Source organism: Luteimonas sp. FCS-9, from assembly GCF_001014645.1.
In the GTDB taxonomy this organism is placed as follows: Bacteria; Pseudomonadota; Gammaproteobacteria; order Xanthomonadales; family Xanthomonadaceae; genus Luteimonas.
In genome coordinates this window covers 1-56,408 of sequence record NZ_LASZ01000001.1, presented here as the reverse complement: position 1 = coordinate 56,408, position 56,408 = coordinate 1, and the positions used below count along the sequence as shown (strand labels likewise).

50 protein-coding genes (1 of these 50 running past the window's edge) are annotated in these 56,408 nt (G+C 71.2%); 9 read left to right on the top strand and 41 right to left on the bottom strand.

Going from position 1 to position 56,408, the window contains the following annotated elements:
• The 4 genes from WQ56_RS00250 to flhB all read right to left on the bottom strand — a co-directional run.
• Positions 1-548: the 5' portion of a MinD/ParA family protein gene (locus tag WQ56_RS00250; protein WP_047135067.1), read on the bottom strand. The gene continues 304 nt to the left of window position 1, outside the view; 548 of the gene's 852 nt are visible here — the first part of the coding sequence; the start codon lies at positions 546-548; its stop codon lies beyond the left edge, outside the window.
• Positions 535-2,070 (bottom strand): flagellar biosynthesis protein FlhF, encoded by a 1,536-nt coding sequence (gene flhF, locus WQ56_RS00245; RefSeq protein WP_047135066.1) that lies wholly within the window; start codon positions 2,068-2,070, stop codon positions 535-537. The genes WQ56_RS00250 and flhF overlap by 14 nt, the downstream gene beginning before the upstream one ends.
• A 166-nt stretch (positions 2,071-2,236) precedes the next feature.
• Complete coding sequence (flhA, locus tag WQ56_RS00240; RefSeq protein ID WP_047135304.1) at positions 2,237-4,306, bottom strand: flagellar biosynthesis protein FlhA; 2,070 nt, start codon at positions 4,304-4,306, stop codon at positions 2,237-2,239.
• 8 nt (positions 4,307-4,314) lie between these two features.
• A complete protein-coding gene (gene flhB, locus WQ56_RS00235; protein WP_047135065.1) occupies positions 4,315-5,448 on the bottom strand; it encodes a flagellar biosynthesis protein FlhB in 1,134 nt (377 codons plus the stop codon).
• Between the two features lie 130 nt (positions 5,449-5,578).
• Between flhB and WQ56_RS00230 the strand changes: the two genes are divergently transcribed.
• From WQ56_RS00230 to WQ56_RS18355, 4 genes are all read left to right on the top strand, one after another.
• Complete coding sequence (locus tag WQ56_RS00230; protein WP_082132103.1) at positions 5,579-8,806, top strand: type VI secretion system Vgr family protein; 3,228 nt, start codon at positions 5,579-5,581, stop codon at positions 8,804-8,806.
• Positions 8,806-12,147 (top strand): phospholipase D-like domain-containing protein, encoded by a 3,342-nt coding sequence (locus tag WQ56_RS00225; protein ID WP_052772730.1) that lies wholly within the window; start codon positions 8,806-8,808, stop codon positions 12,145-12,147. Before WQ56_RS00230 ends, WQ56_RS00225 begins: the two co-directional genes overlap by 1 nt.
• Positions 12,144-13,835: a hypothetical protein gene (locus tag WQ56_RS18360; RefSeq protein WP_156170138.1), complete on the top strand. Its 1,692-nt coding sequence runs from the start codon at positions 12,144-12,146 to the stop codon at positions 13,833-13,835. Before WQ56_RS00225 ends, WQ56_RS18360 begins: the two co-directional genes overlap by 4 nt.
• A 339-nt stretch (positions 13,836-14,174) precedes the next feature.
• Entirely contained in the window at positions 14,175-14,324 is a 150-nt protein-coding gene (locus WQ56_RS18355; protein WP_156170136.1) for a hypothetical protein, read from the top strand.
• Positions 14,325-14,621: 297 nt separating this feature from the next.
• Here WQ56_RS18355 and fliR read toward each other — a convergent pair whose 3' ends face one another.
• The 35 genes from fliR to WQ56_RS00045 form a co-directional block, all read right to left on the bottom strand.
• Entirely contained in the window at positions 14,622-15,419 is a 798-nt protein-coding gene (fliR, locus tag WQ56_RS00215; RefSeq protein ID WP_047135063.1) for a flagellar biosynthetic protein FliR, read from the bottom strand.
• A gap of 28 nt (positions 15,420-15,447) precedes the next feature.
• Positions 15,448-15,717 (bottom strand): flagellar biosynthetic protein FliQ, encoded by a 270-nt coding sequence (locus WQ56_RS00210; RefSeq protein WP_047135062.1) that lies wholly within the window; start codon positions 15,715-15,717, stop codon positions 15,448-15,450.
• A complete protein-coding gene (fliP, locus tag WQ56_RS00205) occupies positions 15,714-16,478 on the bottom strand; it encodes a flagellar type III secretion system pore protein FliP (protein ID WP_047135061.1) in 765 nt (254 codons plus the stop codon). The genes WQ56_RS00210 and fliP overlap by 4 nt, the downstream gene beginning before the upstream one ends.
• A 1-nt stretch (position 16,479) precedes the next feature.
• A complete protein-coding gene (fliO, locus tag WQ56_RS00200) occupies positions 16,480-16,842 on the bottom strand; it encodes a flagellar biosynthetic protein FliO (protein WP_047135301.1) in 363 nt (120 codons plus the stop codon).
• 236 nt (positions 16,843-17,078) lie between these two features.
• Complete coding sequence (fliN, locus tag WQ56_RS00195; RefSeq protein ID WP_047135060.1) at positions 17,079-17,423, bottom strand: flagellar motor switch protein FliN; 345 nt, start codon at positions 17,421-17,423, stop codon at positions 17,079-17,081.
• Entirely contained in the window at positions 17,420-18,433 is a 1,014-nt protein-coding gene (gene fliM / locus WQ56_RS00190) for a flagellar motor switch protein FliM (protein ID WP_047135059.1), read from the bottom strand. Before fliM ends, fliN begins: the two co-directional genes overlap by 4 nt.
• A 10-nt stretch (positions 18,434-18,443) precedes the next feature.
• On the bottom strand, positions 18,444-18,932 hold the full coding sequence (locus WQ56_RS18955) for a flagellar basal body-associated FliL family protein (protein WP_047135058.1): 489 nt from the start codon (positions 18,930-18,932) through the stop codon (positions 18,444-18,446).
• Between the two features lie 220 nt (positions 18,933-19,152).
• Entirely contained in the window at positions 19,153-20,211 is a 1,059-nt protein-coding gene (locus tag WQ56_RS00180; protein WP_052772729.1) for a flagellar hook-length control protein FliK, read from the bottom strand.
• Positions 20,208-20,654: a flagellar export protein FliJ gene (gene fliJ, locus WQ56_RS00175; RefSeq protein WP_047135057.1), complete on the bottom strand. Its 447-nt coding sequence runs from the start codon at positions 20,652-20,654 to the stop codon at positions 20,208-20,210. Before fliJ ends, WQ56_RS00180 begins: the two co-directional genes overlap by 4 nt.
• Positions 20,651-22,042: a flagellar protein export ATPase FliI gene (gene fliI / locus WQ56_RS00170; protein ID WP_047135056.1), complete on the bottom strand. Its 1,392-nt coding sequence runs from the start codon at positions 22,040-22,042 to the stop codon at positions 20,651-20,653. The genes fliJ and fliI overlap by 4 nt, the downstream gene beginning before the upstream one ends.
• On the bottom strand, positions 22,039-22,659 hold the full coding sequence (locus WQ56_RS00165) for a FliH/SctL family protein (RefSeq protein WP_047135055.1): 621 nt from the start codon (positions 22,657-22,659) through the stop codon (positions 22,039-22,041). The genes fliI and WQ56_RS00165 overlap by 4 nt, the downstream gene beginning before the upstream one ends.
• Positions 22,656-23,648 carry a flagellar motor switch protein FliG gene (gene fliG, locus WQ56_RS00160; protein ID WP_047135054.1) on the bottom strand — a complete coding sequence of 331 codons (993 nt, stop codon included), beginning with the start codon at positions 23,646-23,648 and terminating at the stop codon, positions 22,656-22,658. Before fliG ends, WQ56_RS00165 begins: the two co-directional genes overlap by 4 nt.
• A 10-nt stretch (positions 23,649-23,658) precedes the next feature.
• Complete coding sequence (gene fliF / locus WQ56_RS00155; RefSeq protein WP_047135053.1) at positions 23,659-25,356, bottom strand: flagellar basal-body MS-ring/collar protein FliF; 1,698 nt, start codon at positions 25,354-25,356, stop codon at positions 23,659-23,661.
• A gap of 23 nt (positions 25,357-25,379) precedes the next feature.
• Entirely contained in the window at positions 25,380-25,775 is a 396-nt protein-coding gene (gene fliE / locus WQ56_RS00150) for a flagellar hook-basal body complex protein FliE (RefSeq protein ID WP_047135052.1), read from the bottom strand.
• 329 nt (positions 25,776-26,104) lie between these two features.
• Positions 26,105-27,538, bottom strand: coding sequence for a sigma-54 dependent transcriptional regulator (locus tag WQ56_RS00145; RefSeq protein WP_047135051.1), 1,434 nt, complete (start codon positions 27,536-27,538; stop codon positions 26,105-26,107).
• On the bottom strand, positions 27,535-27,930 hold the full coding sequence (locus tag WQ56_RS00140; protein ID WP_047135050.1) for a response regulator transcription factor: 396 nt from the start codon (positions 27,928-27,930) through the stop codon (positions 27,535-27,537). Before WQ56_RS00140 ends, WQ56_RS00145 begins: the two co-directional genes overlap by 4 nt.
• Positions 27,931-27,937: 7 nt before the next feature.
• Positions 27,938-29,344 (bottom strand): RNA polymerase factor sigma-54, encoded by a 1,407-nt coding sequence (gene rpoN / locus WQ56_RS00135; protein WP_047135049.1) that lies wholly within the window; start codon positions 29,342-29,344, stop codon positions 27,938-27,940.
• 354 nt (positions 29,345-29,698) lie between these two features.
• On the bottom strand, positions 29,699-30,337 hold the full coding sequence (locus tag WQ56_RS00130) for a response regulator transcription factor (protein WP_047135048.1): 639 nt from the start codon (positions 30,335-30,337) through the stop codon (positions 29,699-29,701).
• A gap of 132 nt (positions 30,338-30,469) precedes the next feature.
• The gene (locus WQ56_RS00125) at positions 30,470-31,033 is read right to left on the bottom strand and encodes a PilZ domain-containing protein (protein ID WP_047135047.1); all 564 of its coding nucleotides are present in this window, start codon (positions 31,031-31,033) and stop codon (positions 30,470-30,472) included.
• Entirely contained in the window at positions 31,030-31,326 is a 297-nt protein-coding gene (locus WQ56_RS00120; protein WP_052772728.1) for a flagellar protein FliT, read from the bottom strand. Before WQ56_RS00120 ends, WQ56_RS00125 begins: the two co-directional genes overlap by 4 nt.
• Entirely contained in the window at positions 31,323-31,739 is a 417-nt protein-coding gene (fliS, locus tag WQ56_RS00115) for a flagellar export chaperone FliS (RefSeq protein ID WP_047135046.1), read from the bottom strand. The genes WQ56_RS00120 and fliS overlap by 4 nt, the downstream gene beginning before the upstream one ends.
• 17 nt (positions 31,740-31,756) lie before the next feature.
• Positions 31,757-33,154, bottom strand: coding sequence for a flagellar filament capping protein FliD (gene fliD, locus WQ56_RS00110; protein ID WP_047135045.1), 1,398 nt, complete (start codon positions 33,152-33,154; stop codon positions 31,757-31,759).
• 312 nt (positions 33,155-33,466) lie between these two features.
• The gene (locus WQ56_RS00105; RefSeq protein WP_047135044.1) at positions 33,467-34,636 is read right to left on the bottom strand and encodes a flagellin; all 1,170 of its coding nucleotides are present in this window, start codon (positions 34,634-34,636) and stop codon (positions 33,467-33,469) included.
• A gap of 582 nt (positions 34,637-35,218) precedes the next feature.
• Entirely contained in the window at positions 35,219-36,421 is a 1,203-nt protein-coding gene (flgL, locus tag WQ56_RS00100) for a flagellar hook-associated protein FlgL (RefSeq protein WP_047135043.1), read from the bottom strand.
• Complete coding sequence (gene flgK / locus WQ56_RS00095) at positions 36,418-38,295, bottom strand: flagellar hook-associated protein FlgK (protein ID WP_047135042.1); 1,878 nt, start codon at positions 38,293-38,295, stop codon at positions 36,418-36,420. Before flgK ends, flgL begins: the two co-directional genes overlap by 4 nt.
• A 15-nt stretch (positions 38,296-38,310) precedes the next feature.
• Positions 38,311-39,447: a glucosaminidase domain-containing protein gene (locus WQ56_RS00090; protein WP_047135041.1), complete on the bottom strand. Its 1,137-nt coding sequence runs from the start codon at positions 39,445-39,447 to the stop codon at positions 38,311-38,313.
• A 1-nt stretch (position 39,448) separates the two neighbouring features.
• Positions 39,449-40,567 (bottom strand): flagellar basal body P-ring protein FlgI, encoded by a 1,119-nt coding sequence (locus WQ56_RS00085; protein ID WP_047135040.1) that lies wholly within the window; start codon positions 40,565-40,567, stop codon positions 39,449-39,451.
• A gap of 8 nt (positions 40,568-40,575) precedes the next feature.
• Positions 40,576-41,274 carry a flagellar basal body L-ring protein FlgH gene (gene flgH, locus WQ56_RS00080; RefSeq protein ID WP_047135039.1) on the bottom strand — a complete coding sequence of 233 codons (699 nt, stop codon included), beginning with the start codon at positions 41,272-41,274 and terminating at the stop codon, positions 40,576-40,578.
• 7 nt (positions 41,275-41,281) lie between these two features.
• On the bottom strand, positions 41,282-42,067 hold the full coding sequence (gene flgG, locus WQ56_RS00075) for a flagellar basal-body rod protein FlgG (protein ID WP_047135038.1): 786 nt from the start codon (positions 42,065-42,067) through the stop codon (positions 41,282-41,284).
• 328 nt (positions 42,068-42,395) lie between these two features.
• Positions 42,396-43,145: a flagellar basal body rod protein FlgF gene (locus WQ56_RS00070; RefSeq protein WP_047135037.1), complete on the bottom strand. Its 750-nt coding sequence runs from the start codon at positions 43,143-43,145 to the stop codon at positions 42,396-42,398.
• Positions 43,146-43,249: 104 nt separating this feature from the next.
• Complete coding sequence (gene flgE / locus WQ56_RS00065) at positions 43,250-44,473, bottom strand: flagellar hook protein FlgE (protein ID WP_047135036.1); 1,224 nt, start codon at positions 44,471-44,473, stop codon at positions 43,250-43,252.
• Between the two features lie 40 nt (positions 44,474-44,513).
• A complete protein-coding gene (locus WQ56_RS00060) occupies positions 44,514-45,185 on the bottom strand; it encodes a flagellar hook capping FlgD N-terminal domain-containing protein (protein ID WP_047135035.1) in 672 nt (223 codons plus the stop codon).
• Positions 45,186-45,204: 19 nt separating this feature from the next.
• The gene (gene flgC / locus WQ56_RS00055; RefSeq protein WP_047135034.1) at positions 45,205-45,612 is read right to left on the bottom strand and encodes a flagellar basal body rod protein FlgC; all 408 of its coding nucleotides are present in this window, start codon (positions 45,610-45,612) and stop codon (positions 45,205-45,207) included.
• Between the two features lie 2 nt (positions 45,613-45,614).
• Positions 45,615-46,022 (bottom strand): flagellar basal body rod protein FlgB, encoded by a 408-nt coding sequence (gene flgB, locus WQ56_RS00050; protein ID WP_047135033.1) that lies wholly within the window; start codon positions 46,020-46,022, stop codon positions 45,615-45,617.
• Between the two features lie 151 nt (positions 46,023-46,173).
• On the bottom strand, positions 46,174-47,130 hold the full coding sequence (locus WQ56_RS00045) for a chemotaxis protein (protein ID WP_047135032.1): 957 nt from the start codon (positions 47,128-47,130) through the stop codon (positions 46,174-46,176).
• A gap of 103 nt (positions 47,131-47,233) precedes the next feature.
• Between WQ56_RS00045 and flgA the strand changes: the two genes are divergently transcribed.
• The 4 genes from flgA (at position 47,234) to WQ56_RS00025 (ending at position 49,953) form a co-directional block, all read left to right on the top strand.
• On the top strand, positions 47,234-47,914 hold the full coding sequence (gene flgA / locus WQ56_RS00040; RefSeq protein WP_047135031.1) for a flagellar basal body P-ring formation chaperone FlgA: 681 nt from the start codon (positions 47,234-47,236) through the stop codon (positions 47,912-47,914).
• 106 nt (positions 47,915-48,020) lie between these two features.
• On the top strand, positions 48,021-48,332 hold the full coding sequence (gene flgM / locus WQ56_RS00035; RefSeq protein ID WP_047135030.1) for a flagellar biosynthesis anti-sigma factor FlgM: 312 nt from the start codon (positions 48,021-48,023) through the stop codon (positions 48,330-48,332).
• Between the two features lie 4 nt (positions 48,333-48,336).
• Positions 48,337-48,672, top strand: coding sequence for a flagella protein (locus WQ56_RS00030; RefSeq protein ID WP_047135029.1), 336 nt, complete (start codon positions 48,337-48,339; stop codon positions 48,670-48,672).
• A gap of 111 nt (positions 48,673-48,783) precedes the next feature.
• Positions 48,784-49,953, top strand: coding sequence for an ATP-binding protein (locus tag WQ56_RS00025; protein ID WP_047135028.1), 1,170 nt, complete (start codon positions 48,784-48,786; stop codon positions 49,951-49,953).
• Positions 49,954-50,161: 208 nt separating this feature from the next.
• On the opposite strand, the gene WQ56_RS00020 is transcribed toward WQ56_RS00025, so the two are convergent.
• Together WQ56_RS00020 and WQ56_RS00015 are read right to left on the bottom strand one after the other, a co-directional pair.
• Entirely contained in the window at positions 50,162-51,871 is a 1,710-nt protein-coding gene (locus WQ56_RS00020) for an EAL domain-containing protein (RefSeq protein WP_047135027.1), read from the bottom strand.
• 35 nt (positions 51,872-51,906) lie between these two features.
• Positions 51,907-53,229 carry a sensor histidine kinase gene (locus WQ56_RS00015; protein ID WP_052772727.1) on the bottom strand — a complete coding sequence of 441 codons (1,323 nt, stop codon included), beginning with the start codon at positions 53,227-53,229 and terminating at the stop codon, positions 51,907-51,909.
• Between the two features lie 153 nt (positions 53,230-53,382).
• Between WQ56_RS00015 and WQ56_RS00010 the strand changes: the two genes are divergently transcribed.
• Positions 53,383-56,130: a GGDEF domain-containing phosphodiesterase gene (locus WQ56_RS00010; protein ID WP_047135026.1), complete on the top strand. Its 2,748-nt coding sequence runs from the start codon at positions 53,383-53,385 to the stop codon at positions 56,128-56,130.
• The last annotated feature ends 278 nt before the right edge of the window (positions 56,131-56,408 follow it).

Below are 56,408 nucleotides of genomic sequence, written 5' to 3'. Positions count from 1 at the left end.
ACCTGCACCCGGTCGACGCCGCGCTCGCGCGCGAGCACCTTGATCAGCGCGTAGGCGTCGGTGATTGAGGCCGGCTCGTCGCAGACCACCACCACCGCGTCCTGCGCGGCCTGGCAGAAGGTCAGCACCGAATCGGTGATCCCCGCGGCGGTGTCGACGACCAGCAGGTCGAGCTCGTGCTGCAGATCGTTGAACACGTTGACCAGGCCGGCGTGCTCGATCGGACGCAGCTCGGCCATGTGCCGGCGGCCGGAGGCGGCGGGCACGATCAGCACGCCCGCCGGCCCCTCGATGATCGCCTCCTCGAGCGTGCAGCGTCCGGCGACGAGGTCGGCCAGCGTGAACCGCGGCGACAGGCCGAGCAGCACGTCGAGGTTGGCCAGGCCCAGGTCGGCGTCGAGCAGCATCGTGCGCTGGCCCATGCCGGCGAGCGCGATGGCGAGGTTCGCCGACACGTTGGTCTTGCCCACGCCGCCCTTGCCGCCGGTGACGGCGAGGGTGCGGACGGGCTTGAACGGGGCGGCGGCGGGACGGTCAGGCGACGGCATGGTCGTGCTTCTGGGAGTCGGGGTTGTGGAGATCGTGCGTGGGGACGATCGGCTTATCGGCATCCCGGCGGAGATCTTCAAGGCGGAGTGCGAGATGGGCGGCATTGGCGCGGTGCAGGTCGTCGGGGATGCGCTGGCCGTCGGCGATCCAGGTCAGCGGCAGGCCGTGGTCGACCGCGACCGAGAGCACGCTGCCCAGCCGTCCGGTCTCGTCGAGCTTGGTCAGCACCGCACCCTGCGGACGGGCGCCCTCGAAGCGGCGGACGACTTCGTCGAGATCGGCGAAATGGGTGTTGGCCGGCAGCACCAGCAACGTGCGCACCTGGCGCGCGGCGCGCAGCCAGTGCAGCTGGCCGGCGAGCGCGCGGTCGCGCTGGCTGAGCCCGGCGGTGTCGACCAGCACCAGCCGATAGTCCTGCAGCCGCTGCAGCAGCTGGATCAGGCCGGCCTCGCTGTCGGCCTCGTGGACCGCGATGCCCAGCTGGCGGCCGTAGCTGTGCAGTTGCTCGCGGCCGCCCACGCGCACGGTGTCGGTGGTCACCAGCGCGACGTCGCGGGCCTGGTGGCGGGCGGCATAGCGCGCGGCGAGCTTGGCGATCGTCGTGGTCTTGCCGGCGCCGGTCGGGCCGACCAGCGCGATCACGCCGGCCTCGTCCAGCGGGTCGATGGGACAGATCGGCAGGCGCCGCGACAGCAGCGCCAGCATCAGGCCGCGGACGCGGTGCGCCGGGGTGTCGGCCGGGATCTGCAGCGCGACGTCGCGGGTGATACCGGCATCGAAGCCGTAGTCCTCCATCAGCTCCATGACCTGGCCGCGGGCCGGCGAGCCGCGCAGGCGCTCGTCGGTCAGGCGCGCCATCTCGCGTTCGATCATCTGCCGCATCTGCGCCAGTTCGTCGCGCATCTGCGCCAGCTCGCCGTCGCTGGCCGGCGCCGGCGGCGCGGGCACGGCGACGAGCGCGGGCGTCGCGGCGACCGGCGCGGCAGGGGCGGGCGGCGACGCGGTGCGCAGGGGCGCCGGCGACGGAATCCCGTCGTCCTCGGCGGTCGGCTGGGCGTGCTGGGGCCGTCCGCGACCCAGCAGCTCGGCGAACGACGGGAATCCGGCGCCCGTCCCGGTCGTCCGGGCGGCCTCGGCGTGCGCGGGCCCGGGCGTGGGCGCGGTGGCCGACGCCGCGACCTGCGGCTCCGGACGTGCGACGCGCGCGAGGGCCTGCGGGGCCGTCTCGGCCCCGGCCGGCGCCAGCTCGCGCAGCCAGCGTTCGGACGGCGATTCGCTGCCGGCGTCCGGCTCGCGCGCGTCGACCGGTGCCGCCGTCGCCGCTGCCGCCGGCGTCTCGCGCCGTTGCGCCTCGTCGAGGGCGCGCTGGACCACGCTCTCGTCGTAGTTGCTCGCGGCCACGATTTCCACGCCTTCGTCGGTGCGGCGGTTGGACAGGATCACGGCGTCTGGCCCGTGTGCGGCCCGCACCATCTGCAGGGCGCTGCGCATGTCGGCGGCGACGAAACGGCGGATGTTCATGGGCAGGGATTCGGGATAGGGGAGTGGGGATTCGCAAAAGCCGACACCGTCCTCAGGTGGGGCGCGCGCTTGTTCGTGCTCGGTTTCAGACATCTCATTGCGTTCTCTCCGCATTCGCAGGACTCGCCGTTACGAATCCCCACTCCCCGATCCCGAATCCCGGCCTTCAACTGATCGTCCCCAGCAGCTTGAGCCGCTTGTCCTCGGGCACTTCCGTGTAGGACAGCACCGAGAGGTTGGGGACGCTGTGCCGGACCAGGCGCGCGAGGGCGGCGCGGACCTGGCCGGGCACCAGCACCACCGCCGGTTCGTTCCTGGCCTCCTGCTGGCCGGCGCAGTTGGCCAGGCTCTGCTGCAGGCGTTCGGCCAGGCCCGGTTCCAGCGCGGCGCCGGTGCCCTGCGCGGAGTCGTGCAAGACGCGTTCCAGCGCGGGCGCCAGCGTGTAGACCGGCAGCTCGGTGGCGGGCCCGGCGATCTCCTGGACGATGAAGCGGCCCAGCGCGTTGCGCACCGCGGCGGTGAGCTGGCCGGGGTCCTGGGTGTGCGCGGCGTGCTCGACCAGCGCCTCGGCGATGCGGCGCAGCTGGCGGACCGGGATGCGCTCGACCAGCAGGTTCTGCAGCACCCGCACCACCACCGCCAGCGGCAGCGCCTTGGGCGTGAGGTCCTCGGCGAGCTTGGGCGCGCTGCGTGCCAGGGTCGCCAGCAACTGCTGCACTTCCTCGTGGCCGAGCAGCTCGGGCGCCTGCTCGCGGACCAGGTGCGAAAGATGCGTGGCGACCACGGTGGCCGGGTCGACCACGGTGTAGCCCGAGGCCTCGGCCTGGGCGCGCTGGATCGGCAGGATCCACAGCGCGTCGAGCCCGAACGCCGGGTCCTTGCCGGGAATGCCCTCGATCGGCGGCAGCGCGCCGCCCGGATCGAGCGCCAGCAACCGCTCGGGGTGCACCTCGGCGGTCGCCACCGGCACGCCGTGGACCAGCAGCCGGTAGGCGGTGGGCGACAGTTCGAGGTTGTCGCGGATGTGCACCGGCGGGATCAGGAAGCCGATGTCCTGCGTGAGCTTGCGGCGCACGGCCTTGATGCGGGCCATCAGCTCGCCGCCCTGTGCCTTGTCGACCAGCGGGATCAGCCGGTAGCCGACCTCCAGGCCCAGCGGGTCGACCGGGCGCAGGTCGTCCCAGCCCAGCTCGGCATTGGCGGCCTGCTCGGGCGCGGGCAGGGCGGGGTCGGGATCGGCCGCCGCGCGCTCGGCCTCCAGGCTGCGCTTGCGCATCGCCCAGGCGCCATAGCCGACGATCGCCGCCAGGCTCAGGAACGCCACGTTCGGCATGCCGGGCACCAGGCCGACCACCAGCAGGATGGTCGCGGCGATCGTCAGCGCCCGATGCTGGCCGAACACCTGGCCGGTCACCGCGCCGCCCATGTCCTGCTTGCGCGAGGCGCGGGTGACCAGCAGCGCGACCGCCGAGGACACCAGCAGCGCCGGGAGCTGCGAGACCAGGCCGTCGCCGATCGACAGCAGCGTGTAGGTCGCCGCCGCGTCGCCGAACGCCATGCCGTGCTGGAGCATGCCGATCGCCAGACCGCCGGCGACCGTCACGAACAGGATCAGGATGCCGGCGATCGCGTCGCCGCGGATGAACTTGCTGGCGCCGTCCATCGCGCCGTAGAAGTCGGCTTCCTGGCGGACCTCCTCGCGCCGGGCCTTGGCGTCCTCGCGGGTCAGCAGGCCGGCGTTGAGATCGGCGTCGATCGCCATCTGCTTGCCGGGCATCGCATCGAGGATGAAGCGCGCGGTGACTTCCGACACCCGCCCCGCGCCCTTGGTGATGACCATGAAGTTGATGATCGTCAGGATCGCGAACGCGACGATGCCGACCGCGAAGTTGCCGCCGACGACGAACTCGCCGAACGATTCGATCACGTTGCCGGCCGCGCCCGGGCCGTTCTGGCCGTGCAGCAGGATCACGCGGGTCGAGGCCACGTTCAGCGCCAGGCGCAGCATCGTGGTCATCAGCAGCACGATCGGGAAGATGCTGAAGTCCAGCGGTCGCTGGACGTAGACCACCGCCAGCAGCACGACCAGCGAGATCGCGATGTTGAAGCTGAAGAGCACGTCGAGCACGAAGGGCGGCAACGGCACCACGACCATCGCCAGCAGCGCCAGCACCAGCAGCGGCGCGCCGAGTCCGTGGCGCAGCAGCTCGAAGATGCGCTTGGGGCCGGCCTGCATCACCGCGCTCACGGCCGCGCCCCCGGTGCGCTTTCGTCGACGTCCACGTCCGACAGCTCGGGATACGGCTGGCCCGGGCTCCAGCTGCGCAGCTGGTAGACGTAGGACAGCACCTGGGCGACGGCGGCGTAGAGCTTCACGGGGATTTCCTGTCCGATCTGCGCCTCCCGATACAAGACCCGTGCCAGCGGCGGCGCCGACACCAGCGCGATGCGGTGCTGCTCGCCGACGGCGCGGATGCGCAGCGCCATCTCGTCGACGCCCTTGGCGACGACCTTCGGCGCACGCATCGCCTCGCCCTCGTACTTGAGCGCCACCGCGTAGTGCGTGGGGTTGACCACGATCACGTCGGCGCCGGCCAGGTCCTCCATCATCCGCCGCTGCGACATCTGCTGCTGCATCTGGCGGATGCGGCCCTTGACCTCCGGCCGCCCCTCGCTTTCCTTCATCTCCTCGCGCAGTTCCTGGCGCGTCATCTTCAGCTTCCGCCGCCAGTTCCATTTCTGGTAGGGCGCGTCGAGCAGCGCGAGCAGCAGCAGCGCCGCCGATGTCGCCAGCAGCATCCAAAGCGCGAACCCGAGCCCGGCGCCCGCCGCGGCCTCGAGGGGCTGGTCGAGCATCGTGCGCAGGCGGTGCAGACCCGGCCACAGGAACAGCGTCGCCGCCGCGCCGACCAGCGCCACGCGCAGCAGCGACTTCAGCAGTTCGGCCAGGCCCTCGGGCCCGTAGATGCGCTTGAGCCCGGCCAGCGGGTCGAGCTTCTTGAGGTCGGGCACCAGCCCCTTGGTGGAGACGTTGAACCCGCCCATCAGCGCAGGCGCGACGAAGCAGGCCAGCAGCAGCACCAGCAGCAGCGGCGCCAGAATCCACACGAAGCCGAGCATCAGGTCGCCGGCGTGGCCGAACAGCATCCGCGGCGATTCGAGCATCGCCAGGTCCGGGGTCAGCGCCCCGCGCATCCAGTCGAGCGCCCGCGCCGACAGCCCGCCGCCCATCGCCAGCAGCGCACAGACGCCCGCGCCGAACACCGCCACCGTCGACAGTTCGCGCGAGCGCGGCACGTTGCCCTTCTCCCGCGCCTCGCGCAGCCGTTTCTCGCTTGGCTGCTCGGTCTTTTCCTGACCGTCCTCGTTTTCGGCCATCGTCGCCGGCTTCGCTGGTACCCGGCAGACGCCTGCAAGGCGCGTGCCGCGGCAGGACGCGGATTTTGCGTGGCCGCGCCGGGATGGCACACTCTGCCGACAGGGTGGAAGACCTGTAGGAGCGATACCCATGGACGACATCGCGCTGCGCAATGCCTTCGCACGGCTGATCGGACCGGACGCGGCCACGCGGCTCCACCGCATCGAGCTGGCGTCCGCCACGCCGTTGCTGGTCGAACGCTGGCAGGGCGACGAGTGCCTGTCAGACCGCGCCGACTGGCAGGTGGACGTGCTCTGCACCGATGCCGGTCTGGCATTGGAGGACTGGCTCGGCGCACCGGCCCGGCTGCTGACGCGGTTGGCCGATGGTGGTCAGGCCGTTCGCAGCGGACTGGTGCGCGAGGCGGCCCTGCTCGCCGCCGATGGCGGCCTGGCGCGGTACCGGCTGCATCTGGCGCCGTGGACATGGCTGCTGCGCCAGGGCCGGCACAGCCGCGTCTTCCAGGAGCGGCCGCTTGCCGAGATCCTGGCGTCGGTGTTCGCCGACTACGCGCCGCTGGCCGCCTGGCGTTTCGGCGACGAGGTCGCCGGTTTTCTCGCGCAGGCCAGGCCGCGCAGCTACTGCGTGCAGTACCGCGAGACGGATTTCGACTTCGTGAGCCGGTTGCTGGCCGAAGAAGGGCTGGGCTGGCGGATCCAGGAGGACGCCGAAGCCGCGGCCGGGCATGTCGTATGGATCTTCGCCGACAGCACGTTGGCGCCGGAAGACCCGACGTCTGCGGCGCACGGTGGCCTTCGCTTCCATCGCAGCGACGCGACCGAGGCCCAGGACGCGCTCCTGACCCTGGGGGGACGCGGTCGCATCGGCAGCAACCGCCTGACCCTGCTCAGCGACGACTACCGCAGCGTCCGTGCGCTGGGGGCCGGGATCGCACTTGAGTCGACCGGGGCGGAGGGGCCCCTCGAGGCCTACGACCCGGTCGGGGCCTACGCCTTCGCCGACCAGCAGGAGGCCGAGCGCTACGCTCGGCTGATGGCACAGGCCGACGAGGCCGGGCGCGATCGCTGGCTCGGCGACACCACTGCCCGCGGCTTGCGGGCCGGTACCTGGTTCCGCCCGACCCAGCTGGACGGCCAGGTTGCGCCGGACGCGCTGCTGGTGACCGCGATCCGGCAGGTCGGCATCAACAACCTGCCGGTCGACGTTCGCGACGCCGTCGATGCGGCACTGGGCCCGGCGCCCGACGACGACGACGACGCGCTGGCCGGGCTCGCGCGGCGTGCCGCGTCGATCGGCCATGCCGCCCGTTTCGAGGCCCTGCCGCGCGACCGGCCCTGGCGCCCCGTGCTGGAGGACGGCACGGGGGCCCGGCTCAACCCGCGCCCGACGTCACCCGGCTACCAGACCGCCATCGTCGTCGGCCCGGACGGCGCCACGGCGCCCGACGGCGTCGACGAGTTGTACTGCGATGCGTTGGGCCGGATCCGGGTGCGGTTCCACTTCCAGCAGGGCGATCGTCCGGACGACCGCGACAGCTGCTGGCTGCGCGTGGTCCAGCGCTATGCCGGCCCCGGGGTGGGCAGCCAGTTCCTGCCGCGGATCGGCCAGGAAGTACTGGTGGCGTTCCTGGAAGGCGACATCGACCGGCCCCTGGTCGTCGGCGCGCTCTACAACGGCCGCGGCGAGGCCGGCGTTCCGGCGACGCCCGGCGGTGCCACCGCCCAGGCCGACGCCAGTGCCTATGCCCAGGCGGGCGACCACCGGCCGAGCGCGCAGGCCAACCTCGCCGGCGGCCACGCACCGCCCTGGCATGGCATGGGCGGCGGCGACGAGGCCCACCGAAACGACGCCGCGCTTTGGGGCCTGCAGTCCAAGGAATGGGGCGGCTCGGGCCACAGTCGGCTGGTGTTCGACGACAGCGACGGCCAGTTGCGGCTGCAACTGGCGACCACCCAGGTCGCCAGCCAGCTCAACCTGGGTCATCTGATCCATCAGGCCGGCAACTACCGCGGCAGCTTCCGCGGCGAGGGATTCGAGCTGCGCACCGACGCCTGGGGGGCCGTGCGCGGCGAGGCGGGGCTCTGGCTGACCGCCTACGCCCACGCGCCCGGTACCCCGGCGGGCGAGGCCGTGCCGCAGTCCGCGCTGCTGGCCCAGGCGCAGACGTCGGCGAAGACATTCTCCGATGCCGCCGCCACCCACCTGACCGTGGCGCTGGCCGCGCACCTGGGCAGCGGTCGGGCCGGCGCCTCCCGGCTGGACGAGGCGCTCGCGCCGGTGCCGGCGTTGCACGCCAGCGTGCGCACCACGGTCGGCGCGGCCGGCTTCGACGACGCGCGTGCCGACGCCGCAGCGCGTGCACCGACGCCCGGCGACGATCGCGTTCCGCATCTCGGCGATGCCGTGCTTGGCCTGTCGGCGCCGGCCGGCATCGGCCTCGTGGCCGGTCAGAGCCTGACCTGGTCGGTCGGCGAGACCCTGACCCTGGCCAGCGGCGGCGACAGTCACCTGGCCGTCGCCGGCGACCTGCGCGCCCACGCGGGCCAGGCGATCGGCCTGTTGGCCGCCTCGGTCGAGGGCCAGACCGAGGCGATCTCGCTGAGCCTGGTGAGCGGCGAGGGCGAGGTCGACCTCCAGGCTCAAAACGACGAGGCTCGCCTGCGCAGCCGCGACGGCATGCGCATCGTCAGCGCGAACGCCGCCGTCGACCTGGCCGCCGGCAAGACCGTGCATCTCGCAACGGCCGGCGGCGCCAGCCTGACCATCGAAGGCGGCAACATCGTCATCGCGTGCCCTGGCGAGATCCGCGTGCATGCAGCGAAGAAGTCGTTTGGGGGGCCGGTGCAGATCGCGCGCCCATTGCCGGTCATGCCCCAGTCGACCCCCGATGATCAGACGCCTATTTTCAAGTTCACCGTGCAGGACATTCCCGGGCCGATCGGCGTGCCGATCGAAGGCGAACAGTGGCGGATTGTCAGGACAGCGTCCAAGCAAGGGAATGCGAGCAACGTGCTGGGTCCGGGCACCTGGAAGGAAGTTTTGCTGGAAGGCAAAACGGACGCCTCTGGCGAGGTCAAGCTCTCCGATGCGCAGAGCAAGCAGGTCTGGGATGCGGTGAGCTGCCATCCGGGCCGGGTCTATCTGGTCCATGGCCTTCACGCGGTCGCGCTCAAGCGCACCGCATTTGCGATGAGCGACGGGCAGAAAGCCATCTTCGATACGCTCGAGGCTAACAATTACATCCGCACATTGGATGAAATTCCAGAACAGGCGAAGCTCGGCGAGATGGTCGGAAGCGTGGAGTATCAGTTCGATACCCCGCTGTCCGGAGATCCCAAGGACCGGACGAAGATCTGATGTTGGACGATCCCACACAGCCGCTTCCCGCGGCGAGCGCGTCGGTTGCGGACCAGCGCAATTCTCACGTTGGCGGCAATTACTTCTCCACGCGCGGCGCACAGTTTTCGCCGCTCCGGATGGGAAACACTGCGGAGGCATACATCAATGGGCGCACGGCCATGCAGGCCATGGCCCAGGCGATCCGCGCTGCGGAGAAATTCATCCTCATCGCCGACTGGCAGATGAACTTCGATGTCGAGTTGGACAGCCGCGGCAATCCGGATCATCCCGATCGCCTGAGCGAACTGCTGTTCCATGCGATGGAGCGCGGAGTGGACGTGCGCATCCTGCTGTACGACAGCATCGAAGCGGCCGCCTACACGCATGAGAACGAGAACCTTGAAACGCTGTACCAGGTGCAGGAGCGCTTGAGTCCCAGCGCGATGGGCAGCGTGGAAGTGGCACTGCAGAATCCCGCGTCTGGCCGGGAGGATGGGACGAACCTGTTTTTCTCTCATCATCAGAAGATGCTGTTGATCGACGGACGGGTGGCTTTCCTCGGCGGGTTGGACTTCGCCCACGGCCGCTGGGACGACGGCAATTTCGACGTGGTTTGCGATCCGCGCATCCATGTCATCAATGACCACTACAACAATTGCCTGCCCAAGGGACGGCAGCCGACCGACGACGAATGGCGAATGACGAGAACTGGCCTGGGGCGCGGCCTGAACGACCGGCCCGGCTTTGCGGAACCGTATCTGCCTGGACTCGTTGTGGCTCTGGATCGCTTCAAGGAGATGTGGGCCAATGGGGAAACCTTGGCCGAGCTCGCCAGCTACGCCGACAAGACCGCAGTCGAAGGCCCGGCATTGCGCGCGATGGTCAAGGTGCTGGCGGACATCCCGATCGATGGATACCGGGATGTCGCCAGGATCATCGAAACGGTGGGCGACGTGTTCGAGTCGATCGGGCGATGGGCGCGCGAGGCGGACCACAAGTACCGCGAGGCGACTTCGGCGGCCTCGCGCGCATGGGACGAAGCCATGGCGGGAAATGTGGAGGAAGCGGGGACCTATGCGCTTCGTGCATTCTCGAGTCTAGTGCCCAACCCCGTGACCGAGTTCCAGAAATCGATGGCGGCGCTGCGCGAGAACGTGGACGCTGTATTGCGGCATGTTCGCGAGAATGGGCCGGCGGTCGTGGATGCGGTAACGGGATACGCCCGCGATCCCGAGTCGCTGCTGGAGGATGTCAAGGGGCTGCTCGACAGGATCGAACAGGCGTTCAATCGGCTGTGGACCTGGATCAACACCCCCATCGAGCGCACTCAATTGCTGTCCAACCCGCGCTGGCAACCGCGGATGCCGTGGCAGGACGTGCACATGCAACTGCGCGGTCCGGCGGTGTTCGACGTGTTTCGCAACTTCGTCTATCGGTGGAATGCCACGGTTGTGCAGAATAGAGGAATGGCTTCACTCCACGGTCCGATGCTGTCGGCGGTGAACCTGGCGACGGGCGCAGTCAACCGCGTCCTGTCGCCGGAAAGCGCGATTCCGCAGCAGACGAAGATGGGCCGGGCCGACGGGTTGACCTCGATGGACGCCCAATGGCTGGCATCGATGGGCGGACGCGAGGCGCTGTTTGGCGATGTCACCCAGCCAGGAAGCAGCGGCAACATGGCGGTCCAGATCCTGCGCTCCTCCGGCAAGGCCTTGCACAAGCTGGAGAACAAAGGCATGGCGGATGCCGCCCTGTCGCTAGGCGACCAGCCCAAGGCGCCGGGTAGCGAACAGGACGACCGAAATGAGCTGCAGTCGATTCTCGATGCGATGCTTCAGTGCATCGGATCGGCCAAGGCCTACATCTACATCGAGACGCAGTTCTTCATTTCCGACTGTGGATACTCCAACGCCGACGGCGAGACCCTGCTCGCGAACATCGTCAAGAATGGCCGCAGCGGGGAGATGACCGGGAACGAAAAGATCTACGACAAGGCGGCCGGCACCGCGATTGCAGTGGCCGCGCCGATCGCGGACCGTGCACTTCCCGGTTCCCCTCTGACCGACTTGATCCGCAATCGTGCAGGTGAGCCGAGTCCGGCGAAGAACAGGATCGTCGAGGCCCTAGCCGAGCGTATCGGGGCTGCCATCGATGCAGGCGATCGTTTCCATGTGTACATCACCCTGCCAGTGCATCCGGAAGGCAGCATCTTCGACGGGCCGGTGGTCAAACAGCAATACTGGATCCAGCAGACACTGATGCGTGGAGAGAACAGCCTGATCAGGCGCATCTGTCGGAAGCTTGTCATGAAAGCCAAGCCGCACTTGAGCAGCGAACGCAGCGTACAGGAAGAGGAGATCGCCGAATTGGTGAACGATGGTGCTTGGCGGGCTTACCTCACCGTGCTCAATCTGCGCAGCTTCGGTGTACTGCAGGACGAGCAACAACGCCGGTTCGTGGTGACCGAACAGTGCTACGTGCACTCCAAGCTGATGATCGTGGACGACGCGGTGGCGATCATCGGCAGCGCCAATATCAACGATCGCAGCTTGCTGGGTAACGGCGACACCGAACTCGCGGCGGTAGTGGTGGACGGGGCCACGGAACCGCGGGATCTCGGTAATGGGCATAGGGTAGTGACGCGGGGGTTTGCGAGGGATTTGCGCATGAAGTTGTGGCGGAAGTTTTTGGGGATGGAGATTGCAGTCTGGGATGCGGGGCTGAAGCGGACCGGATTTACCAATCAAGCCGATATGGAGGGGGCGTCTGGGCAGCCACGCGAGGAATTCACCCCGCCGTTTTCATTGAACGCGCCGCTTCCGGGGAGGGTCGACCTCGACGAGCCGGTATCGGAGGCGACAGTGAACTCAATTAGGGAGCTTTCTGATCGGAATGCGAATATCTACGAAGAAGTATTCCGCCATGTCCCGCGCGACAGCATGTGGGAATACACCGCGGCCACCGATGGGTTCAAGGTGCAGGGGTATGAGCTGGATGAAGCGGGCAACCGCAAGCGGGGCAGCGATGGTCGCACCATCCAGAAGGTCGCCCGCTTTGCGGAGCCTCCGGCGCTGCAGCCGGCCTACATGCGCAAGCAGCCAGTCGTGGATGCGACCACAGGTGCGACCACCGATCTCGGAGAGCACGACGTGAAAGCTGCTTTTGCGAAGCTTAAGGAGTTGAGGGGATTCTGGGTGCGCATGCCGCTGGACTGGGGATATGGGATGAGCGACCCGGCGGGTGCGATACCGGCAGTCATCATCGCCAACAATTCAGGTGCTTCCGACGATGGTATGCGCGGCACGGCGCTGGCGTCGACCGGCCATCGACCCGGTGATGCAGGAGGATCGCGCACATGAGAAAGCCGATGTCGTGGACAGCAGCCATGCTGTGCGCTGCCGGGTTAATGCCGTTCGCGCAAGCGCAAGCCAACTGCACGGACAGGTCGCAGCCGCTGGCATCGCCGGTGGGCAATGTGCGGCTGACCTTGCAGCATAACTTCAATGGTAATTCCGGGCGTGCTGTCTTTACTGAAGTCCATGTGGAGGGTGTGCATCTGCGTTGGCCCCGAAAGCCGGAGCAAAAACCGGGGTTTGAGCCACTTGATGGCATCGTGATCTATGAACAACCCGACGGCGTTGGTGGCTGGCGGGTGTGTCGGGAGGAATTGTGGCTGAACCGCAAACTAAGCGGCCGGCTAGGTAGTGGGCCGGAAAACTGGAACTACCAGTTCCGACGGACGTCGATCGGTACGGCCAACCATCCTGCCGTACCTGTGCTTTATCAGGGGGCGCCTTTGCAGGAGCGCAACCCGATTCTGAAGCACGTCACCCCGCACTACTTCATGCACCAAGCCATTGGCTATTTTTATGATGCGCAGGGGCGGCTAGTCGAAGAGCGAGGCTTCGACAGCGACGAGATCAATAACAATCCCGTTTTGCGGAACAAAGTGCCGATCCGCCCCGAATCGTTGCATCACTGCATCCGCTATCACGTCGAGCGGCCACAAGAGGTGGCCTGGCATGGAGAATCGACGGGAGCTCAGCCTAGAGGCGGAGAACCAACGCCGCTGGACTGTGCGAAGTTCACCCGGACCAATTCCATTTGGAACGAGTACGACCTGCTGCCCGACGGCCGGAGTATACAGTTCGACAGCAGGCCAACTGACAAGGTGGCGCCGGACCATATCGACTATGCCAACAAGCAACTCTCCGGGGCCTGGTTTGGCGGTGGCGCGATCTATCCCGCGAGATCCGATGCTGGCTCTGCGGGGCAGGAGCCACCGCGAGTGGGCACCAGGTTCAGCGCCAACGAACGCCATGGCCTGACCTTCACACGTACACAGGGTCTGGGCTTTGGCGACCGTGACCGCACCGCGCTGTTTACCGACGACGTGTTGACGGGCCACGATCTCGACATCCAGTACAACTTTCCCTTCGAGCCCGTACCACTGGAGGTGGCGCGCAAGGGGCTGGACGATATCTACCGGTACCGTCGGGTGCGGGTGACCAGTGGCAGTCGCCTGGGAGCCACGATCTACGAAGAGTTCCTGGCGGGTTCGCATCTGCCGGTCCGGCGGATGTGGTCGAACATGAATGGAATTTTCCGCGAAGAATTCTTCAACGAACGCGGTCATCCGACTCGGACGATAAACCGAGGATATTTCGACCAGGATGCAGGCTATCCTGAAGACCTGCGTGCGTACGTCGCCGCGGGCGTGCTCAAGGTCACGCCGATTTCGGATCGGCATTTCGGCTTCCGAGTTTACGAGTACGACGCGAGTGGACGTGAGCGGTTGGCGCTGGTGTGCTGGGAATACGACACGGAGGAGAACAAGCCTTTCATGCCTTTCCCGTGGTGGAACGGCGAGCAGCCCAAGCAGTTCGCAAACCGGCAGGAGCGCGTTCAGTACTATCGGTTCAAGGTCAGCAAGCGCTGCGGACCGCCCGATGGCAGACGGTTCGTGGTGGAGACAGGCGAGATCGTGAACTACATGCGCAGGACCTACGACTGGGGCAACATGAAGTACAGCTACTACAATCATTGACATCGCATGCGGATGCCGTGACGCAGTGGCCGCGCCGATCGCGGACCGCGCGCCTCCTGGCTCTCCTCTGGCTGACCTGATCCGCAATCGTGCGGGTGAGTCGAGTCCGCCGAAGAACAGGATCGCCGAGGCCCTGGCCGAGCGCATCGGGGCTGCATCGATGCAGGCGATCGTTTCCGTGTGTACATCACCCTGCCGGTGCCGAGTTGGTAAACGGTGGTGCTTGGCGGGCTTACATCACCGTGCGCAATCTGCGCAGCTTCGGCGTCTTGCAGGACGAGCAACAGCGCCGGTTCGTAATGACAGAGCGGTGTTACATGCACTCCATGCTGATGATCTGTGGCGATCATCGGAAGTGCCAACGTCGAAGACCGCGGCCTGCCGGGCCACGGCGACACCGAGCTGACGACGGCAGTGGTGGACAGCGCCAGCGAGGTGCGCGGCCTGGGCAACGACCAGCGCGTGGTGACGCGCGCGATCTGCGCATAAAACTCTGGAAAAAATTCTTGAGGATGGGAGCGGAAGTATGGGATGCGGAGCGCCGTCAGAAGGCGCGACGACGCGTGTACGCGTCGCGACACTTGAACCGGATTCGTCGGTGATCCATATGCCTGATCGGGAGCGTGTTGGATGCAGAGGCCTTCCGTATACGGGATGACGTCACGATGTCGATCGGCGCTGGATTGCATCCCGTGGCGACATCCTCTGGGAAATGTTGTGCCATCGCGCGCCAGCGCGCTCCTACAGGCGACGCGGCGCCGCCGAAGCGGTCTCCACGCCGCGGCGTCACCGTCCCAGCGGCACCCGCGCGGCGGCGTCGAAGGCCGCGTCGTAGAGGCGCTGGATGGGCGGGCCGAGTTCGCCGGCGAGCACGGCGATCAGGAACAGGCCGACGAGGACGGAGATCGGGAGGCCGAGCTGGATCGGATTGAGGGCGGGGGCGGCGCGGGACAGCACGCCGAAGGCGAGGTTGACGGCGAGCATCGCGACCATCACCGGCAGCGCGAGGGAGACCGCGCCGCGCAGCACCAGGGAGAAGAATTCGGGCGCGACGCGCAGCGTGGCCTCGAGGTCGGGAAGCGCGGTGCCGATCGGCAGCGCCTCGTAGCTGCGCACGAGCAGGGCGACCAGGGCGAGGTGGCCGTTCGCCGCGAAGAACAGCAGGCCGAAGGCGAGGTAGAACCACTGGCTGATGATGCCGGAGTTGACGCCGCGCATCGGATCGCTCATCTGCGCGAACGACAGGCCGGTGCCCTGGGAAATCAGCTCGCCTGCGAGCGCACCGGCCTCGAAGACCAGGCGCAGCATGAAACCCATCGCGGCGCCGACCGCGAGCTCACGGGCGATCGACAGCACGGTGGCGGCGTCGAAGCCGGTCCACGCCGGCGGCGCGGGCAGGATCGGTGCCAGCGCCAGGCTCATCGCGAGCGCCGCCATGACCCGGATGCGGGCAGGAATGGCGCGCGTGCCGATCAGCGGCATCGCCATCAGCAACGCGCCGACGCGCAGGGCGGTCCACAGCAGGGTGCCGATCATGCCGAATGCGGCCTGTCCGTCGATCGCCATCTGCGTGGCGGCGTCCATCAGCGGTGGCCTCCACGCATCGCGCCGGTCAGCCGATCAGGTGCGGGATGTTGTGGAACAGCGTCGTCGTGTAGTCGACGAGGTAGCCGATCAGGAACGCGCCGAGCGCGAACAGCGCAGCCGTCAGCGCGACGGCCTTGGCGACGAACGCGATCGTCGGCTCGTTGATCTGCGTCGCGGCCTGGAGCACGCCGACGACCACGCCGACGACCAGCACCGTCGCGAGCAGCGGGCCGCCGACCCACAGCGCGACCTCGAGGCCACGGCGCAGTTCGGTGAGGGCGAGTTCGGGAGTCATGGCACGTTGAAGCTCGCCGCCAACGTCCCCACGGTCAGCACCCAGCCGTCGACGAGGACGAACAGCAGGATCTTGAACGGGGCGGAGACCAGCATCGGCGAGAGCATCATCATGCCCATCGACATCAGCACGCTGGCCACGACGAGGTCGATGATGATGAAGGGGATGAAGATCAGGAATCCGATCTCGAACGCGGTCTTGAGCTCGCTGGTGACGAACGAGGCGACCAGCACCTGGAACGGCACGTCCTCGGGTCCGGCGTAGGCACCGTGTCCGGCGAGGCCGGCGAACGTCATCAAGTCGGTCTCGCGCACCTGCGCCAGCATGAAGCCGCGCAGCGGCGCGGTGCCGAGGTCCCAGGCGGTGCGGAAGTCGATGCGGCCGTCGAGATAGGGCCCGAAGCCGGCATTCCAGGCCGATTCCCAGACAGGCGTCATGACGAGCGCGGTGAGGAACAGCGCCAGGCCGACGAGCACCTGGTTGGACGGTGTCTGGCCGGTGCCCAGCGCCTGGCGCAGCAGCGCGAGCACCACGATGATGCGGGTGAAGGCAGTGAGCACCAGCAGCATCGACGGGATCAGCGTGATCGCCGTCATCAGCAGCAGCGTCTGCAACGGCAGGCTCACCGGCGCACCGCCGATCTGGCCGACGGTCACGTCGGGCAGCGCGGGCAGTTGCGGTACGACGGCGGGAGCGGCGAGCACCAGCGCCGGCAGCAGCAGGCACAGCACGCCGGCGAGCGACGCGAGAAGGCGGGGCATGTCAGGAATCCTTGCGCAGGCGCTGGGCGAGCAGCTGCCTGAAATCGGGGAGCGACTTGAGCGTCGGCATGGCCAGCGGCGGCGCTTCGGCCAGGGGAGCGGGCAGCACGTGCAGGGTGCGCACGCCGCCGGTACCGATGCCCACGAGCAGTTGCTCGCCACCGACCTGCACCACGGCGGCGCGTTCCTTGCCGCCCAGCGGGATGCTGGCGACGACCCGCAGGCCGTCGGCCTGGCGCAGGCCGCTGCCGGGCAGGCGCTTGAGCAGCCAGGCCAGGCCGAGGATCAAGCCGAGCACGAGCACCAGCGCGACGAACGCGCCGCCCAGGCCCGGTGCCTGGGGCGCATGCGCGCCGACCTGCATCGGGGAGGCCGGGTGGCCGACGGTCGCGGTCGGGATGGTCGCGGAGGGCGCCGTGCCTGCGTTCGCGGCCGTCGTGGGCGCCGTGTCCCCGGCGACGCGCGGCGCGACCTCGCCGTGGGCCGGACCGGCATCGGATACGGCGGGTGCCGTTCCCGTTGCCGTCGTCGACGCCAGCGGCGCGGCCAGGGCCGATGCAGGGCCGACCGCGGCGGCGGCAGGGAAGGCGCCCGCGACGATCACCGCAGTCTCCGGATCCGTTCGCTGGGGCTGACGACGTCGGTCAGGCGTACGCCGAACCGGTCGTTGATCACGACCACCTCGCCATGCGCGATCAACGTGCCGTTGACGTACACGTCGAGCGGTTCGCCGGCGCCGCGTTCGAGCTCGATCACCGAGCCGCGGTTGAGCTGCAGCAGATTGCGGATCGGCATGCGCGTGCGGCCGACCTCCAGCGACAGCGCGACCGGCACGTCGAGGATGACGTCGAGATTGAGGTCGGCGGCATCGTCGGCGCGCTCGGCGCGCAGGTCGTCGAAACGGGCGGGTTCGGCCGCCAGGGCGGCGGGGTCCTGGGTGTTCATGCGGGCAGGTCCTGGGCGGGTGCGGGGCGCGGCGGCGGGGCGCCGGGCGGGCGGGTGTCGGTGATCTTCACCACATTGCAGCCGCCGGCGGTGCCGAAGCGGCCGGTGAAGACCGGGATGTCCTCGACGCAGATCGGGACCTCCTCGGGCAGGTCGATCGGCAGGATGTCGCCGACCTTCAGCCGGGTCAGGCGGCGCAGGTCGATCGTGCGCCGGGCGAGGATGCTCGACACCGTGACCTCGGCCGACATCAGCTGCTCGCGCATCGACACGTTCCAGCTTTCGTCGCGGTCGACGCGGTCGCTCTGGATGCCGGCGTCGAGCAGCTCGCGGATCGGCTCGAGCATCGAGTACGGCAGCGTGACGTGGATCTCGCCGCCGCCGCCTTCGAGCTCGACGTGGAAGCGGCTGACGACCACGTATTCGCGCGGCGTCACGATGTTGGCGAAATGCGGGTTGATCTCGGAGTTGATGTACTCGCACTCGACGTCGAGCACCGGCGCCCAGGCCTCGGTGAGGTCGGCGAAGGTCTGGCGCAGCATCAGCTGGATCACGCGCATCTCGGTCGGCGTGAACTCGCGGCCTTCGATGCGCGTCGGGTAGCGGCCGTCGCCGCCGAAGAAGTTGTCGACGACCGCGAACACCAGCTTGGGCTCGAACACGATCAGGCCGGTGCCGCGCAGCGGCTTGAACTTGATCAGGTTGAGGTTGGTCGGCACGTAGAGCTGGTGCAGGTAGTCGCCGAACTTGACCAGGTCGATGCCGCGCACCGACAGGTCGGCCGAGCGGCGGATCAGGTTGAATAGGCCGATGCGCCACAGGCGCACGAAGCGCTCGTTGACCATCTCCAGCGTCGGCATGCGGCCGCGGATGATGCGGTCCTGGCTGGCGAAGTCGTAGGTCCGCGCCTCGCCGGGATCGGCCTGGGGCTCGGTGTCCACCACGCCCGAATCGACGCCGTGCAGCAGCGCGTCGATCTCGTCCTGCGACAGCAGGTCGTTGGAAGTCATGCCGGTCGCCTCACTGGGTGACGAAACTGGTGAACAGCAGCGACTCGGCGCTCGGCTTGCCGGTCTCCTCGGTCATCAGCGTCTGCACCTCGCGCAGCGCCTGGGCGCGCAGCGCCTCCTTGCCCTCGCGGGTGGCGACGGTGCCGGCGGTCTGCTGCGAGAACAGCATCAGCAGCCGGGCACGCAGCGCCGGCTCGTGGTGCTGCAGCTGGGCCACGTCCAGCGGGTCGCGGGTGACCAGCTGGACCTCGACCTGCAGGTAGCGCGGCCCGTCGTTGTCGTCGCCGAGGTTGACGACGAACGGCGGCGCCATCGGCAGGTACTGCGCCTGCGCCGGCAGGGCAGGCTTGGCCGGCCCCGGCTCGCCTCGCAGATGCAGGGCGGCGGCGCCGCCAGCGGCAGCCAGGGCGAGCAGCAGGAGACCGCCGAGGATCAGCAGCAACGGCTTGAGACGCTTCTTGGATGGAGACTTGCGTTGGGGATCGGCAGCGGCGGCCACGGGACGGGTCCGGAGGGGGTGCCTGTCCTGCGATGCAATCGCCGTGCCGTTCCGGCGACGACGTCCCGTCGCGAGGTGGCGCCGGTGTGGCGCCGCCTGCCGCGGCGGGCGCGGTTCCAGGCGCAACGTGCGGTGTCGGCGCCGGCCACCTGGCGCGCCGCGCCGGCGTTCGTCCGTGTCGACCGCAGGCGCAATCGCGACGCAGGCGTCGCCGTCGACGTCAGGCGTACGCGTCGAGCAGGCCGATCCGAGTGGGCGCGATCGCCGGCGCCGGTGTCGGCTCGGCGCCGGCATGCGGATCGATGTCCCGGTCAGACCGCCCGGACGGCGACGACATTCCGTCGCGGGCATCCGCGCCGCCGTCGTGGCCCACGCCGGCGTGCGCGAGTTGGAAGCCGTGCTCGCCGAGCAGATCGCGCAGTCGTGGCAGGCCCTGCTCCAGAGCGTCGCGGGTCTGCGCGTGCGGGCTGACGAAGTCCGCCGCGATGCGGTCGCCGTCGAGCTGCAGGCGGACCTCGATCGGACCCAGGTCCTGCGGCGTCACGCGGATGCGGGCGTGGCCGATCTTCTGGCCGGCCATCCATTCGAGCTGTGCGCCCAGGCGGTCCTCGAAGTCGCCACCGTGGACGTCGGGCGGGGGCAGCGGCGAGGCGAGCAGCGGCGCCGGCGCGCGCGCGGCCGGTGCCGGCGCGCCGGGCAGGGCGAATGCGATGGGTGCGGGCTCGCCGGCGTCGGCCACGGGGTCGCCGGGCGAGGCCGGCACGGCATCGGCGGCCGCATCGACGGCGAGCATGGCGTCGCCCGGCGGCACGGCATCGGGCGGCGGCAGCGACGCCGGCATCGCAATGCCGGTCGCGGCGACGGGCGATGCGGCAGCGGTGGGCGGCGGCAGTGGCGCTTCGGATGCGGGAGTCGCCTCCGCCGGCAGTTCGGGGGCAGGCGAGAACCCCACCAGTCCGGCGAGCCCGGTCGGTGGCCAGGGGGCCGGGACGACGGGCGGGAGCGCGGCGCCGGCCGCTGCGGTGGCCGGATCGGGATCGTCCTGCGCGGAGGCGGCCTCGTGCGACGTCGGCCCGTCGGCATCCGCGGCCGGGGCCTCGTCGGCGGGCGGGCGGGCATCGCGCCGCTGCGCTGCGCCGTCGGCGCTGCGTTGCGCCTGCCGGTGCTCGAGCGCGCGCGCGAAGCCGTCGTCGCCACGGGCGCCCTCGGACGCCGCGCCGCGCGTGGTCCTTGGCATCGGGACCGTGCCGGCCTGCGCGGTGGACGCCAGCGGGGTCATGCGTCGCGTCCCTCGGTCACGGCGAGGCGCACGCGCCGCGCGCCCAGGTCGTCGAGTTCGCGCTGCGAGCGGCGTTCGTCGACCTGGCGCTCCTGCGCGCGATAGCTGGCGGCCAGCTGTTCGAGCACCTGCTTGTCCCGGCTCGCCAGCAGCAGGCGGCCGCGCTCGAGTTCGACGGTCTGCCGGCTCTGATCGACGGTGCGGCTCTGCTGCTCGACCGCGCTCTCCAGGCGTTCGAGGAAGGCGCGACGATTCGCGAGCTGCGCGGGGCTGGTCGCGGCGAGCTGGCTGTGGGCGTACTCGTCCGCGTAGCGCCGCAGCTCGGCCAGCCTGGCCTCGTGCTCGTCGAGCGAGGACTGGCGCTGGGCGAGCACGCGCGCCGCGGCGTCCTCGTGGTCCTGGGCGCGGCTGAGCAGCGGGTCGATACGTCGGGACTGTTTCATGCGGCGGGCTCCTCGGGGTGCAACAGGCGTTCGAGCGCCTCTCGGCTGTGCTGCAGGTCGGCGGCGCGGGCGATATCCTGGCCCAGGAAGTCGACGATCTCCGGCCAGCGCGCCAGCGCCTCGTCGACCGCGGGGTCGCCGCCGCGCTGGTAGGCACCGATGGCGATGAGGTCGCGGTTGGCGTTGTAGGCGCTGACCAGGCGCTTGAGCGCGCGGATGCGGTCGCGCCAGTCGACGTCGGCGATCTCGGTGACCACGCGGCTGACCGACGACTCGACGTCGATGGCCGGGTACAGGCCGGCGTCGGCGATGCGGCGCGAGAGCAGGATGTGGCCGTCGAGGATCGCGCGCGCGGCGTCGGCGATCGGGTCCTGCGGGTCGTCGCCCTCGGTCAGCACGGTGTAGAACGCGGTGATCGAGCCGCGGCCCTTGGCGCCGTTGCCGGCGCGCTCGACCAGCGCGGGCAGCTTGGCGAACACCGACGGCGGATAGCCGCGCGTGGTCGGCGGCTCGCCGACCGACAGTCCGATCTCGCGCTGGGCCTGCGCGAAGCGGGTCAGCGAGTCCATCAGCAGCAGGACGTTGAGGCCCTGGTCGCGGAACCACTCGGCGATCGCGGTCGCGCGATAGGCGCCGTGCAGCCGCGCCAGCGGCGGCCGGTCGGCGGGGGCGGCGACGACGACCGCGCGGCGCAGGCCGTCCTCGCCGAGCGTCGTCTCGACGAAATCGCGCACCTCGCGGCCGCGCTCGCCGATCAGGCCCACGACGATGACGTCGGCCGAGGTGAAGCGGGTCATCATGCCCAGCAGCGTCGACTTGCCCACGCCCGAGCCCGCGAACAGGCCCACGCGCTGGCCGCGGCCGATCGGCAGCAGCGCGTTGATCGCGCGCACGCCCACGTCCAGCGGCTGGGTGATCGGCTCGCGCGCCAGCGGATTGATCGACACGCCGGCCATGCCGACGGTGCCCTCGGCGCGGATCGGGCCCTTGCCGTCGAGCGGCACGCCGTCGCTGTCGATGACGCGGCCCAGCAGGCCCTCGCCGATCTCCACGCCGCCGCGGCGGTGCAGCGGCACGACGCGGGCGTTGGGCAGCAGGCCGTGCAGTTCGGCGCTGGGCATCAGCGAGGTCCGTTCGCCGGCGAAGCCGACGACCTCGGCTTCGACCCAGCCGCCGTCGGCGACCTCGACCCGGCAGGTCGCACCCATCGGCGCCTCGCAGCCCACCGCCTCGAGCGTCAGTCCGACCGCGCGGCGCAGGATGCCCTCGCGGATCAGGCCGCGCCCGGCGGCCGGATCGAGACCGGTGGTATCCAGGCGCGCGGCCAGGCGCAGGTTGCGCGCTGCCAGCCAGTCGGCGGGATCGGCGCGGGGCAGGGCGGCGGTCATCCGCGCGTCCCGGCGCGGCGCAGCACGGTCTCCAGCGCGCCGCGCAGCCGCGCCTCGAGACTGCCGTCGATGCGCACGCTCTGCGCGTGCACGCGCAGGTCGCCGCGCGCCAGCGCCGGATCGGCGACGAGCCGGGTCTCGGGCGGCAGGGTCAGCAGCGGCGTCAGCGAGGCGATGTCGTCGGGGTGCAGGCGCACCTCGACCTCGCGCGCCGCACCGCCGACCGCCTCGACGGCCTCGCCGACGAGCTCGGCCAGCAGCGCGGGCTCGGCCTGGTAGGCGCGGCCGACCAGGCCGCCGGCGACGCGGACGGCCAGTTCGCCGAGCGCGGCGACGACCTCGTTCTCCAGCCGCGCCAGCGGCCGCGAGAAGTTGTCGAGGATGCCCTCGATCTGCGCGGCCAGCCGGCGCATCTCGGCCTGGGCCTGGGCCAGGCCCTCGGCACGGCCCTGGGCGAGGCCTTCCGCATGGCCCTCGCGCTGCGCGTCGTCGCGGATGCGCTGGATCTCCTCGAGCGAAGGGGGGCGCGGCAGCTCGACGGGCGCCTCGGCGATCGCCGGCGGTGGCGCGGCGCTGTCGTCCAGCGCCGGCGCCAGCCAGCGCACGACGCCGCTCATACCAGTGCCTCGGCGTTGCTGCCGCCGCCCAGCGTCAGCGCGCCCTCATCGGCGAGCCGGCGCACGATCGTCAGGATCTCCTTCTGCGCCGATTCCACGTCCGACAGGCGCACCGGGCCGCGGGCCTCCATGTCCTCGATCAGGATCTCGGCGGCGCGCTGCGACATGTTGCGGGTGATCTTCTCGCGCACGCGCGGGTCGGCGCCGCGCAGCGCGATGCCGAGGCGGTCGCCGGACACCTCGCGCAGTACCGTCTGCAGCTCGCGGTCGTCGAGTTCGATGAGGTCGTCGAACACGAACATCAGGTCCTGGATGCGCTGGCACAGCTGCGCGTCGATCTTGCGGATCGCGGCCAGCAGGCCCTGGTCCTGGCCCGATTCCATGAAGTTGAGGATGTTCGCGGCCACCTTGACGCCGCCGACCGCCGACGACTTGAGATTCTGGTTGCCGGCGAACTGCCGCTCCATGATCTCGTTGAGCTCGTTGAGTGCGTTGGGCGGGATGCCGTCGAGCGTGGCGATGCGCAGCAGCACGTCGGCGCGCGTGCGCTCGGGCATCAGCTTCAGCGCGTCGGCGGCCTGGTCGGGATCGAGGTGCGACATCACGATCGCGATGATCTGCGGATGCTCGTGGCGCACCAGGTCGGCGATCGCGCGCGGGTCCATCCACTTGAGCGTGTCCAGTCCGGTGGTGTTGCGCCCCAGCAGGATGCGGTCGATCAGGCTGCCGGCCTTGTCGGCGCCCAGCGCCTGCACCAGCACCGCGCGGATGTAGTCGTCGGCGCCGACGCCCAGCGAGGTCTGCCGCTCCAGCGCGCCGTGGAAGTCGTCCATCACGCCGGTGACCTGCTCGCGGCTGACCGGCCCCATCGTCGCCATCGCCAGGCCGAGCTTCTGCACTTCCTTGGCGCCCATGTGCTTGAGCACCTCGGCCGCGTCCGCCTCGCCGAGCGAGAGCAGCAGCACCGCGGCGCGCTGCACGCCGGTCATCTCGCCGATGTCATGTGGTCGCTTCATCGCCCAGCCATCCCTTCACGACCTGTGCCACACGCTTCGAATCGGTCTTCACCGCCTCGCGGGCCTGCCGCAGGCGGTCCTCGTAGGCATCCGACGGCAACGCGATCGGCGCCTGGGCCTGGGCCGGCAGCGCGCCGATCTGCGCGGTGTCGTCGGCGAGCGCCGGCAAGGCCTCGTCGTCGAGCAGCACGACCTCGGCGGTGTCGGGCCCGGCGTTGCGGCGCGCCTTCGCCGACGGCCCGGTGATCTGGCGCACGGCAGGGCGCACCACGCCGAACAGCAGCGCCAGCACGACCAGCGCGCCGAGCGCGATCCGGGCGATGTCGCGCAGCATCGGCTGCTGCCACCACGGCACCGCGCCGACGTCGTCGAGACTCTCGCGCACGAACGGGGCGTTCATCACCGACACCACGTCGCCGCGGGTCTCGTCGAAGCCGACCGCCTGGCGCACCAGCGCCTCGACGCGCTGCAGCTCGGCCGCGGTCAGCGGCTGCAGCGTGGTCGCGCCGTCGGTGCCGGCGCGCGGCACGTGGTCGACCAGCACCGCGGCGGTGACCCGGCGGATGCGGCCCGGCGGCTGGCGGGTGTGGCTGAGCGTGCGGTCGAGCTCGTAGTTGCGGGTCGAGCTGCGCGACGATTCGCCGGCATTGCCCGCGGCCGCGGCCACCGCCGCATCGACCGGCGCGGGATTGGCGGCGGTGTCGGGCAGGTTGCTGGTCGCGCCGGGGATGCCCTGCGGGCCGCCGTCGCGCGAGGTGTTCTCGCTCAGCTGCTCGCTGCGCAGCTTCGGCGGCTCGGCGTTGTAGAGCTCGCGCGCCTCCTCGCTGACCGAGAAGTCCATGTCGACGGTGACCTCGGCGTTCACGCGGCCGGCGCCGGTCATCGGCTCGAGCAGCTCGCGGATGCGCTGGTTGAACGAGGTCTCCTGGCGCCGCGCCTGTTCGAACTGCTGCGCGCTCAGCGCCGCGCCCGGATCCTGGCGGTCGTCGCTGAGCAGGCGGCCGTTCTGGTCGACGATCGTGACACGCTCGGGCGCGAGGTCGGGAATGCTGGAGGCGACCAGGTGCACGATCGCGTCGACCTGGCCGCGCTCGAGGCTGGCGCCGCCGCGCAGCTCGAGCACCACCGAGGCGCTCGCGGCCTCGCGCTGTCGGGTGAACGCGCTGGGCTTGGGGATCGCCAGGTGCACCCGCGCGTCGCGCACCGGGCGCAACGCGGCGATCGTGCGCACCAGTTCGGTCTCCAGCGCATGTTGGTAGCGCGCGGTCTCGACGAACTGGCTGACGCCGAAGCCCGGGTCGCGCTCCATCAGCTCGAAGCCCAGGCGGCCCGATTCGGTCAGCCCGGAGCCAGCGAGTTTCAGACGTGCGTCGTGCACGTTCTGCTCGGGCACCGAGATCGCGCCGGTCGCCTGGTCGATGCGGAACGGGATCTGCGCGGTGCGCAGCAGGTCGGTCGCCTCGGCCGTGGCCTTGGCGTCCAGGCCGGCGTAGAGCGGCACGTAGCCGGGCGTCTGCGACCAGAAGAACACGATCAGGCCGACCGCGATCGCCGCGGCCAGCAGTAGCATCTTGCCCAGGCGCCGGGCGAGCTGCATCTTCTCGAGCCGGTCGAGGACCTCGACGGCCTTGCCGCCGGCCTTCTCGGCGTTGAAGACATCCTTGGTGAGCTGGATCGCCATGGTTCAGTCGTTCTCCGGTGCCGTCACAGCGGCATGTTCATGACGTCCTGGTACGCCTGCACCAGTCGGTTGCGCACTTCCACGGTGGCGCGGAACGCCACCTGCGATTGCTGCGAGGCCACCATCACCTTGGCCAGGTCCGCGCCGGGCTCGCCGAGCTCGAACGCCCGCACCAGCGCACCGCTGCGCTGCTGCGCTGAGTTCACGCCCTCGATCGCGTTGCGCAACGTCGCGCCGAAGCTCGGCGTCGCCGCGGCCGACGCGCCACCCGGCGCCTGCACGCCGCCCAGGCCCTGGACCGGGATCGCATCGGAGCGGGCGGCATCGGCCGCGATCGCCTCGCGCGCCTGCGCCATGGGCTGCATCTGGCCCTGGTAGCTGCGGATCTGCGAGAGGATCGAATTGACCGAATGGCTCATGGGAGACGGGTGCCGGAATCCTGCCGTGAGGATGCAAGTCGCGTGCCGGAACCGGCGAGAACGGGCTTGTGCTTCGTAGGCGCGCGCTTGCGCGCGATGGGGCAGTCCCGGTAGAGCCACTTCGCGCGCGAGCGCGCTCCTACAAGTCCCCGGTCACCAGCGCGGCTCAGAAGAATCGGTCTCCGATGGCGCAGGTCTACGGCGTTTGTTGCCCCTGTAGGAGCGCGCTTGCGCGCGATGGGGCTGCCCCGGTAGAGCCCTTCGCGCGCGGGCGCGCTCCTACGGGGCCTGGCCACAAGCGTGACCCAGCGGAATCGGGCGCCGAATCCTCAGGCCGCCAGGTCGCGCTCGATGCCGTACTTGCGCAGCTTCTCGGCGAGCGTCGTGCGGCGCAGGCCCAGCAGCTGGGCGGCATGCGCGACGACGCCGTCGCTGCGTTCGAGCGCCTCGCGGATCAGGCCCAGCTCGATCCGCGCCATGTGGTCGCGCAGGTCCAGCCCGTCCTCGGGCAGTTGCGCGGCGTCGGTCACGGTCACCGCGACGGTCGCCTGGGCACGGGCCGGAGACGCCGTGGCGGGCGCGGGCGGGGCGGGGACATCGGCGAGATGCTCGCGGTAGCGCTGCGGCAGGTCCTGCACGCGCACCACGCCGCCGGGGTTGAGCACGGCCAGGCGCTCGACCAGGTTGCTCAGCTCGCGCACGTTGCCCGGCCACGCGTAGCCGGCCAGCGCGTCGAGCGTCTCGGCCGCGAAGCGGATCTCGCCGCGGCCATTGCGCGCCAGCTGCGCGGCGATCGTGCCCACCAGCTCGGGCAGGTCGTCGCGCCGCTCGCGCAGCGACGGCATCTCGATCGGGAACACGTTGAGCCGATAGAACAGGTCCTCGCGGAACTGGCCATCGCCGATGCGGGCCTCGAGGTCGCGGTGGGTGGCCGCGATCACGCGCACGTCGCAGCGGATCGACTGGTTGCCGCCGACGCGCTCGAAGCAGCGTTCCTGCAGCACGCGCAGCAGCTTGACCTGCATCGGCAGGCTCATGTCGCCGATCTCGTCGAGCAGCAGCGTGCCGCCCTCGGCCATCTCGAAGCGGCCCTTGCGGGCCGACAGCGCACCGGTGAACGCGCCCTTCTCGTGGCCGAACAGCTCGCTTTCCAGCAGTTCGGCCGGGATCGCGCCGCAGTTGATCGCCACGAACGGTCCGTCGCGCCGCGCCGAGCGCTGATGGATCGCGCGCGCGGCGACCTCCTTGCCGGTGCCCGATTCGCCCAGCACCAGCACGGTGGTGTCGAACGGCGCGACCTGGTCGATCATCCGCCGCAGCCGCCGCACCGGCTCGCTGCCGCCGGTGGGGCCGCCGCCCTGGTCGGCCGAGGCCTGGCGGTCGGCGTCGATGCGCCGGAGGCTGGCGATGCGCAGCAGGTTCTCGAGCTGGGCGTGGCGCAGCGGCGATTCGAGCGTCCACACGCCGGCCTCGTGCAGCCCGTGCGCGGCGGCGAACGCCGGCGCTTCGCCGTCGATCAGCAGCACCGGCGGCGCGATGCCGGCCTGGCCGAGCCAGCCGAAGAACGCCGACGCGCCGGCGGCGTCGCCGTCGACGTCGCCGACCAGCACCGCGACCCAGTCGCTGGACCGATGGCGCGCGACCGAGATCTCCCCCGGCTCGGCGACCCAGCGCGGGCGCAGGTCCATGAACTCGAGCAGCGTGCACAGCCGCTCGGCGCGGTCGCCGTCGGCGTCGATGACCAGGATGCGCGGTTCGCTCACGATGGGTCTCCCTGGCGGCCCTGCGGGCCGTGCAACGTCTCCAGGATCTGCATGACCTCCTGGATGTAGGACAGCTTGCTGACGAAGTTGTCGGCACCGGCGCGCGTGGCGTGCTCGCGGTGCTCGGCGTCGTCGAAGTGGCTGGCGATGACGATGTAGGGCGGGTCGTCCTGCGCCTTGATCAGGCGCGCGGCCTGCAGCCCGCCCATCTCGGGCATCGCCAGGTCCATCAGCACCACGTCCGGGCGCAGCGCCTCGGACTGCGCGATCGCCTCGAGCCCGTTGCCGGCCGTGCCGACGACCTCCAGCCAGTCGAGCCTGCGGAAATGGCGCAGCGCGGCGTTGATGAAGCCTTCGTGGTCGTCGACCAGCAGTACCTTGATCTTGTCCATGGAATCCTCAGGCCGTCCGGGCCAGCAGGGCGGGGCGGCCGGCGTGGCGGCGCGCCCGCGCGGGGGCGATGTCGAGCTGTTCGCGGTACTTGGCGACGGTGCGGCGCGCGATGTGCACGCCTTGGCGCGCGAGCAGCGCGGCGATCGCCTCGTCGGCCAGCGGGCGCTGCGGCGGCTCGGCCTCGATCAGGCGCCGCACCATCGCGCGCACCGCGGCGCCCGAGACGTTGGCACCCTCCAGGCGCACCGCGAAGAAGCGCTTCATCTCGATCGTGCCGCGCGGGGTCTGCAGGTACTTGCCGGTGGTGATCCGCGAGACGGTGGATTCGTGCATGCCGATCGCCTCGGCGACGTCCTTGAGCGTCAGCGGCGCCATCGCCTCCTCGCCGCGCGCCAGGAACGCGGCCTGGCGTTCGACGATGACGCGGGCAGTGCGCAGCAGCGTGTCGTAGCGCATCGACAGCCCGCGGGTGAACCAGCGCGCCTCCTGCAGCAGCTCGCGCATCGGCGCGGCGGCCTCGCCGCCGTCGGCGAGCATGCGCTCGTAGCCGGCGGCGACCGACACGCGCGGGGTCGAGGCCGGGTTCAGCGCGACGCGCCAGCCGGCATCGGCGTGCCAGACCACGACGTCGGGCACGACCGCCGCGTCGTCGTCCGGCGCCCCGGCCTGGGCCGGGCGCGGATCGAGCGCGAGCACCCGCCGGATCGCCTCGTGCACGTCGTCGGGCTCGCAGTCGAGGCGGCGCGCGATGCCGGCGATGTCATGCGCGGCGAGCAGGTCGAGGGCGGTGTCGACCAGTCGCCGGGCCAGGTGGCGGCCGGCGACCGGCCCGGGCAGGGCGTCGAGCTGGGCCAGCAGGCATTCGCGCACGTCGCGCGCGGCGATGCCCGCGGGATCGCCGGCCAGCAGGCGTTGACGGACCGACTCCATGCGGGCCGCACTCCGGCCCAGCAGCGCGGCGCCGCGCGCGGCGAGCGTCTCGGCGGGCTCGACCAAGTAGCCGGCCTCGTCGCAGTGCTCGAGCCAGAACGCCGCCAGCGGCAGCGCATCGGCCGGCAGCTCGAGCGCCAGGCGCTGCAGGATGCGCCAGTGCGGATCGCTGGAGTCCGCGGCGGCGATCCGCTGCAGGCCTTCGTCCTCGCCGCTCCAGCTCGCGCCGCGGACGTCCCACATCGCGGCCTCGGGCAGTTCGTCGAATGCCGCGACCTCGACCGCGCCGTCGGTGCGGTCCGGCACCGGACTTGCAACCGGTTCCTCGTCCAGCTCCAGCAGCGGGTTGTGCGCCAGCACGCGTCGCACCTCGAGCTCCAGCTGCAATCCGTCGAGCTGCAGCAGCCGGATCGACTGCAGCAGCTGCGGGGTCATGTGCAGCTGCTGGCCCAACTGCATCGAAGTGGTCGCACTCGCCTTCATGGCCGTGTCCGGTTTCCGTCGCGGCGCAGACCGCGCCAGTGACGGCATCGTGAAGCCGTCGCGACGGTTCCGGTATCGGGGTGTTTCCGACAGGATGCGGGGTTCGCCCGACCGCTGTCGGGGTTTCCCCGACGGCGATGCGGGCCCCCGAGCGCCGGAAATCCGTCAGGAGGCTGGTTCCGCAGCGGCGCATCCGATCTGTAGGAGCGCGCTTGCGCGCGATCAGATATTGCCGGGCAAGCCCTTCGCGCGCGAGCGCGCTCCTACACAAGGCGTCGTCGCCGCAGACGTAAGCGTCGCGATCCACCTGTAGGAGCGCGCTCGCGCGCGATGGCGAATCCTAAGATTGCGCGCCTACGGATCCCGGTCCGCTGCGCCCTGCCGCGCGGCGATCAGCACCAGCTCGTTGGCGCGCCGGCAGCCCAGCGCCTCCATCATCCGGGCGCGGTGCGTCTCGACGGTCTTGACGCTGATCCCGAGCTCGGCCGCGATCTCCTTGCTGCTGCGCCCGCGGCCGATCAGGTCGAGGATCTGCTGCTGCCGCCGCGACAGGCCATCGACCCCGCCGTGCCGCGGACGGCCGAACATCGGTGCCATCAGCCGCGACGACAGCCGGGGGCTCAGGAAGAGCTCGCCGCCCATCGCGGTGCGCAGCGCCAGTTCCAGTTCCAGCGGCGCGGCGTCCTTGACGATGAAGCCGGCTGCGCCGCGCTCGACCGCCGTGCGCACGTGCTGGGCGTCGTCGTGCATCGACATGATCAGTACGCGGGTGGCGGGCAGCTCGGCATGGATCGCGGCCATGGCCTCGATCCCGCTGCGGCCCGGCAGCGACAGGTCCATCAGCACGAGATCGGGGCGGTGGACCAGGCTCAGCGTCAGCGCCTCGTCGGCCCGGCTGGCCTCTGCACAGACGACGACGTCGTGGAAGCCCTGCAGCAACCGGCTCAGGCCGGCACGGACCAACGTGTGGTCGTCGACGATCAGTACTCGCACCAGCCCGCATCCCCCTGGCAGTCGCACGGGCTGCCGGACGGACAGGATACGGCAGCGCGCCCGGATGCCCCAGCGGCCGGGCGTCGCGAACTGTGACAGGGCGCAGGTTTCGGGCCCGCGCCGACGGATGCCTCAGCGCCGACGCTGCTCGGCGACCTGGCGGCGGTGCAGGCGGAACAGGTGGCGGTCGAGCGCCTCGACGAGGTCGGGCCGCAGTCCGGCGAACGCCAGCCACAGGCGCGTGCGGCCGTGGCCGTCCTCGCAGGCGACGACGGTCGCCGGCAGTTCGAGCGGGTCGGGCAGCCAGTCCGCCGGCTGCAGCCGGACGATCGCCGCGGCGCCGGCGGGCAGGCCCTGGCCGGGATCGAGGTCGACCCGCAGGCCGTGGCACGACCAATGCACCAGCCGCTCGGTCAGGCCATCGTCGCGTCTGGCCAGGCGGCCGAGCAGGGCGAGGATCAGGTCGAGCTTGGCGTCCATGCGCTGCGCCAGCAGCGGCAGGTCGCCGTGGTCGTCGCCGTCGTCCTTGCGCAGGTCCTCGATGTGGGCCAGCGCCGAGAGCAGGGTGACGGCCTGGGTCTGGCGGCCGGCGCCATCGGCGGGCTCGACCGCGACCGGCAGGTCGAGCTCGCAGCTCAGTGCGTCGCCGAACAGCCGCAGTTCGGCCTCGGCCGGCGCGGTCGCCAGGCCGGTCATGGCGCGTGCCCCACGTCGGCGTAGGCGCGCGAGGCGGCGTCGGCGCGGTGCACCTGCCGCAGTTGCACGGCGACCGCGTCGCGGCGTGCGCGCATGCGCGCGGTCAGCGCGTGCTGGGTCGCGAGCAGTGCGCGCAGCGCCTCCACCGGCAGGCGGGCGCCCAGCGTCTCGATCGTGCCGCGCAGCCGCTGCTGGTAGCCGGCCAGCAGCCCGGCGGCGGCGTCGAACTCGTCGCGCGCGATCGCCGCGTCGAGCGCGTCCAGATCCCGGTGCAGGGCCTCGAGCACGCTCACGCGGTGGCGTCCGCCACCGCCGCCTGCGGCTTGGCCGGGCCGATCGCGTTCCAGGCCGCGTCGACCTCGGCCAGCAGCGTCAGCGCCTCACGCAGGCCGGCGGCGTCGTTCTGCAGGTTGGCCTCGGTCAGCCGCCGCACGATGTAGTCGTACAGCGAGGACAGGTTGGCCGCGATCTCGCCGCCGGCCTCGTGGTCGAGCGAGCCGTCGAGGTGGCCCACGATCGCGCAGGCCTCGCCGATGGCCTTGCCCTTGCGCGCCTGGTCGCCGCGTTCCAGGCAGGCCTCGGCCAGGCGGATGCGCTCGCAGGCGCCGGCCAGCAGCAACGCGACCAGCCGGTGCGGATCGGCCTCCATGACCGCGCCTTCCAGCTGCGTCTGCCGGTATTGCTGGGCGTAGTTGCGGGGCATCATCTGGCGTCTCCGAAGAATCACTGTGAAGTCTGCGCGGACAGCGCTGCGAGCTGCTGCGAGAGGTAGGAATTGGTGGTGCTCATCTGCGCCATCAGCGTGTCGAGCGCGACGAACTGCGCCTGGTAGCGCTTGGCGACGCCTTCCATGCGGACTTCCAGGGCCTGGCGCTGCTTGGTCACATCCTTGACCTGGCCGTCGAGGCTCTGCTTGCGCGACGTGAAGGTGCCTTCGGCGCCGACATAGGTCTTGACGACCGCATTGAGCCGCGAGGCGGCGCCGCCCTCGCCACTGAGCGCGGCGACGATCTTGGCCGGATTGGCGGCCATCGCCGCGTCGAACTTCGCGGTGTCGAGCACGAGATTGCCGTTCGGGTTGGGATGCCCCTGGGTCTGCAGGCCGAGCGTGGCCGCGTCGAGGCCCTGCGCCGCCAGGTCGCCCAGCAGTTCGCTCATCATGCCGCGCAGCTGCGAGGCCGCCCCCCGCATCTGCGCATCGCCGGTCAACGACGACGGCGTGTTGGTTTCGGCGTTGTAGCTGGTCGCTGTCGAGATCGCGTTGAGCGCGGCGTTGTAGGCCTTGACGAAGCTTTCCACCGCCGCGCGACTCCCGCCGGGATTGGCGGACACCTCGACGATGCTCGTGCCGGCATCCTTGAGCTTGAGCGTCAGGCCCGGCACCGCATCGACGATCGTGTTGCTGGCGCTGGTGGTCGCGAGCCCGTCGATGCTGACGACCGCGTCGGCGGCGGGCGACCGTTCCTGCATGCCGTCGATCAGCGCGCCGAGGTCGCTGCCGCCGGCGATGACGCTGATCGCGATCGCATTCGCCGCGCCGGTCTTGTCGCTGCCGATCGACAGGTGCTGGCCCTCATCCGACGTCAGCAGCGCCGCCTGCACGCCGTGCTTGCCGGCAGCGCCGTTGATCGCACTGCGGATGTCGGCCAGGCTCGCATCGGCGGGCACCTCGACATCGACGAAGTCCGCGCCGATGCCGATCCGCAACGTGCCCGCGTCGTAGCGCGTGTCCTTGTCGATGCCGCCCCCGACCAGTTTGTGGGCGGTGGCCAGGCTCTGGACCTGGACCTCGTAGCGCCCGATCGGTGTGCCGCCAGCCGCGGTCGCGCCCAGCACGGTGTCGGTCGTCGCGCCCGTCGGCGCGGCGCCGGTCGTGGAGCGGGAACTGACCGTCCGTGCGCCCAGTGCATCCGTCTTCTGCAATGCGTCCAGTGCGGTCTTGAGGCCGTCGAATGCCGACGTGACCGCGCCCAGCCCGGACAGCTTGAACTTGGCGGTCGCTTCGAGCTTGTTCAGCCTCGCGTCCTGCGGCGCGCGTTCCGCCGCCACGAGCTGGGTGACGATGCCGCTGATGTCGAGCCCGGAGCCGACGCCGCCGTAGCCGAAGGAATAGTCCGCCATGTGAGAGTCTCCTGGCCCGGTCGTCCGGATACGCCGAACGCCGGTGGGTCCGGATGGGATAACGGCCCCTGGCCGCGCTTCTTGAGCGCGTGCAAGTCGCGTGCCTGGGCGGCGACCCGCTTGCCCCCGTGCAGTCGTGCGCGCGCAAGGGCCGACTGGGACGCCCCGCGCGTAGGAGCGCGCTCGCGCGCGAAACGGGCGTTAGCGGTACACCTTCGCGCGCGAGCGCGCTCCTACCAAAAAAAAACCTCCGGCCGAAGCCGGAGGTTTCCGAAACAGGGCGACATCCGCCGCCCTGACGATCCGCAGGACTCAGCGCAGCAGGCTGAGCACGTTCTGCGGGATCTGGTTGGCCTGCGCCAGCATCGCGGTGCCGGCCTGCTGCAGGATCTGCGTGCGCGACAGCTCGGCGGTCTCCTTGGCGAAGTCGGTGTCCATGATCCGGCTGCGGGCGGCCGACAGGTTCTCGCCGCTGGTCTGCAGGTTGGCGACGACCGAGCTGAAGCGGTTCTGGATCGCGCCCAGGTCCGCACGCGTGTTGTTGATCTCGCCCAGCGCCTCGTCGACGATCGTCAGCGCCTGCTGCGCGCCCTTGACCGACGAGATGTCGATGTCCTTGATCGTGGTGGTGGCCGCGGTCGTGGCACCGGCGACCAGGTTCGTCGATCCGGCGGTATCGATCTCGCCGTCCTTGCCGACCGTGTTCAGCGTGATGCCCTCGACGCCGTCTTCGCCGGTCGTGACTTCGGCGTAGACGCCGGTCTCGCCGATCTGGGCATTGATCGCGGCAGTGAGCGACTTGACGTCGTAGCTGCCGTCCACCGCCTCGACCGGCGGCGCGGCATCCGGGTCGGCTTCCACGGCGGCCGTGGTCTTGACCTTCGACAGGTCGATCGTCTTGCCGTTGATCACCAGCGCGTCGCCGTCGGCGGGCGCGGTGATGGTCAGCGCTGCGCTCTCGAACCCGGTCTTGCCCAGCGACTCGGTCTTGGCATCGACCACCTTGTCGATCGCGATCGACTGGCCGGCATTGGCGCCGACCTGGAACAGCGCGCCGCTGAAGCTGCCGTCGAGCAGCTTGGTGCCGTTGAAGTCGGACTGCTTGGCGACGCGGTCGATTTCCGACATCAGCTGCGTGACCTCGGCCTGCAGCGCCTGGCGGTCGGAGGTGGAGTTGGTCGCGTTGGCGGCCTGGTTGGCGAGCTCGCGCACGCGCTGCAGGTTGTTGCCGATCTCGCTCAGCGAACCTTCCGCGGTCTGCGCCAGCGAGATGCCGTCGTTGGCGTTGCGGATCGCCACGTCCATGCCGCGGACCTGGGTGGTGAAGCGCTGCGAGATCGCCAGGCCGGCGGCGTCGTCCTTGGCGCTGTTGATGCGCGAGCCCGAGGACAGGCGCTGGATCGTCGTCGACAGGCTGGCGCTGTTGGTCGACAGGTTGCGCTGGGCGTTGAGCGCGATCGTGTTGGTGTTGATGACGGACATTGCTGGTCTCCTGGATGAGGGAATCCGGCGGGTACAGGGCCGTGCCGGTGGCGCCGCAGGGGCTTGCCGTCTCTACCGGCCCTGTCCTCTGCTGTAACCATTAACGGCGTGCCGGGTCCGGGCTTTAGGGCTTTCGTCGCACCGTCGGGACGGGCCGCCGCGTGTCCGTGTTCCGGACGCCTGGTTAACGGCCGCGGCGCGGCCGGATTGAGGGGCGGGGCGCCTGTCGACGTGGGGAGGGGGCGATGCGGCTGACGACGTGTTCCGTCGCCGGGCGCCGGAATCCGCGTGCGATGAGGGCGTCACGGGGAACGCGCTATCGCGCGCGAGCGCACTCCTACGGGATGCGGTGCGCCCATGGGGCGTGGTGGAGACGTGGGCGGATCGCGGCCAAGGGTGCCGTCGCCGGAGACGATCTGCGTGGGAGCACGCTTGCGCGCGATGAGGCTTTGCAGGGAACACCCATCGCGCGCGAGCGCGCTCCTACGGGTGCCATGCGCTGCAGCGCATGGCGGAGGCGTGCGCATCGTGCTCGCAGATACATGGCGGTTCGCCGGCGGCGCCGGCTGCAATCCGCCGGGATCAGCGCAACAGGTCGAACAGCGACAGGCGCTGCATCTGCACGAAGCTCAGCTGGGCGGCGTCGAGCGCGACCTTCTCGAGGTTGAACTGCGCGATCGCCTCGGCGTAGTCGAGGTCGCGCAGGCCCGAGAGCGTGGTCTCGATGGTCACGCCCTGGGCATCGCGCAGGCCGTCGGCGCTGTCGAGCGCGGCGAGCTGGGCGCCGCCGCTGGCGCGGGCGTCGATGAGGTGCGCCTGCGCGGTGGCGATGTCGCGCATCGCGCCCTGCAGGGCGTTCTGCTGGTCGGCGCGCTGGGGGGCGGTGGTCGGATCGAGCGCCAGCGCGCCGATCAGGCGGTCGATGGTCGCAAAGACGTCGCGCGTCGCGGCCGGCCCGACCTCGAACGCGTCGCCCTGCGCCGGTGCGCCCGCGATCACCACGTGCACGCCGGCGACGTCGATCGCATCGCCGTCGGCGTGCGTGCCGCTGGCGACGACCTCGCCCGCGGCGTCGCGCACCTCGTAGGCGCCCTCGGCGCCGAATTCGACCCGATAGCGGCCGCCGTCCCAGCGGGTCGAATCGGCGACCGAGAAGCTGCCGATGCGGCCGGTGCCGGCATTGCCGGCCTGCGCGTCGACGTCGGCCCGGCCGTCGCCGGTACGCACGCGCAGGAAGACCTCGCTGCCGGGCAGCGTGTCGGCGACGAACAGCTGTGGCGCGACCTCGACCTGGCGCTGGGTCTGGTCGCCACCGTAGGCGACGCTGCCGGCGACGCGGGTGAATGGCGGGCTGCCGTCCTGGGTGCCGCCGAACAGGTAGCGGCCGGTGCCGTCCGGGCTGTTGGCCACTTCCAGCAGGCTGTCGCGCAGGCTGGTGATCTCGATGCCGATGGCCTTGCGGTCGCCGTCCGACAACGACGCACTGTTGGCGCGCACGGTCAGCTCGGTGATCCGTCCCATGATGTCGCCGGCCTGCGACAGCGCGCTTTCCTGCATCCCCAGGCGGTGGCGCATGGCATCGCCGTTCTTGCCGAAGCGTTCGAGCTCGGCGAGCGCGCGGTCCAGGCCGACCGCGGCGCCGGCACCGACCGGATCGTCCTTGGCGGTGAGCAGCTTCTGGCCGGTGCCCAACTGCTGCTGCAGGCGCGCCAGCGAAGCCTGCTTGGACTGCAGCGACGCGATCGACTGCTGGTAGAGCATGCTGGTGGAGATGCGGTTGCTCATCGGCGGACGGCTCCGAGGATCGACTGGAACAGGGTGTCGGCGGTGGACACGATCTGCGCGGCGGCCTGGTAGGCCTGCTGGAGCTGCAGCATGTTCGCGGCCTCCTCGTCGAGGTTGACGCCCGAGACGCTGTCGCGCGCCGACTGCGCCTGCGTATGCACCACCGCCTGCGCCTCGGCGGCATAGGCGGCGTGGCGTGCGGTCGAGCCGACGGCCGAGGTCAGGCCCGAGATCGCGCCGTTGAGGCTGACGTTGCCGCCGTCGAGCAGGCGCAGATCGTCGAACCCGGCGAGCAGGGCGGCATTGCCGTTGTCGCTGGACCCGGCACCGGTCGGGCCGACCGTGAAGGCGTCGCCGGCGGCCGGCACGCCGTCGATGACGAACGACCAGCCGTTGGCCTCGATCCGCGCCCCGGGGGTGTAGGGGAACGGGCCGTCGCCGTCGATCGTGTACTGGTCGCCGTCGAGGAATTCGATGCTGGCCGGAGCCGCGAGCGCCGCATGGGCGGCATCGTCCACGCGGATGCCGGACGGCTTGCCGGTGCCCAGGTTGTCGAGCGCGGCGTCGACGCGCACCGGGGACGCTGCCGCGATCCGGCCCGGATCGGTGATCGCCACCGCCAGCCCGCCGGCGACCTGCGCGGTGGGCTGCAGCAGGAAGCGGTCCTGCTGCGCCGGCGTCCCGTTCACGACCAGTGCGATGCCGCCCACGCGCAGCGGGTCGTCGGCGGTGCCGGTGCCCGCGACCGGCACCGCGGCGCCGGTCCCCGCGTCGCTTGCCGACCACGCGCCGTCGCGCCACTGCACGACCAGGTTGCGGCCGTCGACAGCGGCGAGGTCGGCGACGCTGGCCGAGAGCCGCGCAGAGCCGGTGTTGCCCGCGTGCCCGGAGACGACCGGTGCGGGCACGGCGAAGAAGTCGCCGCCCCGTGCGCCGTACTGGTCGACGCCGGCGGCGTGGCCGGCGTTGAAGTGCAGCCCCAAGCCGAGTGCGACCCGGCCCAGTTCGGCCTGCGTCGGGTCGAGCACCTGGCTGCGGAACTCGAGCAGGCCGCCCAGGCGCCCGCCCATCGCGCGCTCGTCGATGCGCACGGTCTGCCCCGGCGCCTGCAGCGCGAGCTGCTGCCGCTCGGGCCGGTAGGGATCGGAGACGGTGGTCAGTTGCGAGGCCTGGCTGCCGACCACCAGTGCCTGGCCGCCGCTGGAGAACACGTTGATCGCGCCGCCGTCCTGTGCCACGGCCGTCCCGCCGGTCCAGCCGACGAGCTCGGTGATCAGCTGGTCGCGCTGGTCGAGCAGGTCGGGCGAGGCGGTCGTCGCGCTGCCGATGCGCGCGTTGAGCTGGGCGATCTGGCCGGCCAGGCGGTTGACCTCGGTCGCGCCGGCGACCAGGCCGTTGTCGACTTCGCTCGCCAGGCGCCCGAACTCGCCGTGCAACTGCTGGAAGCGCGAGGTCAGCGCCTTGGCGTCGCCGAGCAGGCTCTGGCGTTCGGCCGACGCCAAGGCGTTGGACGACAGCGCGCTGACCGCATCGAAGAAGTTCGACCATTGCCCGGCGATGCCGGTCGCCGACTCGGACATCAGGCTGTCGACGCGGCCGGTGAGGGTCGAGAGCTGCTGCAGGCGTGCGAGCTCGCCGCCGCTGTCGATCAACCGCGCGTTGGCCAGGTCGTCGGCGACGCGGCGGATGTCGCTGATCCGGGTGCCGCTGCCGATGTAGCCCACGCCGACGTCGCGCGGCGTGCCGGTCGCGAACTCGACCTGCTGGCGGCTGTAGCCGGGCGTCTTGATGTTGGCGACGTTGTGGCCGACGGTCGAGAGCGCCCGCTGGAACGCGATCAGCGCGCTGGTGCCGGTGGTGAGGACGTTGGCCATGGCGGGTCCTGGCGGCTAGCGGCGGGTGACGGCCTGGCCGGGCGTGTCGGCGCCGGCGAAGCGGAAGGAGGAGCGCGTGGCGGCGTCGCCGGCCTCGCGCGCGACCTCGGAGATCGTCGACAGCGCGCGGCCGAGCGTGGGGCCGTTGGCGATCGCGCTGATCTTGTCGGCGTAGCGCGGATCGGTGGCGTAGCCGGCGCGCTGCAGCGCACTGGCGAAGCGGCGCACGTCGCCGCCCGATTCGAGCGCCTGGCGGTAGCGCGGGTTCTGCTTGATCAGCCGAACGTAGTCCGCGAAGCTCTCGGCCGGCGAGGCGTAGGCGCGGAAGTCGGCGCGTTCGCTGTGGCGCACGCCGTTGCTGTACTCGTGCGTGGTCGCGCTTGCGCGTTCGCCCTGCCAGCCGGTCGCCTTGATGCCGAACAGGTTGTGCGCGGTCGCGCCGTCGCCGTGGCGGATCATGCGGCGGCCCCAGCCGGTCTCGAGCGCGGCCTGCGCGACCAGCGCCCGCGCGTCCACGCCGAGCTCCTGCGCCGCGGCCTGCGCGTGCGACCAGATCGAGGCGACGAAGCCTTCCGGCGTCCGCGTGCCCAGCCGTTCGGCGGCCGCGCGCGACGCGCTTTCCAGCGCCGCGGCGCCGGGCACCAGCGCCGTCGCGGCCGCTCCGGCGGCCTCCGCGGCGGGCTGCACGCGGGCCATCAGCCGGTCGATGAAGCCGTCCATCGGCGACGCGGCGGCCGCGTCGCCTTCCGGACCCGCCGGGCGCCCGGCGATCAGGTCGAGCGTGCGCGCGCCCAGGGTCCCGGGCAGCTCGGACGCGGCATCGCCGTCGATGGCCGAGGGCAGGGGCGCGGCCGGGTCCAGGCGCGTGTCGAGCACCGGCGCGGCCTCAGCGCCGCCGAGCTGGCGCGCGATCGTCTTCGCCAGGCCCAGCCCCGGCCCGTCGGTCAGCGACTTGGCGAGCTTCTGGTCGTAGAGGTCGCGGTAGAGCTGGTTCTCGCCGGGGAACAGCGCGTCGCCGAAGCTCGCGTCGCGCATGCTCTTGATCAGCATCTGCGCGAACACGCCCTCGAACTGGCGCGCGGCCTGGTCGATGCGCGCGGCATCGGGTCGCTGCGCGGGCGAAAGGTCGATGGGAGCCGGTGCGATCCGCATGTCAGATCACCTCGAGCTCCGCGCGCAGCGCGCCGGCCTGCTTGAGCGCCTCGAGGATCGCGATCAGGTCGCCGGGCGCCGCGCCCACCGCATTGACGGCGCGGACGATCTCGTCGAGCGAGGTGCCGCCGGCGAACTTGAACATGCGGCTGCCGTCCTGGCCGATCTCGATGTCCGACTGCGGCGCCACGACCGTGCTGCCGCGGCCGAAGGGCTCGGGCTGGCTCACGCCCACGCTCTCGGTGATCGTCACGCTCAGCGAGCCGTGGGCGATCGCCGCCGGCAGCACCTTGACCTGCGAGCCGATGACGACGGTGCCGGTGCGCGAGTTGACGATGACCTTCGCCGGCGCCGAGCCTGCGGCCAGCTGCACGTTCTCCACCTGCGCCAGGAAGCCGATCCGCGCCCCCGGGTCGAACGGGGCGCGCACCGCGACGGTCACGCCGTCGACCGCGCGCGCGGTGCCCGGGCCGAAGCGCGCGTCGAGCGCGGCGACCATGTTGGCGATGGTGCTGAAATCGGCCCGGTTGAGGTTGAGGGTCAACTCGCCGCTGTCGCCCATGTCGCCGGCCGCGACACCGCGTTCGACCATCGCGCCGTTCGGGATGCGTCCCACGCTGGGGATGTTGACCGACACGCGCGAGCCGTCGCGCCCCTGCGCGCCGAAGCCGCCGACCACCAGGCTGCCCTGGGCGATCGCGTAGACCTGGCCGTCGGCGCCCTTGAGCGGGGCCATCAGCAGCGTGCCGCCGCGCAGCGAGACCGCGTTGGCGATCGACGACACGGTCACGTCGATCGTCTGGCCGGGCTTGGCGAACGGCGGCAGCTCGGCGTGGATCGCGACCGCGGCCACGTTCTTGAGCTGCGGGTTCACGTTCGACGGCACGGTCACGCCGAGTTCGTTGAGCATGTTGCGCAGGCTCTGCACGGTGAAGGGCGCTTGGCTGGTGCGGTCGCCGCTGCCGTCCAGGCCCACGACCAGGCCGTAGCCGACGAGCGCGTTGCCGCGCACGCCGCCGACGGTGGCCAGGTCCTTGATGCGCTCCTGCCCGAACGCGGGCAGGCAGGCGCACAGCGCGAGCGCGACGACGAGAAACGGACGGAGGCGGGCAAGGCGCATGGCGGGGCTCAGTAGGGATACAGCCGCGAATTGAAGAAGCGGCCCAGCCAGCCCATCGCGTTGGACTGGGCGATCGCGCCGCGGCCGCCGTAGACGATCCGGGCGTCGGCGACGCGGCCCGAGGGCACGCTGTTGTCGGGGGCGATGTCGGCCGGGCGCACGATGCCCTGGACTTGCACCAGCTCGTTGCCCTGGTTCAGGCGCAGGTTCTTGCTGCCCTCGACCACCAGGTTGCCGTTGGGCAGCCGTTGCACGACGGTGACGGTGATGCTGCCCTGCAGGCGGTTGCTCTGTGTGCTGCGGCCACTGCCGTCGAAGTCGCGCGTGCCGGTGGCGCTGGCGCCGAGCACCTCGCGCCCGCCCACCGTGACCGGGGCGCCGAACAGGTTGGGCGCGGCGATCGCGATGCCGCTCTCCTTGCCGACCTGGGTTGCGGCGTTGGTCTGCGCGATCGTGCTCTCGACCAACTGGATCGTGATCAGGTCGCCGACGTCGCGCGCGCGCTTGTCGGCGAACAGCGACAGCCCGCCGCCGCCGGCCTGGTAGATCGCGCCCTGGGTCGCGTAGGCGGGCGCGGCGACCACCGGCTGGATCGGCGCCAGCGGCGGGTACGGGCGGACATCGCCGGCCGCGACGCAGCCGCCGAGCAGGGCGGTCAGCGCGATCGGCGCGAGGGCGCGCGGGACGGTCGGAAGGCGGGCGGACATGGTGGCCTCAGACGTTGTTGTTGAGGTAGCCGAGCATCGCGTCGGTGGTCGAGATCGCCTTGGCGTTCATCTCGTACGCCCGCTGGGTCTCGATCATGCTGACCAGCTCCTCAACCACGTTGACGTTGCTGCCTTCCAGCGCGCCCTGTTCGACCAGGCCCAGCCCGTTGAGGCCGGGCGTGCCGTTCTGCGCGGGGCCCGACGCGGTGGTCTCCAGGTACAGGTTCTCGCCGCGGGCCTGCAGCCCGGCGGGATTGATGAAGTCGCTGACGGTCAGCGCGCCGATCTCCAGGCCCTGGGCCTCGCCGGCCATCTGCACGGTGATCGTGCCGTCCTGGCCGATGGTCATCGACTGCGCGCCTTCGGGGATCTGGATGCCCGGCTGCACCGGGAACCCACTGCTGGTCACCAGCTCGCCCTGCGGACTGACCTGGAAGCTGCCGTCGCGGGTGTAGGCCGACGTGCCGTCGGGCATCAGGACCTCGAAGAAGCCGCGCCCGTTGATCATCACGTCGAGCGCGCGGCCGGTCTGCTGCGGGTTGCCCTGCTGGAAGTCCTTGGCCGTCGACACCACGCGCACGCCGGTGCCCAGCTGCAGGCCGGTCGGCAGCTGGGTCTGCGCCGAGGTCGCGCCGCCGGGCTGACGCACCTGCTGGTAGAGCAGGTCCTCGAAGTTGGCGCGGTCGCGCTTGAAGCCGGTGGTGTTGGTGTTGGCGAGATTGTTGGAGACCACGGACATGCGCGTCTGCTGCGCGTCCAGTCCGGTCTTCGCCACCCACAGTGCCTGGTTCATCGTCGTGTCCTCGATGCCGGCGCGGGGCGCCGTCGGATGGGGAGATGCAATCGGTGTGCCAGTGGCGCCGGGATTGGAGATTCGGGATTGGGGATTCGGACAAGCGGACGGGATGCGAGCGTCGGGCGGTGCGCGTTGCGTACCCGTCACGCATCAAGAATCGAAAGTCGCGCGTGCGAGTATCCCGCGGAGAACGGTGGTCATTCGGAATTCGGTCTTTGGAGGAGCGACGGGGCCGGGGCCGGGGCCGGGGCTGCAGCGTGCCGCTGTTGCCCGTCCCGAGTCCCCATTCCCGAATCCCCATTCCCACGCGCGCAAAGCGCGCGCGTCAGCCGCCCAGGCGCAGCAGGCTGTTGGCGGCCTGGGCGTTGTCGTCGCCGCGCTGGATCAGCTTGACCTGCATCTCGAACTGCCGCTGCAGCTGGATCATCTGCACCAGCGCGCCGGCGGCGTCGACGTTGCTGGCCTCCAGCGCGCCGGTGACCATCGTGTCGCCGGCCGCCTGGGCCAGCGGCTGCTGCGGGTCGGCGTTGCGCATCAGGCCGTCGAGCCCGCGCGCGAGCCGGTCGGGCGTGGCCTCGACGACGCGGATGCGGCCGACGATCGCCAGCGTCTGCGGGCCTTCGCCCAGCGGCACGATCGACACGGTGCCGTCCTGGCCGACGTCCAGCGCCTGGTGCGGCGGCAGCGTCATCGGCAGCCCGTTCTCGTCGACCAGCGGGTGCCCGCCGGCGGTGACCAACTGGCCGTTGGGTGTCAGCGACAGATTGCCGGCGCGGGTGTAGGCCTCGCCGCCGTCGGCCGACTGCACCGCGAGCCAGCGGTCGGGCCGCAGCGAGACGTCGAGCGGGTTGCCGGTCACGCGCTGCGCGCCGACCCGGCTGTCGAAGCCCTGGTCGATGTGCATCGCGTCGATGCGCGAGGCGTGCGCGCCGCCGGGCACGAGGTAGGCCTGCGTGTTCGCCAGCGCCGCCTTGAACCCGGCGGTCTCGGCATTGGCCAGGTTGTGCGCCACCGTGCCCTGCGCCTGCAGCGTGGCGCGGGCACCGCTCATCGCGACGTAGAGGGATTTGTCCATGGAGGCCGGGATTGGGGATTCGGGATTGGGGATGCGGGATCAGCAAGATCGGGCGGGAGTCGCCTTCGCGAATCCCGAATCCCCAATCCCGAATCCCGCGATCATCAACGGATGTTGATGACCGTCTGCGTCACCTGGTCCTGGGTCGAGATCATCTGCGCGTTGGCCTGGAAGTTGCGCTGGGCGACGATCATGTTGACCAGTTGCTCGGTCAGGTCGACGGTCGACGACTCGAGCGCGCCGGCCTGCAGCTGGCCGAAGTCAGCGCTGTCGGGCACGCCGGTGCGAGCGGCACCCGAGTCGTAGCTCTCGGCCCAGAAGTTGTTGCCCTGCGACTGCAGGCCCTGCGGGTTGACGAAGGTCGTCAGCGCGACCTGGCCCAGCGCGGCGTCGGCGCCGTTGGAGTAGCGCGCGAACACCACGCCGTCGGCGGCGATGCTGATCTCGTCGAGCTTGCCGGCGGCGTAGCCGTCCTGGCGGTTGTCGCGCAGCTGGAAGCTGTTGCCGTACTGGGTCGAGCCGGTCACGTCGAGCGTCACCGCGACGTCGCCCGCACCGTTGCCGGGCGTGAACGGCGCCAGCACGATCCGGCCGTCGGCCGGCGTGGCCAGCGCGCCGTTGTCGGTGAACGCGAGCGTGGCGACGTCGCCCACGCGCGCGCCGTCGATGTAGGTGTGCACCTGCCACTCGTTGGCGACGTCGGTCTTGACGAAGTACGAGGTCTGCACGTGGCTCACGCCCAGCGAATCGAACACCGTGACGCCGCCGCTCGAGGCGGTGTAGCTGTTCGGCTCGCCCGGGTCGAAGGTCGCGATCGCCGGGGGATTGGCGTTGCCGGGCAGCGTGAACTTCAGGTTCACCGCGCTGGTCGCGCGCGGCGGGCTGTCGGTGGCCAGCAGTTGCAGGTCGGTGACCCGGCCGACGTCGAAGCCGTCGCCGTTGACGCTGGGCGGGTAGACCTGCAGGCGGGCGCCGTCGGGCGTGCCGATGAAACCCTGGTTGTCGGCCTGGAAGTTGCCGGCGCGGCTGTAGAGCCGGGCGCCGTTCTTGTTGAGGGTGAAGAAGCCCTCGCCGTCGATCGCCATGTCCAGGTTGCGCCCGGTCGGCGCGATGTTGCCCTGGGAGAACTGCTGCGCGACGTTGCTCAGCTTCACGCCCGAGCCGATCGCGTTGCGCGCCAGCCCGTAGGACGTGCGCGAGAACAGGTCGCCGAACTCGGCGCGCGACTCCTTGAAGCCCGTGGTGTTGACGTTGGCGACGTTGTTCGCGGTGACGTTGAGGTCGGCGTTGGCCGCGTTGATGCCGGACAGGGCGGTGTTGAAGCTCATGGCGGACTCCGTGAAGGTCGGACGCGGAAGGGAAGGGCGGTCAGTTGACGCGCAGCACGTAGCCGATCGGCGCGGTGCCCAGGCCGTCGAGGTCGAGGTAGAGGCCGTCGCTGCCGACCGACACGCTGTCGACGCGGGCGCGCACGTAGGTGCTCAGCACCGACGTCTCGCCGCTGCCCGACAGGTGACGCGCGGCGATGCCGTAGGTGCCGGCCGGCAGCCGGTTGCCCGCGGCGTCGATGCCGTCCCAGGCGAACGCGACCTCGCCGGCGGCCGTGGCCGGCACGCTGAACTGGTGCACCGCCTGGCCGTTGGCGTCGGTGACCTCGAAGTTCACGGTCCCCGCCGACGGCGCGGCGACCAGACCGGTCGCGCCGCCCTCAGCGGGCAGCGCCAGCTTGGCCGACGGCAGCACGACGTCGCGGCCGACGAGGGTCGCGCCGCGCAGCAGCTGATCGCTGGCCATCGCGTTGGCGAAGCCGTCGACCGAGCCGTTGAGGTCCTGGATGCCCTGCACGGTCGAGAACTGCGCCAGCTGGCCGAGGAACGCGCTGTTCTCCATCGGCTTGAGCGGGTCCTGGTGCTTGAGCTGCTCGGTCATCAGCCGCAGGAAGTCGGCCTGGCCCAGCGAGGCGTCCTTTTTGTCGGCGGCCGCGCTGCCGCCCGCGGCCAGGCCGAGGCTGGTGGTGATGTCGCCGGCGATCGTGCTCATCGGGTGCGTGCTCCGGGCCTCAGCGGCCCATGCTCAGGGTGGCGACGGCCAGTTCCTTGGCGGTGTTCATCATCTCCACGCCGGCCTGGTAGCTGCGCGAGGCGGAGATCAGGTTGACCATCTGCGAGACCGGGTCGACGTCGGGCGCGTACACGTAGCCCTGGGCGTCGGCGAGCGGGTGCCCGGGTTCGTAGCGCTGGATCGGCGGGGTTTCGCGCTCGACGATGCCGGCCACCTGCACGCCGGTCAGCGCCGGGTCGCTGGCGTGCGCACTGGCGCGGAACACCGGCTCGAGCGGCCGGTAGACCTGCTCGGGCGAACCGGCGACCGAGTCGGCGTTGGCCAGGTTGCTGGCCAGCGTGCTCAGGCGGACCGACTGGGCCTGCATGGCCGAACCGGCGACGTCGAAGATCGGCAGGTTGCTCATCGTCACTGTCCGGTGATGGCGGTCAGCAGGGTGCGGACCTTGGATTCGAGAAAGCTCAGCGACGCGCGGTACTCGAGTGCCGCGCGGCCGTAGGCGGCGCGCTCGGCGTCCGGGTCGACGCTGTTGCCGTCCAGGCTGGCCTGGGCCGCGACGCGCGCGACCTCGAACGGTGCCAGCGTGTCGCTGCCCGGCAGCGGGATGTGGTCGCCGCGCTCGCGCGGGGCCGTGGGCCCGCCGGACTCGCGCGTACGCGCCGCGGCGGCCAGGGCGGCGTTGAAGTCGAGGTCGCGGGCCTGGAAGCCGGGCGTGTCGGCATTGGCCAGGTTGCTGGCGATGAGCTTCATCCGCTGCTCGCGCAGCGGCAGCGCATCGGCCTGCAGCCCGAGATAGGACGAGATCGGATTGGACATGGCCGGCCTCCGGCGGAGTTCGCCGGTGACCGTGCAAGCGTCGTGCCAGAACCGGGCCGAAAGACGCCCCGTAGGAGCGCGCTCGCGCGCGATGACGCGTTCCCGGTGAGGCCCAATCGCGCGCGAGCGCGCTCCTACACGAGCCGCGCCGTCAGGCGACCAGCGCCCCGCCGGCCGCGTCGGCGACCTCGTGCAGGCGCTTGAGCACCTCGTCGGCCAGGTCGTGCGGGCTGTACTTGGCGACGAATGCGTTGGCGCCCACGCTCTGCACCATCGAGGTGTTGAACACGCCCGACAGCGAGGTGTGCAGCAGCACGTACAGGTCGGCCAGGCCGGGGTGGCGACGGATTTCCGTCGTCAGCGTGTAGCCGTCCATCGCCGGCATCTCGATGTCGGAGACGATCATCGCGTAGCGCTGCGAGGGCGGCTCGCCGGCCGCGTGCAGCTGCAGCAGGTGGTCGAGCGCCTGGCGGCCGTCGGAGAGCAGCGTCACGCCGACGCCGAGCTGGTCGAGCACGCTGCGGATCTGCTGGCGCGCCACGCGCGAGTCGTCGACCACCAGCACCTGCATCGGCGGCGCGTCGGCCGGCAGCGCATAGTCTGCGGACAGGTCGGCGTCCATACGCGCCTGCGAGATGTCGGCGAGCACGCTCTCGACGTCGATCACCTGGATCAGCTCGCCCTGGTAGCGCGTGACCGCGGTCAGGTAACCGCCCTCGGCGCCCAGGTCGGGCGGCGGCAGCACGTCCTCGACGGCGATGTTGACGATGCGTTCCACGCCGCTGACCAGGAAGCCCTGGACCGAGCGGTTGAACTCGGTGACCACCAGGTAGCCGGGCGCGACGTCGTCGCCGCGCTCGGGATGGCCGATCGCGACCCCCAGGTCGAGCACCGGCACGCTGCGGCCGCGGACGTCGGCGACGCCGGCGAACTGCGCGGGCAGCCCGGGCACGCGGAACAGGTGCGGCCGGCGCAGGACCTCCTGCACCTTGAACACGTTGACGCCAAAAACCTGGCGTCCGCCGAGACGGAACAGCAACAGCGCCAGCCGGTTGTGGCCGGCGAGGCGGGTACGCTGGTCGATGCGGTCGAGCAGATCCTGCGACATGCCTGCGGTATCGGCGCGCCTCGGTGCGACTTGAGGGTCCACTGGCCGGCGATGCGGCACGGCGCTTGCATCGCCGGGAGCGTCCGTTTTTCGAGGAGCCGCCATGCCGTCCCGCCCGCAGCGCCGCCGCGCGAATCCAGCATGGCGCCTGGTCCTGTCGCTGCTGGCGCTCGCCGCGGTCTGGCCGGTCGCGGCGACGGATGCGTTCCAGCCGGTCGAGTCGATCCGCCTGGCGGCGTTGTCGGCGGTGGAGGCTGGCGAGGCCGAGGCGTCGCTCGACCCGGCCCTGCGCATGCCCCGGTGCGCGGAGCGGCTGCAGGCCACCCGCAGCGGCGGCGCCACGGTGGAGGTGAGCTGTCCGGCGGGGTGGCGGCTGTACGTGCCGGTGCGCGTGCGGCGCAGCCAGACGGTGCTGGTGCTGGCGCGCGGCGTGGCGTCAGGCCAGACGATCGCGGCCGATGACATCGTCGCCGAGCGCCGCGACGGCGCCCGCGTGGCCGGCGCCGCGGTGGCCGACCCGGCCGACGCGATCGGCCGCAGCGCGCGTCGCACGCTGCTGGCCGGCAGCGTGCTGACCGCCGGCGACCTGGTCGCACCGCGCCTGGTGCGCCGCGGCGACACCATCGCGCTGGTCGCGCGCCAGGCCGGCATCGAGGTGCGCATGGCCGGCCGCGCGCTCGGCGACGCCGGCGAGCGCGAGCGCGTCAGCGTCGAGAACCTGTCCTCGCGCCGGGTGGTGCAGGGCATCGTCGACCCGTCCGGCGATGTGGTTGTCGGCCGCTAGTGGCGATGCGCTCCCGGCCCCGGCGCCGATCGGTACTAAAGCTCCCCGGCCGCCGGCCGATACCATCCACGAACCCATTCACGCACTTCGTGTCAGGATCCCTGCCATGACCCACAAGATCGATGGACTCCAGGCGCCGACCGTCCGCAGCGCCACGCCCGTGGCCGGCCCCCAGGTGGGCCGCGCCGGCGACGCGCGCGACAAGGCGGTCGAGGCCGCCGCGGCCGGCGACAGCCTGCGCCTGACCGGCGAGGCGACCGGCCTGCAGGCGCTGCAGCGCGACCTTTCGACGCGGCCCGCCTTCGACGAATCGCGCGTCCAGGCCGTGCGCGAGGCGATCGCCTCGGGCAGCTACCGGGTCGACGCCGAGGCGATCGCCTCGCGGATGCTCGACCTCGACGCCCGCCTGGGCGGCTGACCCCATGACGGCGGCACAGGCCAGCCTCGAGCGCCTGGCGACCGCGCTCGCCGACGAGCGCGAGGCGCTGATCTGCCACGACGTCGGCGCGCTGATGCGCTCGACCCAGGACAAGATCGTCGCGCTGCGCGAGCTCGAGCGCTGCCCGGCCGGCGAACTGGTCGGCCCGCTGGCCGAGCTGAGCGAGCTCAACCGCGCCAACGGCGCGCTGCTCGCCCGGCGCCGGCGCGAGGTCAACTGGGCGCTGCGCCATCTCGGCCGGACCGAAAGCGCGCCCGGCTACGACGCCCAGGGACGCACCGAGCGCGGCGCCCGCGTCCGCGACCTCGCAGTCGCCTGAGCCGGCGACGGGCGGCGCACCGAGGGCACGCCGGGTAGAATCGGCACGCGCCCGCATTCGGTCCACGCAGTGCCCCCGATCCCCGATCCCGCGACCTCGACGCCCCCATCCATGCCGACTTCGGTCCTGTCCTGCATCGAGGAAGGCGTCTACCTCTACGGCGGCGACGGCCGCCTGCTCTACGCCAATCCGACCGGCGACGCACTGCAGCGGCTGCATCCGGCGTGGTCGGCCAACGCGTGCCGGCTCGATGCGCTGCTGCCGCCCGAGGCGCTGGCGCAGGCGCACGCCACCGGACGCTGGCGCGACCAGGTCGCGTTCGGCGACGGCACCCAGATCGCCGCGCGCCTGTACCGGCTGTCCGCCGACGACGACCGCTTCCTGCTGGTGCTGCAGGACCCGGCGCGGCCGCGCCGCGGCGACGACGAACTGCTGCAGCGCCACCAGGAACTCAACGTCCGCTTCAACGCCGCGCAGGAACAGCTGCTGCAGGCCGAGAAACTGGCGTCGATCGGCCAGCTCGCCGCCGGCGTCGCGCACGAGATCAACAATCCGATCGGCTACGTGCATTCCAACCTCGGCAGCCTGCAGGAGTACGTCGGCAACCTGTTCGCGCTGATCGACGTCTACGAGCGCGCGCTGCGGTCCGACGAGCCGCACGCGATGCGCGCCGAGATCGACGCCACGCGCGAGCGATTGGACATCGACTTCATCAGCCGCGACCTGCCGCAGCTGCTGAGCGAGTCGCGTCAGGGCATCGAGCGCGTCACCCGCATCGTCCGCGACCTGCGCGACTTCTCGCGCTCGGACCGCGAGCACGCCTGGCGCCTGGCCGACCTGCATGCCGGACTCGAGTCGACGATCAACATCGTCTGGAACGAACTGCGCTACAAGGCCACGCTGGAGAAGGCGTACGGCACGCTGCCGATGGTCGAGTGCCTGCAGTCCGAGCTCAACCAGGTGTTCATGAACCTGCTGCTCAATGCCGGGCAGGCGATCGAGGAGCAGGGCACGATCACCGTGCGCACCGGCCAGGAGGGCGAACAGGTCTGGGTGGAGATCGCCGACACCGGCAACGGCATCCCGGCGGAGATGCTGCAGCGGATCTTCGATCCGTTCTTCACCACCAAGCCGGTGGGCAAGGGCACCGGACTCGGCCTGTCGATCTCCTACGGCATCGTCGCCAAGCACCACGGCCGGATCGAAGTCGACAGCGCGCCGGGTGCCGGCAGCCGCTTCCGCATCGTGCTGCCGGTGCGCCAGCCGGTCGGCGCGCACTGAGCCACGCGGAAGTCTCCGCAGGCGCGCGCCTGCGCGCGAGAGGCTTTATCGGCAGGCCCCATCGCGCGCGAGCGCGCTCCTACGGCACTCTGCAGCCGTCCGGCAGTCGGAATTCCTGTAGGAGCGCGCTTGCGCGCGAAAGCCGTACCAGCGAGCCGCGTCGCGCGCGAAAGGCTGTATCGGCGAAGCCCACCGCGCGATCACGCGCCTACGGCGTTCCCTCGCGCCCGCGCTGGGCGTCGTAGGTCCGGAACGCCTGGCGGATGTGGTCGCGCAGCACGTTGTCGTCCCAGGGCTTGGTCAGGAACCGGTAGATCGCGCCGCGGTTGATCGCCTCGGTCACCGTGGCCAGGTCGGTGTAGCCCGACAGCACCAGGCGGATCGTGTCGGGGTAGAGCATCTTCACCCGGCCCAGGAACTCGGTGCCGTCCATCTCCGACATGCGCTGGTCGGACAGGATCACCTGGACCTCGTTGGTCGCCAGCAGGCCGAACGCATCGCGTACGTTGCCGGCCGCCAGGATCCGGTAGCCGTCGCGCCGGAACAGCCGCACCAGCGCCCGCAGCACGTTCTCCTCGTCGTCGACGAGCAGCAGCGTGCGGTGCGACTTGGTCGCGGTGAACAGTTCCGGCCGCAGGTAGCGCCGCCGCAGCGCCTGGCCCGCGGTCTCGGCGCTCATCGGCTCGCCGAACAGGTAGCCCTGGAAGTAATCGCAGTCGGCCCGGCGCAGGAAGCCCAGCTGGGCCTCGGTCTCCACGCCGTTGGCGATCACCTTCATGCCCAGCTGGTGGCCCATCGCGATCAGCGCCCGCACGATCGCGGTCTCGCGACTGCCCGCAGGCGCGGCGTTGATGAAACTGCGGTCGATCTTGAGGATGTCGGCGGGGTAGCGCACCAGCGCGCCGAGGCTGGCGTCGCCGGTGCCGAAGTTGTCGAGCGTGACCCCGATGCCCTCGTGGCGCAGCGCCGAGACCGCGCGGTGCACGACGTCGATGTTGCTGCCCAGCGCCCGCTCGTTGAGCTCGAGCACCAGCGATGCCGTCGGCAGGCCGGCCTGCTGCATGCGCCCGAGCAGCCGGTCGACGAACTCCGGGTCGAGCAGCTGCTGCGTGGTCACGTTCATGCCGACGAAGAAATCGTCGAAGCCCTGTTCGCGCCAGGCCCGGATCTGCGCGACCACGCGGTCGAGCATCCAGTTGCCGATCTGCAGGATCGCGCCGATGCGCTCGGCCGTCGGCAGGAAGCGCTCGGGCAGCAGCAGCCCCAGCGTCGGCGACTGCCAGCGCAGCAGCGCCTCCATGCCGATCACGCGGCCGTCGCGGGCGCTGATCTTGGGCTGGTAGCGCAGGCGGAACTCGCCGTTGGGCAGCGCCTCGAGGATCTGCCGGCCGATGCCGTTCTCGCTCTGGCTGCGGTCGGCCGCCGCGCTGCTGTGCAGCTGCACGTGCTCGTGCGCGGCGTGCGACGCGCGCCGGACGGCGTTCTCGGCCAGTTGCAGCAGCGCCGAGGGCTCGGTGCCGTGCTGCGGGCACAGGCTCACGCCGACCTTGGCGTCGAGGAACAGCGTGTAGGGCAGCACCTCGAGCGGGCGCTCGATCTCCGCGACCAGGGCCTCGGCCAGCGCCTGCGCCGAGGCCGGTGCGTCGTCGTCCAGCCAGGCCGCCGCGACGAACTCGTCGCTGCCGTGCCGCCACACCGCGCCGCATGCGCCGAGCGCCGCCTGCAGCCGGGCGCCGATCGCCTCGAGCGCCGCGTCGCCGACGTCCACGCCCATGTTCTGGTTGACCGAAGCGAAGTGGTCGATGTCCAGGTGCAGCAGGACCAGCGAGCCGTCCCGCGTCCTGGCGTCGCGGATCATCTGCGCCAGCACCGGGTGGCCGGCGCCGAGACGTTCCAGGGAAGGGGCAACGGTCTGCATCGTCGGATTCTAGCCGCCGGCCGCGGACGGCGCGGTCACCGGGCCGCCTGCGCGGCGTAGGGCAGGCGCGCCTCGATCCGGGTGCCGCGGGCCGGCGACGACGCCGCCTCCAGGCGGCCGCCCACGCCCTGCGCGCGCTCGCGCATGATCACCAGGCCCAGGCCCTTCGGGGTGCCGTCGGGGAAACCGACGCCGTCGTCGCTGACCTGCAGGCACAGCATGTCGGCGTCGGTGTCGGCGTAGAGCCGCAGCGCGACGCGGCTGGCGCGGGCGTGGCGGACGATGTTCGTCAGCGCCTCCTGCGCGATGCGGAAGCAGGCCTGCTCGACCTCGCGGTCGGGCCGGCTGGCCAGTTCCGCGATCTCGACCTCGGCGCGCACGGCCGAGTTGCGCAGCAGCCGCCCGGCGTGCCAGCGCAGCGCCGCCTCCAGGCCCAGCGCGTCGAGCTGCGGCGGGCGCAGCAGCACCGAGATATCGCGCAGGCGCTCGATCGTCGCATCGGCCAGCATCGCGATGTCCTCCAGGTCGTCGCGCCGGCGCAGCGCGTCGGCCTCGGCCAGCGCGCTGCCCGCGGCGAGCTTCATCGCGGTGACCGACTGGCCGATGTCGTCGTGCAGTTCGCGCGAGATCGCGCGCCGCTCGTCCTCCTGGACGGTGAAGATCCGCGCGGCGAGCGCGCGCAGCTCGGCATTGCCTGCGGCCAGTTCGTCGCGCATCCGCTCGACCTCGCTCAGGTCGCGCACGGCGACCAGGATGCAGTCGGTGTCGTCGTAGCGCGTACGGCTCGCAGTCAGCGATGCGCGGAACCGCGTGCCGTCCCGGCGCACCATGCACGGCGAGGGCGCGTCGGGCGTGCGCTGCGGATCGTCGAGCCAGTCGCCGAACGCGCCGGCGTCGTCGGCGGCGATCAGCGTGCCGACCTCGACGCCGGCCATGGCCCCGTCGTGGCCGAACGCGGCCGCGCAGGCGGCGTTGGCATGGCGCACGCGGCCGGCGGCGACCAGCATCACGCCGTCGGGCAGCAGGTCCATCAGTTCCCGGAATTCGCGGTCGCGCTCGATGCGGCGGGCGCCGGCGAGCGCGCGCTCGTGGCTGCGGACCAGGCCGTCGGCCTGACGCCGCAGCCACCAGCCCAGCAGGACCGTCGCAGGCACCAGCAGCAGCGCCGCGACGACCAGCCGCCCGTCGAACGGACCGGCATCGGGCAGCGCGTCGGGCAGCAGCCCCCATGCCGACAGCCAGGCCAGTCCCATCGCCAGGCACGCCAGCGAGGCGCGACGCGCGAACGCGGTGAAACGGCGCCGCAGCGCCTTGTCCTGCCGCCGCGCGGTGCGGATGGTCGTGTTCGCGGAACCCATCTGGCCGGCGTGCCCCCATGTGCGTCGGTCGGCCACGAGTCTAACTGCCCGCTTTCGGGAGCGCTCAACTTCGGTCGTCCATCGCCGCTAACACTCGGTGAGCCAGGTCGCGATCCGCGACATGCCAAGCCGACACGGAGCGAAGCGGTCCAGATGGATGCCGGTGTCATCTCGAGTCTCCTCGACCACCCGCTGTCGGACGGGCTGCTGCTGCTCGACCGCGGGGGGCGCTGCCTGGTCGCCAATCCAGCCGCCCGGCGACGGGGCCTCGACCGGCTCGTGGAGCGGCACGCGCCGTCGCTGTCGCTGCTCTACGCGCGGCTGCTCGACGGCGAGGGCCCGATCGCCTGCGAACTGCCCGGGCCCGACGCGCCGCTGTACGGCCGGCTGCGCGCGATCGCGATCGATGGCGCGGGACCGGTCGCGTTCTCGCTGAGCGTCAGCCTGTCGGAGGACGTCGAGGACTGGCTGGAGGCGGCCGAGGCGGGCGGGCATGCGCTGTGGCTGTGGGACGTGCGCCACGACCAGCTGCGCGGCTCGGCCACCTGGCACGCGCTGGTCGGCCACCACGACGGTGCGCCGCTGTCGTTCGACGAGATGACGCGCCGCGTGCATCCCGAGGACCGCGGCCGGATGCGCGAGGCGATCGGCGCCTACCTCGACGGGCGCGAACCTGCCTACCTGTGCGAGTACCGCTGCCTGCAGCCGGCCTCGGGCTGGCGCTGGGTGCGCGACAGCGGGCGGATCACCACCCGCGACGCGCAGCAGGCGCCGCTGAAGATGGCCGGCACGCTCACCGTGATCGACGACCACAAGCGGCTCGAGCAGCGGCTGCGCGAGCAGCGGCGCCTGGTCGAGGACACGCAGCGCCTGGCCGGCATGTCCAGCTGGAGCTGGGCGCCGGCGTCCGACCGCGTGCACAGCGCGCCCGAGCTGCGACAGCTGCTCGGCGTCGGCGACGGGCTGTCGCTGCGCGCCTGGCTGCGCCGCATCCCGCGCGACCAGTTCGCGGTGCTGCGCACCAGCTGGCGCTGCCTGCGCGAGTGCGCCAGGCCGGCGCACTTCGACCTCGTCGTCGACGGCGTCGCGGGCCCGGCGCACCTGCAGATCTGGGCTTCGCCCGGTACCGACGAGAGCGCCGAGGACGGCCTGCCGGTGCGCGTGCTGGCGCAGGTCCAGGACGTCACCCGCCAGCGCCAGGCCGACGCCGAGGCGCAACGTCGCGGCGACCTGCTGCGGCGGGTCGCCGAACTGGGCCGCATCGGCGGCTGCGAGATCGACGCCGCCACCCGGACGCTGCACTGGACCGGCGAATGCGCCGGCCTGCACGGGCGCGAGGGCGAATCGCTGGCGCTCGACGAATTGCTGCGGCACTACACGACCGAGTCGCGCGAGCTGCTGCAGGCGGCGATGAGCCGCGCCGCCGGCGGCGCGTCGGCGCAGACGGTCGAGCTGTGCTTCTACCGGCCCGACGGCATCCAGGTCTGGACCCAGGCGGTCGTCGACTTCGAAACCGGCGATGGCAGCCCGGCGCGCTGGCTGGTGCTGTTTCGCGACATCTCGCACGAGCGCGCCGCCAGCGAGCGGATCGAACGGCTGGCGCACTTCGACGCGCTGACCGGGCTGCCCAATCGCACGCGGCTGCGCCAGGACATCGAGGCGGCGCTGGCCGCCAACGCCTCGGCCTACCAGGCGTTGCTGTTGCTGGACGTGGCCGGCTTCGGCGGCATCAACGAGGCCCATGGCCACGCCGCCGGCGACACCGTGCTCAAGGCGATCGCCACCCGGCTGCACATGCTGGTCGATGCCGGCGACCTGTTCGGGCGCGTCGGCGCCGATGAGTTCCTGGTGCTGCTGCAGCAGGGCGAGGGCCGGCAGGACGCGGCCACGACCGCGCAGCGGATCGTCGCCGGCCTGTCGGATCCGGTGCCCGTCGGCGGCGAGATCCTGCGCTTCGGCATCAGCGCCGGCATCGCGGTGCGGCCGGCGGGCGTGGGCTTCGACGAACTGCTGCGCGCGGCGGGCGTGGCGCTGCACGGCGCCCGCCAGGGCGGACGCAATCGCGTGGAGTTCTACAGCCCCGACGCCTGGCGGCTCGCGCGGCGGCGGCTGGACGTCGAGCACGCGCTGCGCGGCGCGCTGGAGCACGAGGAGTTCACGCTGGCCTACCAGCCGCTGGTGGATATCGCGCGGCGCAGCGTCTCGGGCGTGGAGGCGCTGCTGCGCTGGCGGCATCCCGAACTCGGGGTCTGTCCGCCGGACGAGTTCATCGCGATCGCCGAGGCGACCGGCGACATCGCCGCGATCGGCGACTGGGTGCTGCGCGAGGCCTGCCGGCAGGCCGCCGCATGGGACGCGGCGGGTATCGCGTTCGGCCGGATGTCGGTCAACGTCTCGGCGGTGCAACTGCGCGACACCGCGTTCGCCAGCCGTGTGCTCGCTGCGTGCGCCGAGGCCGGCTGGCCGCCGTCGCGGCTCGAGCTGGAACTGACCGAGTCGGCGCTGCTGCGCGACACCGAGGCCCTGCGGGCCTGCTTCGACACCCTCGTCGGGGCCGGCGTCGCACTGGCGATCGACGATTTCGGCACCGGCTTCTCGAGCCTGAGCTACCTGAGCCGCTTCCCGGTGGGCCGGCTCAAGATCGACCGCAGCTTCATCGCCGAACTCGGCGGTTCGCGCCGCGCGGTCGAGGTCGCACGCGCGATCATCCACCTGGGCAAGGCGCTGCGCATGCAGGTGCTGGCCGAGGGCGTGGAATCGATGGAGGACGAGCGCCTGCTGCTCGAATACGGCTGCGACGAGGTGCAGGGCTACCTGTACTCGCGGCCGCTGCCGCCGCGCGAGATGGCGCGCTGGCTGCTGGCGCACCACCAGGCCGTCGACGGCGCCACGGCGCGCTGATCGCCCCCGCCCGGCACGGCCCGGGCAAGCGAAGCCCTCTCGCAGTCCTGCGTTCGAAACGTCATGGCCGTCGACACGCGGTAGGGCAGGGCCTCACCTCCCCCGCGCAGGGGGGAGGGCGCCAAGCGGGTCCGCCTTATCGAACGGCAGGAACTGCTGCACCTCCCCCGCGCGCGAGGAGGTCGGGATCGCCGAGGCGATAGTAATCGACTCGCGGCACCTCCCCCGCGCGCGGGGGAGGTCGACGCCGCAGGCGTCGGGTGGGGGCACGGGCCTGG

What these genes read in the sequence shown, in the direction of transcription:
- fliO (WP_047135301.1), bottom strand. Translation starts at nt 16,842, where the DNA reads ATGCAGGTCGGCGCGCATGCGCCCCAGGCACCGGGCCTGGGCGGCGCG.
- flhA (WP_047135304.1), bottom strand. Translation starts at nt 4,306, where the DNA reads ATGCAGGCCGGCCCCAAGCGCATCTTCGAGCTGCTGCGCCACGGACTC.
- WQ56_RS00020 (WP_047135027.1), bottom strand. Translation starts at nt 51,871, where the DNA reads ATGCAGACCGTTGCCCCTTCCCTGGAACGTCTCGGCGCCGGCCACCCG.
- WQ56_RS00125 (WP_047135047.1), bottom strand. Translation starts at nt 31,033, where the DNA reads ATGACCGGCCTGGCGACCGCGCCGGCCGAGGCCGAACTGCGGCTGTTC.
- WQ56_RS00105 (WP_047135044.1), bottom strand. Translation starts at nt 34,636, where the DNA reads ATGTCCGTCATCAACACCAACACGATCGCGCTCAACGCCCAGCGCAAC.
- rpoN (WP_047135049.1), bottom strand. Translation starts at nt 29,344, where the DNA reads ATGAAGGCGAGTGCGACCACTTCGATGCAGTTGGGCCAGCAGCTGCAC.
- flgB (WP_047135033.1), bottom strand. Translation starts at nt 46,022, where the DNA reads ATGTCCAATCCGATCTCGTCCTATCTCGGGCTGCAGGCCGATGCGCTG.
- flhF (WP_047135066.1), bottom strand. Translation starts at nt 2,070, where the DNA reads ATGAACATCCGCCGTTTCGTCGCCGCCGACATGCGCAGCGCCCTGCAG.
- WQ56_RS00060 (WP_047135035.1), bottom strand. Translation starts at nt 45,185, where the DNA reads ATGAGCACGATCGCCGGCGACATCACCACCAGCCTCGGCCTGGCCGCG.
- fliM (WP_047135059.1), bottom strand. Translation starts at nt 18,433, where the DNA reads ATGACTTCCAACGACCTGCTGTCGCAGGACGAGATCGACGCGCTGCTG.
- flhB (WP_047135065.1), bottom strand. Translation starts at nt 5,448, where the DNA reads ATGGCCGAAAACGAGGACGGTCAGGAAAAGACCGAGCAGCCAAGCGAG.
- fliF (WP_047135053.1), bottom strand. Translation starts at nt 25,356, where the DNA reads ATGGCGATCCAGCTCACCAAGGATGTCTTCAACGCCGAGAAGGCCGGC.
- fliP (WP_047135061.1), bottom strand. Translation starts at nt 16,478, where the DNA reads ATGCCCCGCCTTCTCGCGTCGCTCGCCGGCGTGCTGTGCCTGCTGCTG.
- WQ56_RS00210 (WP_047135062.1), bottom strand. Translation starts at nt 15,717, where the DNA reads ATGACTCCCGAACTCGCCCTCACCGAACTGCGCCGTGGCCTCGAGGTC.
- fliI (WP_047135056.1), bottom strand. Translation starts at nt 22,042, where the DNA reads ATGACCGCCGCCCTGCCCCGCGCCGATCCCGCCGACTGGCTGGCAGCG.
- fliR (WP_047135063.1), bottom strand. Translation starts at nt 15,419, where the DNA reads ATGGACGCCGCCACGCAGATGGCGATCGACGGACAGGCCGCATTCGGC.
- WQ56_RS00165 (WP_047135055.1), bottom strand. Translation starts at nt 22,659, where the DNA reads ATGAGCGGCGTCGTGCGCTGGCTGGCGCCGGCGCTGGACGACAGCGCC.
- fliE (WP_047135052.1), bottom strand. Translation starts at nt 25,775, where the DNA reads ATGAGCCATTCGGTCAATTCGATCCTCTCGCAGATCCGCAGCTACCAG.
- fliG (WP_047135054.1), bottom strand. Translation starts at nt 23,648, where the DNA reads ATGACCGGCGTGCAGCGCGCCGCGGTGCTGCTGCTCTCGCTCGGCGAG.
- WQ56_RS00180 (WP_052772729.1), bottom strand. Translation starts at nt 20,211, where the DNA reads ATGACCCCGCTGGCGTCCACCGCGCAGGCCGGCACGGTCCCGATGCCA.
- flgM (WP_047135030.1), top strand. Translation starts at nt 48,021, where the DNA reads ATGACCCACAAGATCGATGGACTCCAGGCGCCGACCGTCCGCAGCGCC.
- WQ56_RS00090 (WP_047135041.1), bottom strand. Translation starts at nt 39,447, where the DNA reads ATGCGGATCGCACCGGCTCCCATCGACCTTTCGCCCGCGCAGCGACCC.
- flgK (WP_047135042.1), bottom strand. Translation starts at nt 38,295, where the DNA reads ATGGCCAACGTCCTCACCACCGGCACCAGCGCGCTGATCGCGTTCCAG.
- WQ56_RS00010 (WP_047135026.1), top strand. Translation starts at nt 53,383, where the DNA reads ATGGATGCCGGTGTCATCTCGAGTCTCCTCGACCACCCGCTGTCGGAC.
- flgG (WP_047135038.1), bottom strand. Translation starts at nt 42,067, where the DNA reads ATGAACCAGGCACTGTGGGTGGCGAAGACCGGACTGGACGCGCAGCAG.
- WQ56_RS00070 (WP_047135037.1), bottom strand. Translation starts at nt 43,145, where the DNA reads ATGGACAAATCCCTCTACGTCGCGATGAGCGGTGCCCGCGCCACGCTG.
- WQ56_RS00015 (WP_052772727.1), bottom strand. Translation starts at nt 53,229, where the DNA reads ATGGGTTCCGCGAACACGACCATCCGCACCGCGCGGCGGCAGGACAAG.
- WQ56_RS00085 (WP_047135040.1), bottom strand. Translation starts at nt 40,567, where the DNA reads ATGCGCCTTGCCCGCCTCCGTCCGTTTCTCGTCGTCGCGCTCGCGCTG.
- WQ56_RS00140 (WP_047135050.1), bottom strand. Translation starts at nt 27,930, where the DNA reads ATGGACAAGATCAAGGTACTGCTGGTCGACGACCACGAAGGCTTCATC.
- fliD (WP_047135045.1), bottom strand. Translation starts at nt 33,154, where the DNA reads ATGGCGGACTATTCCTTCGGCTACGGCGGCGTCGGCTCCGGGCTCGAC.
- flgE (WP_047135036.1), bottom strand. Translation starts at nt 44,473, where the DNA reads ATGAGCTTCAACACCGCCCTGTCCGGCATCAACGCGGCCAACGCCGAC.
- WQ56_RS00030 (WP_047135029.1), top strand. Translation starts at nt 48,337, where the DNA reads ATGACGGCGGCACAGGCCAGCCTCGAGCGCCTGGCGACCGCGCTCGCC.
- flgC (WP_047135034.1), bottom strand. Translation starts at nt 45,612, where the DNA reads ATGAGCAACCTGCCGATCTTCGACGTCGCCGGTTCGGCCATGCAGGCC.
- flgA (WP_047135031.1), top strand. Translation starts at nt 47,234, where the DNA reads ATGCCGTCCCGCCCGCAGCGCCGCCGCGCGAATCCAGCATGGCGCCTG.
- WQ56_RS00025 (WP_047135028.1), top strand. Translation starts at nt 48,784, where the DNA reads ATGCCGACTTCGGTCCTGTCCTGCATCGAGGAAGGCGTCTACCTCTAC.
- flgL (WP_047135043.1), bottom strand. Translation starts at nt 36,421, where the DNA reads ATGAGCAACCGCATCTCCACCAGCATGCTCTACCAGCAGTCGATCGCG.
- WQ56_RS00230 (WP_082132103.1), top strand. Translation starts at nt 5,579, where the DNA reads ATGGACGACATCGCGCTGCGCAATGCCTTCGCACGGCTGATCGGACCG.
- WQ56_RS00225 (WP_052772730.1), top strand. Translation starts at nt 8,806, where the DNA reads ATGTTGGACGATCCCACACAGCCGCTTCCCGCGGCGAGCGCGTCGGTT.
- fliJ (WP_047135057.1), bottom strand. Translation starts at nt 20,654, where the DNA reads ATGAAACAGTCCCGACGTATCGACCCGCTGCTCAGCCGCGCCCAGGAC.
- fliN (WP_047135060.1), bottom strand. Translation starts at nt 17,423, where the DNA reads ATGAACACCCAGGACCCCGCCGCCCTGGCGGCCGAACCCGCCCGTTTC.
- fliS (WP_047135046.1), bottom strand. Translation starts at nt 31,739, where the DNA reads ATGATGCCCCGCAACTACGCCCAGCAATACCGGCAGACGCAGCTGGAA.
- WQ56_RS00045 (WP_047135032.1), bottom strand. Translation starts at nt 47,130, where the DNA reads ATGTCGCAGGATCTGCTCGACCGCATCGACCAGCGTACCCGCCTCGCC.
- WQ56_RS18360 (WP_156170138.1), top strand. Translation starts at nt 12,144, where the DNA reads ATGAGAAAGCCGATGTCGTGGACAGCAGCCATGCTGTGCGCTGCCGGG.
- flgH (WP_047135039.1), bottom strand. Translation starts at nt 41,274, where the DNA reads ATGTCCGCCCGCCTTCCGACCGTCCCGCGCGCCCTCGCGCCGATCGCG.